Source organism: Burkholderia sp. KL41, assembly GCF_057005415.2.
Genome location: NZ_CM189268.1, coordinates 401,999 through 459,669, shown reverse-complemented (window position 1 = coordinate 459,669; position 57,671 = coordinate 401,999). Strand labels below are relative to the sequence as shown.

At 65.0% G+C, this 57,671-nt stretch carries 47 protein-coding genes and 1 pseudogene (1 of these 48 cut by a window edge); 16 read left to right on the top strand and 32 right to left on the bottom strand.

The features are described from left to right. Together PQB87_RS36095 and PQB87_RS36090 are read right to left on the bottom strand one after the other, a co-directional pair. Window positions 1-1,074 carry the 5' portion of a CaiB/BaiF CoA transferase family protein gene (locus PQB87_RS36095; RefSeq protein WP_489245048.1) on the bottom strand. Its footprint begins 207 nt before the window's first position, so only the first 1,074 of its 1,281 coding nucleotides appear in the window; the start codon lies at window positions 1,072-1,074; its stop codon lies beyond the left edge, outside the window. An 80-nt stretch (window positions 1,075-1,154) separates the two neighbouring features. Beyond that, complete coding sequence (locus PQB87_RS36090; protein ID WP_048027293.1) at window positions 1,155-1,919, bottom strand: IclR family transcriptional regulator; 765 nt, start codon at window positions 1,917-1,919, stop codon at window positions 1,155-1,157. 242 nt (window positions 1,920-2,161) lie between these two features. Between PQB87_RS36090 and PQB87_RS36085 the strand changes: the two genes are divergently transcribed. The 3 genes from PQB87_RS36085 to PQB87_RS36075 all read left to right on the top strand — a co-directional run bounded on the left by PQB87_RS36085 (window position 2,162) and on the right by PQB87_RS36075 (window position 5,845). Beyond that, window positions 2,162-3,064 (top strand): HpcH/HpaI aldolase/citrate lyase family protein, encoded by a 903-nt coding sequence (locus tag PQB87_RS36085; protein ID WP_059688248.1) that lies wholly within the window; start codon window positions 2,162-2,164, stop codon window positions 3,062-3,064. A gap of 184 nt (window positions 3,065-3,248) precedes the next feature. Next, window positions 3,249-4,331: a porin gene (locus PQB87_RS36080; protein WP_059688249.1), complete on the top strand. Its 1,083-nt coding sequence runs from the start codon at window positions 3,249-3,251 to the stop codon at window positions 4,329-4,331. Between the two features lie 44 nt (window positions 4,332-4,375). Next, a complete protein-coding gene (locus PQB87_RS36075; RefSeq protein ID WP_059688250.1) occupies window positions 4,376-5,845 on the top strand; it encodes an MmgE/PrpD family protein in 1,470 nt (489 codons plus the stop codon). A gap of 16 nt (window positions 5,846-5,861) precedes the next feature. On the opposite strand, the gene PQB87_RS36070 is transcribed toward PQB87_RS36075, so the two are convergent. From PQB87_RS36070 to PQB87_RS36025, 10 genes are all read right to left on the bottom strand, one after another. Next, window positions 5,862-6,791 carry a LysR family transcriptional regulator gene (locus tag PQB87_RS36070; protein WP_124544475.1) on the bottom strand — a complete coding sequence of 310 codons (930 nt, stop codon included), beginning with the start codon at window positions 6,789-6,791 and terminating at the stop codon, window positions 5,862-5,864. A gap of 291 nt (window positions 6,792-7,082) precedes the next feature. Continuing rightward, on the bottom strand, window positions 7,083-8,102 hold the full coding sequence (locus PQB87_RS36065) for a cyclase family protein (RefSeq protein WP_059621316.1): 1,020 nt from the start codon (window positions 8,100-8,102) through the stop codon (window positions 7,083-7,085). Continuing rightward, the gene (locus PQB87_RS36060; protein ID WP_489245044.1) at window positions 8,099-9,592 is read right to left on the bottom strand and encodes an MmgE/PrpD family protein; all 1,494 of its coding nucleotides are present in this window, start codon (window positions 9,590-9,592) and stop codon (window positions 8,099-8,101) included. Before PQB87_RS36060 ends, PQB87_RS36065 begins: the two co-directional genes overlap by 4 nt. Then, entirely contained in the window at window positions 9,589-10,461 is an 873-nt protein-coding gene (locus tag PQB87_RS36055) for an HpcH/HpaI aldolase/citrate lyase family protein (RefSeq protein ID WP_489245043.1), read from the bottom strand. Before PQB87_RS36055 ends, PQB87_RS36060 begins: the two co-directional genes overlap by 4 nt. Continuing rightward, a complete protein-coding gene (locus PQB87_RS36050; protein WP_153491500.1) occupies window positions 10,458-11,696 on the bottom strand; it encodes a CaiB/BaiF CoA transferase family protein in 1,239 nt (412 codons plus the stop codon). Before PQB87_RS36050 ends, PQB87_RS36055 begins: the two co-directional genes overlap by 4 nt. A gap of 102 nt (window positions 11,697-11,798) precedes the next feature. Then, complete coding sequence (locus PQB87_RS36045; RefSeq protein WP_027792762.1) at window positions 11,799-12,962, bottom strand: quinone oxidoreductase family protein; 1,164 nt, start codon at window positions 12,960-12,962, stop codon at window positions 11,799-11,801. A 58-nt stretch (window positions 12,963-13,020) separates the two neighbouring features. Next, entirely contained in the window at window positions 13,021-13,608 is a 588-nt protein-coding gene (locus PQB87_RS36040) for a hydrolase (RefSeq protein ID WP_027792763.1), read from the bottom strand. Between the two features lie 9 nt (window positions 13,609-13,617). Further along, the gene (locus PQB87_RS36035) at window positions 13,618-15,111 is read right to left on the bottom strand and encodes an MFS transporter (RefSeq protein WP_341774742.1); all 1,494 of its coding nucleotides are present in this window, start codon (window positions 15,109-15,111) and stop codon (window positions 13,618-13,620) included. Window positions 15,112-15,753: 642 nt separating this feature from the next. Beyond that, window positions 15,754-16,845, bottom strand: a complete 1,092-nt coding sequence (locus tag PQB87_RS36030; RefSeq protein WP_489245040.1) for a triacylglycerol lipase — start codon at window positions 16,843-16,845, stop codon at window positions 15,754-15,756. A 677-nt stretch (window positions 16,846-17,522) separates the two neighbouring features. Next, on the bottom strand, window positions 17,523-18,476 hold the full coding sequence (locus PQB87_RS36025; protein ID WP_431208817.1) for a LysR substrate-binding domain-containing protein: 954 nt from the start codon (window positions 18,474-18,476) through the stop codon (window positions 17,523-17,525). 166 nt (window positions 18,477-18,642) lie between these two features. Here PQB87_RS36025 and PQB87_RS36020 point away from each other — a divergent pair, with 166 nt between their 5' ends. The 6 genes from PQB87_RS36020 to PQB87_RS35995 all read left to right on the top strand — a co-directional run bounded on the left by PQB87_RS36020 (window position 18,643) and on the right by PQB87_RS35995 (window position 23,098). Then, entirely contained in the window at window positions 18,643-19,185 is a 543-nt protein-coding gene (locus PQB87_RS36020; protein WP_059710598.1) for a hypothetical protein, read from the top strand. A gap of 7 nt (window positions 19,186-19,192) precedes the next feature. Continuing rightward, entirely contained in the window at window positions 19,193-19,519 is a 327-nt protein-coding gene (locus tag PQB87_RS36015) for a hypothetical protein (protein ID WP_060220842.1), read from the top strand. A 29-nt stretch (window positions 19,520-19,548) separates the two neighbouring features. After that, window positions 19,549-20,394, top strand: coding sequence for an MBL fold metallo-hydrolase (locus PQB87_RS36010; protein WP_489245037.1), 846 nt, complete (start codon window positions 19,549-19,551; stop codon window positions 20,392-20,394). Between the two features lie 340 nt (window positions 20,395-20,734). Beyond that, complete coding sequence (locus PQB87_RS36005; RefSeq protein ID WP_489245175.1) at window positions 20,735-21,481, top strand: SDR family oxidoreductase; 747 nt, start codon at window positions 20,735-20,737, stop codon at window positions 21,479-21,481. Between the two features lie 134 nt (window positions 21,482-21,615). Then, a complete protein-coding gene (locus PQB87_RS36000) occupies window positions 21,616-22,488 on the top strand; it encodes a DJ-1/PfpI family protein (protein WP_436407272.1) in 873 nt (290 codons plus the stop codon). Between the two features lie 124 nt (window positions 22,489-22,612). After that, window positions 22,613-23,098 carry a YybH family protein gene (locus PQB87_RS35995; RefSeq protein ID WP_059688260.1) on the top strand — a complete coding sequence of 162 codons (486 nt, stop codon included), beginning with the start codon at window positions 22,613-22,615 and terminating at the stop codon, window positions 23,096-23,098. Window positions 23,099-23,190: 92 nt separating this feature from the next. Here the strand turns inward: PQB87_RS35995 and PQB87_RS35990 are convergent, their stop codons facing one another. Then, window positions 23,191-24,138: a GlxA family transcriptional regulator gene (locus PQB87_RS35990; protein WP_060372640.1), complete on the bottom strand. Its 948-nt coding sequence runs from the start codon at window positions 24,136-24,138 to the stop codon at window positions 23,191-23,193. 272 nt (window positions 24,139-24,410) lie between these two features. Here PQB87_RS35990 and PQB87_RS35985 point away from each other — a divergent pair, with 272 nt between their 5' ends. Then, window positions 24,411-25,316 (top strand): helix-turn-helix domain-containing protein, encoded by a 906-nt coding sequence (locus PQB87_RS35985; RefSeq protein ID WP_489245035.1) that lies wholly within the window; start codon window positions 24,411-24,413, stop codon window positions 25,314-25,316. A gap of 14 nt (window positions 25,317-25,330) precedes the next feature. Here the strand turns inward: PQB87_RS35985 and PQB87_RS35980 are convergent, their stop codons facing one another. Further along, the gene (locus tag PQB87_RS35980; RefSeq protein ID WP_059688291.1) at window positions 25,331-25,645 is read right to left on the bottom strand and encodes a hypothetical protein; all 315 of its coding nucleotides are present in this window, start codon (window positions 25,643-25,645) and stop codon (window positions 25,331-25,333) included. 202 nt (window positions 25,646-25,847) lie between these two features. On the opposite strand from PQB87_RS35980, the gene PQB87_RS35975 reads away from it, so the two are divergent. Next, a complete protein-coding gene (locus PQB87_RS35975) occupies window positions 25,848-26,063 on the top strand; it encodes a hypothetical protein (protein ID WP_059688292.1) in 216 nt (71 codons plus the stop codon). Continuing rightward, the gene (locus tag PQB87_RS35970) at window positions 26,060-26,212 is read left to right on the top strand and encodes a hypothetical protein (RefSeq protein WP_489245033.1); all 153 of its coding nucleotides are present in this window, start codon (window positions 26,060-26,062) and stop codon (window positions 26,210-26,212) included. Before PQB87_RS35975 ends, PQB87_RS35970 begins: the two co-directional genes overlap by 4 nt. A 33-nt stretch (window positions 26,213-26,245) precedes the next feature. Here PQB87_RS35970 and PQB87_RS35965 read toward each other — a convergent pair whose 3' ends face one another. Both PQB87_RS35965 and PQB87_RS35960 read right to left on the bottom strand, forming a co-directional pair. Then, window positions 26,246-26,845 (bottom strand): DJ-1/PfpI family protein, encoded by a 600-nt coding sequence (locus PQB87_RS35965; RefSeq protein WP_059485583.1) that lies wholly within the window; start codon window positions 26,843-26,845, stop codon window positions 26,246-26,248. A gap of 164 nt (window positions 26,846-27,009) precedes the next feature. Then, window positions 27,010-28,461 carry a DEAD/DEAH box helicase gene (locus PQB87_RS35960; RefSeq protein ID WP_048027318.1) on the bottom strand — a complete coding sequence of 484 codons (1,452 nt, stop codon included), beginning with the start codon at window positions 28,459-28,461 and terminating at the stop codon, window positions 27,010-27,012. A 252-nt stretch (window positions 28,462-28,713) separates the two neighbouring features. Here PQB87_RS35960 and PQB87_RS35955 point away from each other — a divergent pair, with 252 nt between their 5' ends. Beyond that, a complete protein-coding gene (locus tag PQB87_RS35955; RefSeq protein ID WP_226219624.1) occupies window positions 28,714-28,998 on the top strand; it encodes an H-NS histone family protein in 285 nt (94 codons plus the stop codon). Window positions 28,999-29,049: 51 nt separating this feature from the next. Here the strand turns inward: PQB87_RS35955 and PQB87_RS35950 are convergent, their stop codons facing one another. The 4 genes from PQB87_RS35950 to PQB87_RS35935 all read right to left on the bottom strand — a co-directional run bounded on the left by PQB87_RS35950 (window position 29,050) and on the right by PQB87_RS35935 (window position 35,136). Beyond that, complete coding sequence (locus tag PQB87_RS35950) at window positions 29,050-29,337, bottom strand: PAAR domain-containing protein (RefSeq protein WP_081075941.1); 288 nt, start codon at window positions 29,335-29,337, stop codon at window positions 29,050-29,052. Between the two features lie 11 nt (window positions 29,338-29,348). Continuing rightward, entirely contained in the window at window positions 29,349-30,308 is a 960-nt protein-coding gene (locus tag PQB87_RS35945) for a T6SS immunity protein Tli4 family protein (protein WP_489245031.1), read from the bottom strand. A gap of 74 nt (window positions 30,309-30,382) precedes the next feature. Continuing rightward, complete coding sequence (locus tag PQB87_RS35940) at window positions 30,383-32,320, bottom strand: esterase/lipase family protein (RefSeq protein ID WP_489245030.1); 1,938 nt, start codon at window positions 32,318-32,320, stop codon at window positions 30,383-30,385. 35 nt (window positions 32,321-32,355) lie between these two features. Continuing rightward, window positions 32,356-35,136 carry a type VI secretion system Vgr family protein gene (locus tag PQB87_RS35935; RefSeq protein WP_489245028.1) on the bottom strand — a complete coding sequence of 927 codons (2,781 nt, stop codon included), beginning with the start codon at window positions 35,134-35,136 and terminating at the stop codon, window positions 32,356-32,358. Window positions 35,137-35,772: 636 nt separating this feature from the next. On the opposite strand from PQB87_RS35935, the gene PQB87_RS35930 reads away from it, so the two are divergent. Both PQB87_RS35930 and PQB87_RS35925 read left to right on the top strand, forming a co-directional pair. Beyond that, window positions 35,773-36,027 (top strand): hypothetical protein, encoded by a 255-nt coding sequence (locus PQB87_RS35930; protein WP_233345120.1) that lies wholly within the window; start codon window positions 35,773-35,775, stop codon window positions 36,025-36,027. Between the two features lie 148 nt (window positions 36,028-36,175). Beyond that, window positions 36,176-36,406, top strand: a complete 231-nt coding sequence (locus PQB87_RS35925) for a sigma factor-like helix-turn-helix DNA-binding protein (protein ID WP_366919934.1) — start codon at window positions 36,176-36,178, stop codon at window positions 36,404-36,406. 329 nt (window positions 36,407-36,735) lie between these two features. Here the strand turns inward: PQB87_RS35925 and PQB87_RS35920 are convergent. Then, window positions 36,736-37,044: pseudogene (locus PQB87_RS35920) on the bottom strand (transposase); the annotation flags it as partial. A 118-nt stretch (window positions 37,045-37,162) separates the two neighbouring features. On the opposite strand from PQB87_RS35920, the gene PQB87_RS35915 reads away from it, so the two are divergent. Continuing rightward, window positions 37,163-37,897 (top strand): ABC transporter substrate-binding protein, encoded by a 735-nt coding sequence (locus PQB87_RS35915; RefSeq protein ID WP_059710605.1) that lies wholly within the window; start codon window positions 37,163-37,165, stop codon window positions 37,895-37,897. Window positions 37,898-37,992: 95 nt separating this feature from the next. Here the strand turns inward: PQB87_RS35915 and PQB87_RS35910 are convergent, their stop codons facing one another. The 11 genes from PQB87_RS35910 to uvrA form a co-directional block, all read right to left on the bottom strand. Further along, window positions 37,993-40,710 (bottom strand): TonB-dependent receptor, encoded by a 2,718-nt coding sequence (locus PQB87_RS35910; protein ID WP_111941329.1) that lies wholly within the window; start codon window positions 40,708-40,710, stop codon window positions 37,993-37,995. A 364-nt stretch (window positions 40,711-41,074) separates the two neighbouring features. Continuing rightward, complete coding sequence (locus tag PQB87_RS35905) at window positions 41,075-42,433, bottom strand: MFS transporter (RefSeq protein WP_181523069.1); 1,359 nt, start codon at window positions 42,431-42,433, stop codon at window positions 41,075-41,077. Further along, a complete protein-coding gene (locus tag PQB87_RS35900) occupies window positions 42,426-43,136 on the bottom strand; it encodes a hypothetical protein (RefSeq protein WP_059688272.1) in 711 nt (236 codons plus the stop codon). The genes PQB87_RS35905 and PQB87_RS35900 overlap by 8 nt, the downstream gene beginning before the upstream one ends. Window positions 43,137-43,138: 2 nt before the next feature. Continuing rightward, window positions 43,139-43,912, bottom strand: a complete 774-nt coding sequence (locus PQB87_RS35895) for a 2OG-Fe(II)-dependent halogenase WelO5 family protein (protein WP_489245027.1) — start codon at window positions 43,910-43,912, stop codon at window positions 43,139-43,141. A gap of 76 nt (window positions 43,913-43,988) precedes the next feature. Next, window positions 43,989-46,373, bottom strand: coding sequence for a TonB-dependent receptor plug domain-containing protein (locus PQB87_RS35890; RefSeq protein ID WP_226128536.1), 2,385 nt, complete (start codon window positions 46,371-46,373; stop codon window positions 43,989-43,991). Between the two features lie 760 nt (window positions 46,374-47,133). Further along, window positions 47,134-47,565: an ExbD/TolR family protein gene (locus PQB87_RS35885; protein ID WP_489245025.1), complete on the bottom strand. Its 432-nt coding sequence runs from the start codon at window positions 47,563-47,565 to the stop codon at window positions 47,134-47,136. 12 nt (window positions 47,566-47,577) lie between these two features. Continuing rightward, the gene (locus PQB87_RS35880) at window positions 47,578-48,000 is read right to left on the bottom strand and encodes an ExbD/TolR family protein (protein ID WP_021156566.1); all 423 of its coding nucleotides are present in this window, start codon (window positions 47,998-48,000) and stop codon (window positions 47,578-47,580) included. Window positions 48,001-48,012: 12 nt separating this feature from the next. Beyond that, window positions 48,013-48,951 carry a MotA/TolQ/ExbB proton channel family protein gene (locus PQB87_RS35875; RefSeq protein ID WP_059688169.1) on the bottom strand — a complete coding sequence of 313 codons (939 nt, stop codon included), beginning with the start codon at window positions 48,949-48,951 and terminating at the stop codon, window positions 48,013-48,015. Between the two features lie 69 nt (window positions 48,952-49,020). Further along, window positions 49,021-49,716: an energy transducer TonB gene (locus tag PQB87_RS35870; protein ID WP_226143491.1), complete on the bottom strand. Its 696-nt coding sequence runs from the start codon at window positions 49,714-49,716 to the stop codon at window positions 49,021-49,023. A 108-nt stretch (window positions 49,717-49,824) separates the two neighbouring features. Continuing rightward, entirely contained in the window at window positions 49,825-50,865 is a 1,041-nt protein-coding gene (locus PQB87_RS35865) for an LLM class flavin-dependent oxidoreductase (protein WP_489245024.1), read from the bottom strand. Window positions 50,866-51,740: 875 nt separating this feature from the next. Next, window positions 51,741-57,635 carry an excinuclease ABC subunit UvrA gene (uvrA, locus tag PQB87_RS35860; protein ID WP_489245022.1) on the bottom strand — a complete coding sequence of 1,965 codons (5,895 nt, stop codon included), beginning with the start codon at window positions 57,633-57,635 and terminating at the stop codon, window positions 51,741-51,743. Window positions 57,636-57,671 lie beyond the last annotated feature (36 nt).

Here is a 57,671-nt window from a genome sequence, read left to right as displayed (position 1 = left end):
GATCACATAGTGATCCTGAACGATCTGCGCGATATCCTGGATCGGCCCGACCGTCACGCCCGCTTCTTCGAAGAACGCGAGATTGTCAGCGAGATCGCGCGCGGCGATGAATTCGCCGACGATCGCATCGAGCGCTTCCGCGTGCTGCACGCGCTGCACGTTGGTCGCGTAGCGCGGATCATCGATCAGCTCCGCGCGGCCGATCGCGCGGAACAGCCGCTCGGCCATCGCCTGCGTCGAGCTCGACAGGCACAGCCACTTGCCGTCGCGGGCCCGATACGCGTTGCGCGGCGCCGTGTTCGACGAGCGGCTGCCGGTGCGTTCCTTGATCTTGCCGGTCATCACGTAGTTCGCGGCGGCCGGGCCGAGGATCGACAGCAGCGGCTCGAACAGCGACACGTCGATCACCTGCCCTGCCGCGCCGTGCGCGTCCCGCGCATGCAGCGCGACCAGCACGGCGATCGCGCCGGACAGCCCGGCCGTCATGTCGCCGAGGAACATCGGCGGCAGCACCGGCTCGCGATCGGCGAAGCCGTTGATCGCCGCGAACCCGGCATATCCTTCCGCGAGCGTGCCGAAGCCCGGCTTGTGGCGGTACGGCCCGGTCTGCCCCCAGCCGGAGATCCGCGCGATCACCAGCTCGGGACGGATCGCGAGCAGGTCGTCCGGGCCGAGCCCCATCTTCTCGGCGACGCCGGGCTTGAAGCTTTCGACGAACACGTCCGCGTCGCGCACCAGCCGGCGAACGATGTCGATGCCCTCGGGCGCGCGCAGGTCGACGCACACGCTGCGCTTGTTGCGCCCGTATACCTTCCAGTTCGTGCTGATCCCGCCCGCCCCGACCGCGCGCAGCGTATCGCCGCGCTCGCTCTCGACCTTCACGACGTCCGCGCCGAAATCGGCGAGCTGCACGCTCAGCATGTTGCCGGCCATCAGGCGCGAGAGGTCGACGACGCGCACGCCCGCGAGCGGCCCCTGCGTGCCTGCGTCGAACGGTTTCGGATGAATCGGGCCGGTGGACGCGCGACGGTGCGCGCCGGCCGCGTGAGCGGCCTGCGGGTCGGGAACGAACATGCTTGTCTCCTGGTTGGTGTATGCGTCGTGCGAGGCGGACTGCAAGACGGACTTCGAGGCGCGCTCAGCCGCGCGCGACGCTACTCGAGCAGCGCGCCGAGCTGGTCGGCCGCGCGAAATGCCGCGCCTGCAGCGGGCAGATCGCCGCCGAGCGCATGCGTCAGCTCGGCGGCGGCCGCCTGCACGCGCGGCAGGTAGTCGGCCAGTACCTTCTTGTTGAAGCGGTAACGCGGCACGCCGAGCGAGATCGCGCCGCTGAGCACGCGGCCGACGCCGAATGCCGGGCACGCGATCGCCGCGCTTTCCGGATCGCGCTCGGCGATCGATACCGCGTAGCCCTGCTCGGCCGTCTTCTCGTAGTCGCCGCCGCGCGTGCCGCTGAACGCAAGCAGCACGCGCCCGGCCGCGCCGACGTCGAGCGGGAAGCGGTCGCCCTCGCGCAGGTGCGTGCGCACCGAGCGCTGCGCCTGGATGCGGAACAGGCACACGCGCTGGTCGCCTTCACGCACGTAGAACGCGGCCGTCTCGCCGGTTTCCGCCGACAGTCTCGACAGGATCGGCATCACGTACTCGCGCAGCTGGAACGACTCGCGATACATCATCCCGAGCTGGAACACGGCGGGCCCCAGCACATAGCGCCCGTCCGGCAGGCGCTTGATGAAGCGGAACTGCTCGAGCGACTCGAACATCCGCAACAGCGTGCTCATGTTGAGCCCCGTCTCCTCGCTCACCTGCGCGAGCATCAGCCCGCCGGGCGCGTTGCCGAATGCCAGCAGCGCGGTCAGCGCGCGGTTGACCGCGGCCACGCCGCCCTCTGCCGGACTGCTTGTCTCCACCTTGTTCATGTCCACCTCGTGCGATGCCGGGCTGTTCGTGTCAGGTCGGTGCCACGTTACGGTGGCCGGCACCAAAAAATGAAAGTCGCTTTCATTATACGCAGATCGTCGATGACATCAACATGAATCCGCACAGCTTCGTTCGGTCATCATCCTGCAATGTTCCTTGATACTAGGCGTTAACGATAATCTTGACGAATGCGGCCATCCACCACAAAAATGAAAGTGACTTTCATTTTATGAGACCGCAGATGAATTCATCGTCACAACCCGTCTGGCGCTCGCTGCTGTACGTCCCCGCGCACGTCCCCCGTTTCGTCGCATCGGCCGCCGCGAGCGACGCCGATGCGCTGATCCTCGATCTCGAGGACAGCGTCCCGCCCGCATGCAAGGCGGCCGCCCGCGACGGGCTGGCCGACGCCGTGCCGGCGCTGCGCGCGCCGGGCCGCGACCTGCTGGTGCGTGCCAACGGCCCGCTCGACCAGCTCGTGCCCGACCTGCGCGCGGCCGTCCGGGCCGGTGTGGACGGCGTCGTGCTGCCGAAGGTGCGCGGCGGCTCGCACCTCGAGGCGATCGACGAACTGCTGGCCGCGCTCGAAGAAGAAGCCGGCGCGCTGCCCGGCCGCACGCGGATCGTCGCGATCGTCGAAACGCCGCGCGCGTTCCAGGCCATGGACCGGATCGCGCAGGCGTCGCCGCGCGTCGTCGCGATGATGCTGGGCGGCGGCGACTTCGCGCTGAACTGCGAAAGCGGCGCGAGCGCCGATGTGCTGCGCGTGCCGAAACAGTTGCTGATCATCGCCGCGCGCGCCGCCGGCATCCTGCCGCTCGGCCTCATCGGCGGCCTCGACGAACTGCGCGATCTCGACGCGTTCGAGCGCATCGCGCGCGCGTCCGCGGAGCTCGGCTACGCAGGCGCGACCTGCATCCACCCGCTGCAGGTCGGCGCGCTCAACCGTGCGTTCCGGCCCGACGACGCCGCGGTGCGCGACGCGCACGCGGTGCTGGCCGCCTACGACGACGCACGCGCGAACGGGCGCGGCGCGCTGCGCGTCGACGGCCGGATGGTCGACGCGCCCGGCGTCGCCCGCGCGAAGCGCGTGCTCGCACGTCACGCGGCGGTACAGGCGCGCGCCGACGGCGTGCCCCGGTAATGCGGGCGCCGCCCTTCATCGCCGCGCGTTCATGCGCACGTCGCGCGGTGCGCGCACGCGCCCCGTCACGATGCCGTCCGTTCGCCCCCCGGCCCGGATAGCGTCGCCCCGCAGCACCGCCGCACCGCTCGACCGGCGCGGCGCCGAACTCAAACAAAGAACAAACCCTGGAAGGAGACAAACCATGGGCAAGCGGATGTCCGCACTGTGCGGACTTGGCCTCGTATCGGCCAGCGCCTGCGCGCAGAGCACGATCACGCTGTATGGCGTGGCCGACATCTATACGGAATTCCTCACCCATCAGGCCGCGCCCGGCGACAAGTCGTCGGCATCGCTCGTGCGGATGGCGTCGGGCGGCAAGAGCGGCTCGCGCTGGGGCCTGAAGGGCGTCGAGGAACTCGGCGGCGGCTGGCAGGCCGCGTTCCGGCTCGAAAGCGGCATCAACCTGAACAACGGCACCGGCACCGGCGCGGGCGGCTTCGACCGCTCCGCATGGGTCGGGCTGCAGCACGAGCGCTGGGGCGCGCTGCGGCTCGGCCACCAGTACACGACGCTGTTCGACGTCATGGAGCGCTATTCGCCGACGGGCGCGTACTCGACGCTGTACGAGCCGGCCGGCGCGATCGTCGGCGTCAACTTCCGCGAGAACAACGTCGCCAAGTACCTGGCGAAGATCGGCCCGCTGACGCTCGAAACGCACTATTCGTTCGGCGGCACGCCCGGCGCGTTCCAGTCGAACGCCGCTTATGGCGCCGGCTTCGACTATGCCGGCGGCGCACTCTCGCTCGCCGCCGCGTTCGACAACGTCAACACGCCGCAGCCGGGCGGCTTCGCGCATTTCCGCCGCTACGCCGCCGCCGCGATCGCGTCCGTCGGCCGTGCGCAGCTGCTGGCCGGCGTCACGCACGGCCAGAGCGGCGTCGCCGCACCGTCGGTCGTGACGCGCTACACGTTCTGGTGGGCCGGCGTGCGCTACGCGATCACCCCTTACCTGCAGGCGGTCGGCGCGTTCTATTACGAGGACATCCGCGCGCAGAATGCGCCGAACGCGCAGACACCCACGCCGCACCCGGCCAACCCGCAGCAGGTCACGCTGCAGCTGAACTACTTCCTGTCGAAAGCCGTCACGCTGTACCTGGCGGGCGGCTACGCGCGCCGCGCCGCGCTCGATTTCGACAACTACAACTACAACTTCCTCCACTACACGCTGGCCGGCGACCGCGCCAGCAGCGCGGGCCTGGCACTCGGCCTGCGCAAGCTGTTCTGACCTCGCCTCTCCCCAGTTTCAGGAACCTTCGGAGTCTTCGCACAATGAACCGCCGCCACTTCCTTTCCACGCTGACCGGCGCGGCGCTCGCGCTGCCGTTCGCCCACGCCCGCGCGGGCGTGCTGCCGGCCGCCGGCGCCACCCCCGGCCGCCCCGATCTCGCGCAGCAACTCGCCGACTACGCGGCCGGGCTGCAGTATCGCGACCTCGACGCCGCGACGATCGAGACGATCAAGGCGCACCTGATCGACGCGCTCGGCTGCGCGATCGCCGCGCACGACGAACGTCCGGTGCGGATCGCGCGCGACGCGGCGCTCGCGTCGCCGGGCGGCGTGTCGACGATCGTCGGCACGAACCAGCGCACGAGCCCCGATCTCGCCGCGTTCGCGACCGGCACCGCACTGCGCTACTACGATTTCAACGACGCTTACGCCGGCAAGGAGACCGGCCATCCGAGCGACAACATGTCCGCGTGCCTCGCAGTCGCCGAAGCGCAGCATGCGAACGGCCGCGACCTGATCCTGTCGATCGCGATCGCCTACGAGATCGCGTGCCGGCTGATGGACGCCGCCGCGATCAGCCCGCGCGGCTGGGATCACACGTGCTACAGCCTGCCCGCCGTCGCGCTCGCCGCGGGCAAGCTGATGCGCATGCCCGCGCCGCAGCTGGTGCAGGCGGTGAACCTGTCGATCAACAGTCATCTCGCGCTGAACCAGACGCGCGTCCAGGAATTGTCGAACTGGAAGGCGCTCGCCGATGCGGACGCGGCGCGCAACGCGGTGTTCTCGACGCAGCTCGCGCGCGCCGGGCTGACCGGCCCCGCGCCGATCTTCGAAGGCATGGCGGGATTCTTTCCGCAGGTGTCCGGGCCGTTCGCCGTCGACACGCGCGAATTCGGCGGGCGCGGCGGCGCGTTCCGGATCGGCAAGTGCTTCGTGAAGTTCTATCCCGCGCAAGGGCTCACGCAGACCGCGATTCCGGCGGCACTCGACGTCGCCGCGCAGGTCGGCGACCTGCGCCGCATCCGGCGCATCGAGATCGACACGACCGAAGTCGGTTATGTGACAGCCGGCCGCGACCGCGAAAAATGGGCGCCGTCGACGCACGAGACCGCCGACCACAGCCTGCCGTACATCGTCGCGCGCGCGATGCTCGACGGCGACATCACGACCGAGAGCTACCGCCCCGACGCGCTGCACGATCCGGCGCTGCGCGCGTTGATCGAGCGGATCACGGTGCGCGAGGACCCGGCGCTGACCGCCCGCTATCCCGCGCACGCGCCGAACCGGGTGACGGCCGTGTGCGAGGACGGGTCGACCTGCACGAAGCAGGTGGACGACCTGCCCGGCTCGCCGACGCGGCCGATGCGGCGCGACGACTACGATGCGAAGTTCACGAAGAACTGCCGGCGGCACTGGGGCCCGGCGCAGATCCGCGCGGCGCTCGATTACCTGTGGCGGCTCGACGAGCAGCCCGACATCGCGACGCTGCCGCCGCTGCTCGTCGTCGGCTGACCGACGTGAACGAACCCTAAGCTTCCGCCGCGACGCCGTGCCGTTCGAGCGCTTCCGCAACCTCGACGATGCGGCTGCGCAACCACGCGTGCGCGTTGCTGCCGTCGTAGCGCCGGTGCCAGTACAGCGACCACGCGACGGGCTCCATCGCGAGCGGCAGGTCGCGGATCACGAGCCGCGCATCGTCGAGGCTCAGCGCATGCCGCTCCGACATGATCACCGCGTACGGCAGCGCATCCAGCATGTTCGGCACGACGAGCCAGTGCGGCACGTTGAGCGCGATGCGCCGCGTGCAGTTCATGTTCGCAAGCAGGTTGTCGACCAGGCTGTGGTCGACCGGATTGATCGTCACGTTGAGGAAGTCGAGCGCGAGGAACCGGTCGAGCGTCAGCGGCGTGCCCGCTTCCGGATGGCTGCGGCTCATCACGCAGACCATCCGGTCATGAAACACGATTTGCGACGACAGCGTGCCCGAATGTTCGAGGCCGGCGCTGATCGCCAGGTCGAGCAGCCCCGATTCGAGTGCGTCGGCGGTCTTGGCCGCACTCATGTGCACGACGTCCATGCCGATATTCGGGCTGGTCAAGCGCATGCAGCGCAGCAAAGCCGGCAGCAAAAGCAATTCGGTGAGATCCGACATGCGCAACGTGAAATGGCGCTCGGACGTAAAAGGATTGAATTGATAATCCGATTCAAATAATTCCTCGATTTGTTGCATGATCTGTCGAATCGGCATCGCCAGCGCCTGTGCGCGCGGCGTCAACTCCATGCCGACCGCGGTGCGCGCCAGGATCTCGTCCTTGAACAGGAACCGCAGCCTCGCCAGCGCGTTGCTGACGGCCGGCTGCGTGAGGCCGACCTTCTGGCCGGCCCGGGTGACCTGTTTCTCCGTCAATAGCGCATCGAGTATGACCAGCAGGTTCAGATCGATCGAACGTAGATTCATGTTTGCGACCATCCACTAAACAGGTTAAACACCGCCTCCGATTGCGATTTCGAAATTCCGCAATCGGAGCAATCCCCTGATATTTAGTGCAATGCACAAGAATAGTCCAATCTTGACGTATCTATATTTTTAGGTATCGAGCGGTATTGGTTAATTTTTTAAATTAGTGGGTCCGTTTCGCATCGATTCTTTCGGATACCGTGCCAATCGGCCATTTGATTCGTGATTTTTGAAAAAAGGTCGCATTGAAAAAAATGCGGGCGACCACCGCCCCGGCGGCCGCCCGCAAGCTCAAACGGTCGCGACCGGATTCGCCGGTGCGCCGACCAGGCCGCGGATATGCAGCGGCGGCGCGGTCAGCAGAAACCGGTTCCGGCCGTGTGCATGCAGCCAGTTCGCGAGCGGCGTCAGGTGCCACAGCTCGCCGAGGTGAATACCGAGCTTGAACAGGCACAGTTCGTGAAGCGGCATCAGCGCGCCCGGTTGCGCGAGCGGTTGCGCATGTTGCGGACGTTCCTCGATCGCATGGTTGTCGGCCACGAGCGCGGCCAGCCCCGATTCGTCGATCCATTGCAGCAGCCGCGCATCGCCGCTGTCCAGCACGCACGCGCTCGCGACCGTCGCCGGCGATCCGCCATCGTCGTTCAGCAGCAGATCCGCAAAGCCGGTGTGAATGCAGACGATGTCGCCGCGCTCGACCTGCACGCGGTCCGCCTCCATCACCTGCATCAGTTGCGCGAAGCCGACCTTCGTGCGCGCGTCGCCGAAATGACGCCGCAGGTCGATCAGCACGCCGCGCCCCTGCACGCCCGTTTGCGCCATCACCTCGATGCCGAGCGCGTGCGCGCCGCCCGTCGCGTCGCCCTCTTGCGGCACCCGCAGATGCTCGCCCATCCGGAAGCCGTTGTAGAACACGATTTCAGGCACGCCGTCGTCGTCCGCGTCGAACACGCCGCCCACGTGCGACAGGCCGTCCCATTGCGTCGAGAACTGCGAGTGCATGCAGAACGAATCGTCGCAGACCACATCGGTTGCGTTCGCAACCTGTTCGTCCGCGCGATAACCGAAATACGGCTTGTCGCCAAGCAGCGCCGGCATGATCGCCGGCGGCCGCCGCCGCGCGTTCAGCCCGCCGCCGCGCGGCACGTCGAGCGGCAGGCTCAGCGAGAACGACAGCCCTTCCCGCACTTCGGCCGCGCCCTGCCGCACCTTGTCCGGCGTCAGCCAGTTCAGCCGCCCCTTCTGATCGTCGGGACCGAAGTCGCCCCAGTTCGAGCCGGGCGGTCGCTTTTTCCAGCGGGGTGCATTCAAGATCGGTGTCCTCCTTCCGTGCCCGACGTCAGCGCCGCGAGCGCATCGAACGGCGCATCGTCGGCGAGCGACCGTACCGCGTCGCGCAGCGCGAGCGCGCGCTCCATGCCGAGCGCCGAACTCGCCGCCAGCACGAATTTCGCGGTGAGTTCCTGCTCGGTCAGCGGCCGCGAATTCGTGCCCTTGCTCGACTCGATCCACGCCTCGCGCACTTGTCCGTCGCGCAGCTCGACGCGCAGCACGGCCGGCAGGAAATGCGGAAAACGCGCATCGCACCATGGATCGGCCACGCAACGCACCTTCGCGGCCAGGGCGCGCCGTGCGGGGTCCCGCGCAAGCGCATCGTCGAAATCGTCGAACCAGACGCCGAGCCCGCCGCCGCCGAGCAGCGCCGCCGCGACCGTGTACGGCCCCGAGAACGCCGCCGCATAACCGTTCGGCGGATTCGCCTTCAACTCCGCCGGCTCGCCGATCGTGCGCAGCGTCGACATCGCGACCCGCAGCTCGGCCGACACCACGTCGTCCGCCGTCACGCCTTGCGCCTTCAGTTGCAGCGCCGCGTCGATGCCCGGATGCGTGAAGTGGTTGCACGGATACGGCTTGAAGATGATCCGGCTCGTCTCCCATTCGTCGCCCAGGTCGCGCAGCACCGCGTCGACATCGGCGAGGTCGCCGCACCATGCGTGGAAGAAGCCGAAGCGGCCTTCGAGCGCGGTCGGCGGCGCGGTGACGCCCGCGCCCGCCAGTTCCGCCGCGCTCACGCCCGCATGCGCCGCCCAGCCGCAGTGAATCCGCTTCACCGAGCCGCCGGTGCGGTTCGCTTCGAGCAGGCCCGCGCCCATGCTCGCGGCAATGCCGAGCGCCGCCGCGATCTGCGCGGCGTCGAGCCCGAGCAGCATCGCCGCGGCCGCCGCCGCGCCGACCGTGCCGCAGATCGACGTCGCGTGCTGGCCGCGCTCGAAAAACACCGAATTGCCGAGCCGCTCGTTATAGGCGGCGACGCCCAGCCGGATGCACACCTCGGTGCCGACCGTGATCGCATCGAGCAGCGCCGCGCCCGACGCGCCGCTCGCCTGCGCGGCGGCGAGCGCGGCCGGAATCACCGACGCACTCGGATGCAGCACCGACAGCATGTGCGAATCGTCGAAGTCCATCGCATGCGCGAGCGTGCCGTTGACGAGCGCGGCACTCGCGGCCGGCAGCCGGTCGGGCGCGCCGATCACGCTCGCCGGGCCGGTGCCCGCCCAGCGCCGTGCGACCTGCAGCACCGACTGCACGACCGGTTCGTCGTGCGCGATCAGGCTGTTGCCGACCACGTCGAGCACGCGCGCGGCGGCCTCGACGCGCAGCCGGTATTCCAGCCCTCCGGCGCGCACCTCCGCCGCGAAGCGGCCGAGCGCGCCGACGATGCCGTCGGGTGGCGCGGGCCGGGCCGGTGCAACTGGATCGGCGGCCGCCGCCGGAGCGGAAAGCGTCTCGGGTGTGCTCATGCCAGTGCTCCACTGAGTCGAAGATTGTTCGCGAGCGCGAGCGTCACGCGCGCGTTGGCGATCAGCGGCGGCGCGACCACGCGGCCGTCCGGCAGCACGAAGACCGACGACGCCGAGGCCTTGCCCGCTGCCGCATCGACTGCCTCGAGCACCCGCTCGGCCGCGCGGATCTCGTCGTCCGACGGCGTGAACACCTCGTTGATCACCGCGAGCTGCGACGGATGAATCGCGAAGCGGCCGAGGAACCCCATCGACTTGGCGCGCAACGTCGATTCCCTCAGCCCGTCGAGATCGGGCAGCGTGTGATAGACGGTCTGGATCGGCCCGGCGAGCCCCGCCGCGCGAGACACCACGACGCAGCGCGCGCGGCACACCTCGAGCGTGAAGTTGTCGACGCCGATCTGCAGGTCCGCGCGCAGGTCGCTCTCGCCGAGCCCGATGCGCTCCAGCCGCGGCGACGCGGTCGCGAGCTGGTAAGCCGTCTCGACACCGTAAGCCGACTCGATCAGGATCTGGATGCTCGCCTCGCTGCCGAGCGCGTCGAGCCAGCCCGCCACTTCCTGGATATGCTGCGGCAGGTCGCATTTCGGCAGGCGCAGCGCCTGCAGCGCCGGCTGCGCGATCGCGTCGACGTCGTCGCGACACCACGGGCTGCCGATCGGGTTGATCCGCACGTAGGTCGGCTTCGGCGGGCCTTCCGCGAGAATCGCGGCGGCCGCCTCGCGCGCTTCGGCCTTGTGGCTGGCCGGCACGGCATCCTCGAGGTCGAGCACGATGGCATCGGCCTCGCTTGCATACGCCTTGTCCACCACCTGCGCCTTGTGCGCCGGCACGTAGAGGTAACTGCGGTAGGTTGCGCTGGTTTTCATACAATGCCCCGTTCGGTCAAATCGGCGATCTCGTGCCGCTCCAGTCCCAATGCGCCGAATACTTCGTCGTTGTGCGTGCCGCGCGCCGGTCCGCCCCAGCGGATCGCGCCGGGCGTGTCGGACAGCCGGAACGGCACGTTGTGCGTGCGGAACGCGCCGAGCTCCGCATCGGGCACCGACACGACCGAGCCGAGCGCCGCGTACTGTGGATCGCGGAGCACGTCGGCGACGTCGTAGATCGGCGCGACCGCCGCCTGCGCGCGCTCGAACTCGGCGATCACGTCGTCGCGCGAGCGCTGCCCGATCCAGCCGCCGACCGCCGCATCCAGTTCGTCCGCATGCTTCGCGCGCTCGGCGCCGTTCGCGAACCAGGGTTCGTCGATCAGGTCCGCTCGGCCGACGAGGCGCATCACGCGCTCCGCGATGCTGTGCGCCGACGTCGACAGCGCGACCCACTTGCCGTCCGACGTGCGGTACACCCCGCGCGGCGAATTGTTCGGCGAACGATTGCCGGTGCGCTCGGGCACCCGGCCCGTCTGGTCGTAGCTCGCGACCTGCGCGCCCATCGCGGCGAGCATCGTCTCGATGATCGCGAGATCGACGACCTGGCCGCGCCCGGTGTGCTCGCGCGCCTTCAGCGCCGTCATGATCGCGAACGCGGCGTTCAGCCCCGCGACGGTGTCCGCGAGCGGGAACGACGGCAGCAGCGGCGGCCCGTCGGCCTCGCCGGTGACCGACGCGAGCCCGCTCATCGCCTCGGCCAGCGTCCCGAAGCCGGGGCGGCTCGCATACGGGCCGAACTGCCCGAAGCCCGTCACCCGCACGAGCACGAGCCGCGGGTTGATCGCGGACAGCACGTCGTAACCGAGCCCCCAGCGTTCGAGCGTGCCGGGCCGGAAATTCTCGACGACCACGTCCGCCTGCGCCGCCATCTCGCGGAAGATCCGCTGGCCGTCGGCCGTGCCGAGATTCAGCGTGACGGCCCGCTTGTTGCGCGCGAGCACCTTCCACCACAACGGCACGTCGTCGCGACGCGCGCCGTACTTGCGCGCCGGATCGCCGTCCGGATGCTCGACCTTGATCACGTCGGCGCCGTAGTCCGCCAGCATCGTCGCCGCGAGCGGGCCCGCAAACAACGTCGCGGCGTCGATCACGCGAATGCCGTCGAGCGGCGCCGGTTTGGACGCGCCCGACGCCGCACCGGTGTCGACGCCCCCCATTTCCACAGTGGCCATGCCGTTCTCCAGTCAGATGGATTGCACGGCGCGCCGCACACCGACATCATCTGCATGACTAATCGTCCTGCAGCGATGCGGGCGCGGCGCGCGACCTGCCGCTCAGACGGCGTTGATCCGGTAGATCGGGAAATACGTCTGGATCTTCCCGTTCAGGTAGTCGGACGCGAGCTTCGGCACCTCGTCGAAATCGAAGATCTCGGTCGGCTCCTCGCCGATCCAGCCGCTCGTTTCCTGGAAATCGCGGATCGTGATGCTGTCGTCGTAGCGCCACGCGTGCGTGTGGATGTGCAGGCGGCGGTTGATGCACTCCGTCGCGCGCAGGTTCCACAGGCGCATCCCGGTCTTCCAGCCGACCGTCGTGACGATACCCGTGCGGCCGACCACGCGCATCGTCGCGCGATACAGTGCGCCGCCGAGGTTGTCGAGGAAGATCGCGACGCCGCGGCCGCCGCTCAGCTCCGCGATCGTCTCCGCGAACACCCGCTCCGACTCGCGATAGCTCGCCTGGTACTCCGGATCGGTCTTGTAGCGCTCGTCGTCATACGCGAGGTTCGGGAACTTGCGGCGATCGACCGGCGTGATGCCGAGCTTCGCGAGCTCCTCGAGGCGCCGGTCGTTGCTCGCCGTCATCGCGACGCGAAAACCCTCGCGCTTCGCGAGCTGCAGTTCGGCGAGCGTCGTGCCGCCGCCCCAGCCGAATACCAGGTAGTCGGCCGGATCGACGTCCGGCAGCTGCGAGCGCCAGCACGTCGACGCCACCTTCCAGTTGTCCCACGCGGTGAAGTAGCGGCCGTACGTCGCCCATTGCAGCAGCGAATGCCGGCTGTCCGTCGGCACCGCCACGAGGTTGTCGGCGCGCATCTTGGTCCGCTGCGCCATCACGCCGATCGTGCCCGGCGCGTCGTATGCGTAGACGAGCTCGGCGAACCCGTATTCATCGCGCTTGCCGAACGGCATCACCATGCAGATCTCGCCTTCCTTCAGCGTCTTCACGCCGCTGCCGCGCTCGACGATGCGCACCAGCGCACCGTTGCCGAGCACGATCTTGTCCTCGCGGCGCTGCCGGCAGATGTCGACCGGATTGCGCGACAGCGCGTGGTCGAGGTTCGCCTCCCACGATCCGTACAGCGGCTCGACCAGCACCTCGTCGGCTTCCAGATCGGAGAATTCGAAGGTCTCGCGACGCAGTTCGCCCGCCACGGGCGCCTGCTTCCTGCTCGGTTCCGGTCCTGCGTAGAGAACCCATGCATCGGTCTTGATCATCGTCATGCCTCGGTAAATGACTCTGTTTGAATGGTGCACGCCGAACACGCCGCTTCGTTCAGCGCGAATACGCCTGCTTCAGTGCCGCCTCCACGTCGGCCGTCGCGGCGACCTGCCCGAGCTTCGGGAAGATCTGCGTCAGCGCGAAGGTCTGCGCGTCGGTGGACGACGTGCTGACCGCGTCGCTGACGACGACGACGTTGTAGTTGTTCTCGTATGCCTGGCGCGCCGTCGATTCGACGCCGATGTTGGTTGCGATCCCGGTCAGCACGATGTCCGTGATGCCGCGCCGGCGCAGCTGCACGTCGAGGTCGGTGCCGGTGAACGCGCCCCACTGGTGCTTCGTCACGACGATGTCGGACGGCCCGACGCCGAGCGCCGGCGCGAACGCGCTCCATTCGGGGTCGAGATTCGGCGGCGCCGACGGCGCATCCGTCCTGACCTTCAGCGCGACGCCGCCGTCCGGCTGGTAGCTCGTGTGCACGTAGATCACGGGGAGCTTCAACGCGCGGAACGCGGTCGCGAGCTCGACCGTCTTCGCCACGACCTGCGCGCCGGTGTAGGGCACGACCGGCAGCGACACGATGCCGTTCTGCAGGTCGATGGCGACCAGGGCGACCGTGCGATTGAGCGTCGGAGTGGACATGTCAAAACCTCACTTCTGTTGGGGGATGGAAGAAGCGGCGGTATCCAGGTGCCGGCTCGACGCTGCGTTGAGCAGCAGCAGCACGCTGATGACCGCCAGGACGATGGCCAGCTCGCGCAGGCCGCGATCGCTCGCCGGATGGCCGAGCGCCAGCCCGACGAGCGCAAACGACAGGCTGCCGCCGACATACTGCGCAGTGCGGTACAGCCCCGAGGCCGTGCCGATCCGGTCGTGCGGCGCGCTCTGGTAGAGCGCGGCCTGGTTGCCGAGATTGTTGAAGCCGTTCGGCACGCCGAACACGATCGATAGCACTACGATCGACCAGATGGGCATCGCGCTGGTGAGCAGGCTCATCACGACGCTGCCGACGCACAGCATCGCGGAGCCGATGATCAGCACCGGCCGCGAGCCGTGACGGTGTGCGAGGCGGGTCGCGAGCATCGTCGCCACGGTGCCGATCCCGGCGACCGGCAGCATCACGAGGCCGGCATCGGCGGCGGACAGGTGCCTGGCCTCCTGCAGCCACATCGGCAGCGCATAGAAGATCGCGTAGAACACAGCGTAGGTGCCGACGCAACGCAGGTATGTACTCGTGAGCGCACGGTTGTCGCCGAGCATGCGGATGTCGATCAGCGGCGTCGCGGCCCGCCGCTCGTGCCCGACCAGCACCGGGCACAGCACCAGCGTCGCGACGAGCAGCAGCCAGTCGGGATCGTGCGTGACCGATTGCAGGAACAGCAGCAGGCTCGCGAGCGTCAGGACGAACAGCACGACGCCCGGCAGGTCCAGCTCCTTCAGCGTGCCCCGCAGCGTGCGGCGTTGCTGCGCGCCGCGCGGGACGACGTCGGCCGGAATCCACAGCCACGCCAGCACGAACGCGAGCAGCACGATCGGCACGTTGATCCAGAAGATCGCACGCCAGCCGGCGAACTGCACGAGCGCGCCGCCGAGCGGCGGCCCGAACGCGACGGCCACCTGTGCCGCCACCGAGATCGCGCCGAGTCCGCCCGTCGGCGTCGCGCCGTTCGCGTGCCGCTGCGACCACGTGCGGATCATCGCCATGCCGGCCGGATACGCGGCCGACGTGCCGATGCCGAGCGCGACGCGCGACGCGATCAGCCACCCGAGTGACGGTGCGAACGGCGCGAGCGCGGACGCGATCAACACGATCGCGAGGCCGATGCAGAAGATCCGCTTCGCACCGAACCGGTCGGCGAGCCGCCCCATCGTCGGCTGGCCGACGGCCGTCGCGAGATAAAGGCCCGACACGAGCCACATCGTGTCGATGCGTTCATGCCCGTGCGGGTTGAACGCCTGCTGGATGCTGACGAGCGCGACCGCGATCATCGACGAGTTCAGCGCGTTGAGCAGCGTGCCGAGCACGATCGGGCCCACCAGCCTGGCCGGCAGGCGCGGGCCCGCCGCACGCGCATTGCCGCCTGCCGGCGTGACACCGGAAGACGGGGCTGACACTTTGGCAGGTCGATCGCGGTTCGTTGTCATGGCATCGTCACTGGGTGGTTTCGCGTCGCTCGATCAAATTCGAACGTGCGTTCACCTTACCGTTACGATTGCCGTGAATGAAATGGATTGTTGCGATGCACACATTCGTCGCTTGAATGCGGATCGCGAACCGCGATGATCGAGCGTGTCTCCGGCGAGCCGGGAATGAAATCGTCAAACGCCCTGCATTCCTTGCTGGACGGTCATACTCTCGGGTCGAGACGGATTTTTCAGTTGGAGTACGAAGCGATTTTCCCCGTGCACTTCCAACGACTGACGATCGTTTTATGCGGCAGTGCAACGGGAATTCAGAGCAGTGGCTCTAGACCGGCCCCACACTCGCGAGTGCGGGGTAATCGGCGTCGTTGCGCCCTGCGCTCTCAGGATGAGATCCTGACGCGTTCGAGGCTGACGGGGCTGCATGGCCGATTGCCGTCACGACAGCGCGCCGACGCCTCCGGAACGGTTCCGCGATGATGCGCGTATCGACCGCGCCGAAGCACCGACAGGCCACGCCCTGGTGACCGTTATCGACGACGCGCTGAAGAAACCACTCGATGCACGACGATCCGCTCGATCACGGCAGGCGCGACGCCGGACATGCCGGCGTCGCGCGATGCCGCGCTTGCTTCCTGTCATCGATTACACGCCTTGATTCTTCAAGCGGTTCGCGTGCGTGCGGATTACCGCCACCGGATCCTCCACATTCGCGCCGAGCACGCCGAGGATCTGGTTGATCGCATCGGTGTGATTCCAGTGATACGTGCCGAGCACCTGGCCAAACCGCGCGCTGCATTGCGACACGACGCCGTCGTTCGGACCGGCGCTGCGATTGATCATCACCGTGCCGCTGCCGAGGAGTGCCAGCGTCGACGGATCGAGCGCGTTCGCCGGATCGATGGCCCCGCTCACGCTCGTATCGACGGCCCCTGTCACGCCGGCCACCGTCGCTGTCGGCTGGATCGCCGTGCCGCCCCACGAATAAAGCAGGTGCGTATTGCCGCCGACAGTCTCCGTTGACGCGCCGGTTTGACACGAGCCCGGCGCGCCGAGACCCGCGCTCGGGAATTTCTGGTTGTATGCGGCGGCCTTTGCCGTCGTCAGCACCGACAACGCCTGAATCGCATTCTGGTTCGTATTGAAGTTGCTGCTCGTCAACGTGCCGAGCGCATTCGCGAATGCGCCGAGCACGGTCGACGACAGGCCGGTCGGGTCCGTCTGCAACAGTTGCTGCACGAAGTCCGCGAATTGCGAGCCCCAGTGCGGCGTACTGATCGTCGTCACCGATGCGACCAGTTCCGGCGCAACGGACGCAACATAACGCGATGTCAGGCCGCCCTGGCTATGGCCGATCAGATTCACCTTCTGCGCGCCCGTCGCCGCGAGCACCTGCTTCACGAACGCAAGCAATTGCTCGCCACGCCCGTTCGGGCCATCGTCGCTCTGGAAGCCGGACAGGTTGGCAACGTATACCGCCGCGCCGTGCGCCCGCAGGTCCTCCGGAATGCGATACCAGTACTCGACGACGCCACCGTACTTGTCGGTGCCGGTCAGCCCGTGCACGAGAATGATCGGGTACCGGGTCGCCGCGTAGTCGTCAACGGCGGTCGTCGCGGCGGAAACGGCCTGCGCGCCGGCCAGCGACAGAACGGTTCCAACACTCGCGGCCGGGGCCGCGTTCATTGCGATCGCCACCACGGTCGCCACTGCCTTCGCTCGTATCGATCTGCTCATCTTGCTCTCCATTTTTTACGTACATGTCAGTTGCTCGAGGATGAGGATGCGGAAATCGCTGATGCAGCGACGCTTCCGGCACTGAAGCGTCGCCCGCGCGCGGGATGTCGGCCGTACCGACTCGACGGCTTGGCGCGACGGCTTGGCGCGACGTACTCCGATGCCGGAAAACGAATAAAAACGAACACAAACGAACGTTTTCGCACCAGCACGCGAAGTGAATCACGTTCAACAACGCTGTGCAGGTTGTTAGACAGGGCCCTCCAGTCAGTTGACAACGGGTGCATCAACCACTAGCTCCATCGTTCTTCCTCGACGTCTTGTGATCCCGGCCGTTGCGGCTTTGCACCGACAAGCAACACGCGGATCACACATTTCCGGCCAGGGGAGACCGCAACGCCGGATGTCACAACCGCACCGGCACCTCGACCCGCCCGACGTGCCTTATCGCGTTGCCGTCATGGAGCAATGGTCATCAAAGATGCAAAGGAGACCAAACGATCATGTGGAGAAACCCGCATTGCGCGGGTGGAACCGGTTTTCAGTGCCGGCAACACTGTTGGTCTTGGGGCTTTGCAGGCCCGTCGGTTGGGCGCATACGCCCGACTGACGGGAGCATTCGGCAGGCGGCGTCTCGCCGAGCGCGGCGTACCCGAGCGCGGCCTGCGTGCGGCGAATCAACGTGGAGAGGAAGCGCCGCGCTGGCGTCTGCTTCGCGGTGTGCGTCGCGCGCTGCCGTGCGGTGCCAGGCCCGGGGCATCATTCAGCATCCAATTCGCGAAAGCCTGTAACGGCCCCTGGGCCAGTTCGATCGGTTCGGGCAGGACGAGGCAGAAGTTTTTCGTGACGGACCTGCCCGCCGGCCAGGGTGCGACCAGCCGCCCCTGCTCCAGCTCCGCGTCGACGTAAAGACGCGGCACCAGCGCGACACCCAGGCCCGCGAGCGCCGCTTCGATCAGCATCGAATGGAGATCGTAGCGCGCGCCAACCGCCGAATTGCCCAGCACGATGCCGGACTCCTGCGCATAGGCCTGCCACGCGTCCGGGTTCTGCCGCCGGTGAAGGCGTGGCAATGCATCGAGCGACGGGTTCGCCCCGGCGCCCGCCAGCAACGCCGGACTGCATACGGGCACCAGCACTTCCTCCAGCAGCGGATGCAGATGCATTCCCGCCCATGCCGGATGCTCGAAATGGATGGCGGCATCGAAACCGCTCCCGGCCAGCAGGAACGGTTCCATGCGCTCGGCGATATGCACCGTGACGTTCGGATGCCGGTCCTGAAAGTGTTTCAGCCGGGGGATCAGCCAGCGTGTGGCGAAGGTCGGAATGGCGGCGATATCGATGCTCGCGCCTTCGACGGGCTGCCCCATCAGGTACAGACTGTCCCGTTCCAGCCGATCCAGAATCTCGCGAACCTGCACCGCGTACCGCGCACCGTTCGGTGCCAGTCGTACCCGGTTGCCGATCCGCTCGAACAGCGTGACACCCAGGAACGCCTCCAGCCGGCCGATCTGACGGCTGACGGCGCCCTCGGTTCGCGCGAGTTCATCAGCGGCTCGGGCAAAGCTGCCGTGTCGGGCCGCGGCTTCGAACGCCTGCAGCGCGGAATTGCTCGGGATCTTGCGGGGCATGTGTGGCTCGCCGGTCAGGGTGGGTTCGACGTCAGCTTGAGCAAATATCACTGAAGGCTGACTTTATTTCGTTTTATGGGGTGCAAATGCGAGCTTAGCATTACGTTACCGCACTGACCATCAAGCGCCCGCCGAGGGACGTGCACCTTGCTCAAAGGACGATCCGATGATCTACACCGTGGAATGCAGCTTCGCCGACGTCGACAGCGAAGCCGAATGGAACGACTTCTACAGCCTTGAAAAGCTGCCTGCCCTGATCTCGGTGACGGGGTTTCACACGTCGCAGCGGTTCAAGGCGATCGGCAGCGGTTGCCCTGTCTATCTGGCGATTCACACGATCGACGGTCTCGATGTGCTGACCGGCGACGAATATCGCCGGAAAGGCGGCGGCAATTTTGCGAAATGGCAGCAGCACATCACCGACTGGCATCGCAATCTCTATAGCGATATCGGATTGGCCCCGGCGGTGGCGGAAGGCGAACGCCTCGCGCTGTGCGCCGGCGGCCCTGATCCGCTGATCCGGTTGGGCCTCGACCCGCTGGCCATGCAAGCCGTCGCGCTGGAGCAGTTTCCGGCACGACGCTGGCTCGCCGTCGTGCCGCGCAACAGCGTGCCGCTTGTCGAGGAGCGCGCGGAAGGCATTCACCTTTACGCGCCGATGACGGAGCAACTGACGAGCGCACGCGCCATTTCGACTGCCCAGGAGTAAGCCCACGATGCCGAACGTCACTTTCTCGATCGATGCACAGCGGATGCCCGCTGACGAAAATCTTGCCGAGCTGTCGCGCGACTGCGTCGAGCTCTGTACGCATGTGCTCGGCGCGGAGCTCAAGAACGTCCACGTCATTTTTCAGGCGGTTCTGCACGGGCACGGACATCCTGTCTACGCGGACATTCGGTATCGCGCCGGGGCGCCCCGCACGTCGGCGGTCATGGACCGGTTCATGGAAGCGCTGGATCGTGCGATCGTCCAGCGCACCGGCCTCACCGCGCGCATTCGGTGTTTTGGTTATACCGCGTCGAACATTCACGCCCGCAACTAGTCCACCATTCGCCGATCCGGAGAAGCACGATGGCCATGCTTACCTTTCCCGGCCAGCAAGTCGGGGATTTCACGATTACTGCCATCAGCGATGGCTACCTCACCGCGAGTCTCGACTTTCTGTCGAATATCGATCCGGCCGACGCGTCGAACATGCAGCGTGATGCCGGGCAGAAGGCACCAGAAGCCGTGCACATCAATTGCTACGTCGTACGCGGCGCGGGCCGCACCGTGCTCATCGACGCCGGGGCGGGCGGGTTCAGGCAATGGGGCGGCCAACTCGGGACGAACCTCGCGCTTGCCGGTATCGAGCCCGCCGCGATCGACACCATCCTGCTGACCCACGCGCATCCCGACCATGTCGGGGGGCTCGTGAACGGTGCAGGAGAGATCGCGTTCCCGAATGCGGAACTGGTCGTGCATCGACGCGAGGTCGGGTTCTGGCAGGACGACGGGAATCTGAGTCGCGCCAGCGAACGGGCACGCGGAAATTTCGCGGTGGCGCGTCGGGTGTTCGATGCTTATGGCGACCGGCTTCGTCTTTTCGACGACGGGCAAGTGCTCCCCGGCATCGACGCACTGCCGATACCGGGGCACACCGACGGGCACACCGGATATGTGCTTGAATCCCGCGATCAGGGGCTTCTTGTGTGGGGAGACGTGGTTCATTTCCCGCATATCCAGATTCAGCGACCGGAGGTGTCGATTGCCTTCGATCACGATGCGTCGTTGGCCGCTGCTACGCGGTCACGGCTTCTGGACCAGGTCAGTTCGGAGGGGCTGTTGATCGCCGGCATGCATCTGGGGGAACGCGGGTTCGCACGCATCGAGCGAATGAATGGGGGATACCGTTTGCGCTATGAGCGCGAGGAATGAAGCAGACGGCCTCCAGATACTGGCCACTCGCCGCGATCGCGCGGACATCCGCATCGCGACCGCTGCGCGTCCGACCTTCACGCAAGCCTGCTTCACACGCCACTCGCCGCCAGCGAGACCACACATGAAACGTGCGAACGGGCATTGCCCCCGCCAAACGCCGAGCCGCGTTATTCACCCGTTTTAACCGAGTGGCGCTTTTTGAGGGTTATACGACCTTTGCGCCATACGCCTCGCGTTCCATACTGCACGTGGAAGATCGAGCCGGAAAAGGCACACAGACGCAATTGCGTTTGAAGCCTTCGGCCTGATCAGTCACGACGTAAAAATGGAGCAGAAGATGAGGCTTAAAGACAAGTCGGTGTTAATCACCGGTGGTACCAGCGGCATCGGCCTCGCAACCGCGAAGCTGTTCATTGCGGAAGGCGCCCGCGTAGCGGTGACGGGCCGCGACGAGACGATGTTCGAGCGCGTGAAGGCCGAGCTTGGCGAGCATGCGCTCGTTCTCAAGGGCGACGTCCGTTCGCTCGACGACATGCGGGCGATTGCCGCCGAGGTCAAGGAGACGTTCGGCGGCCTGGATGTCGTATTCGCGAACGCGGGCTGGGCGTTCCCGTCCGCGGTCAACGACATCGACGACGCGCTCTATGGCGAGATCATGGACATCAACGTCAAGGGCGTGGTGTTCACGCTTCAGGCGGTGCTGCCGGACCTGCGGCCAGGCGCCTCGTTCATTCTCAATACATCGTTCGTCGCACAGACCGGCAAGCATGGCATCTCGTTGACCGCGGCAGCGAAAGCCGCCGTACGATCGCTCGCCCGCAGCTGGTCCTACGAGTTTCTCGACCGCAAGATCCGCTTCAACGCGATCGCGCCCGGTGTGATCGACACTCCGCTGCTCACCAAATGGGGCATGCCCGACGAATGGGTTCGCGAGCGCAAGGCCGAATTCGCCGAAACCATTCCGGTGGGTCGCATGGGCCAAGCCATGGACATCGCGTACGCGGCGCTCTATCTCGCCAGCGACGAATCGTCGTATGTCGTCGGCACCGAACTGGTCGTCGATGGCGGCGCTTCGCAGCTTTAAGCCTGCGGCGCGCGATGCCTGAGCCAGGCACGTCATCCGGGCTCATCCCCATCCCGATCTCACGTCCGCCACGCCGTTCGTCGCGGCGGCCATTCAATCCGGCCCAATCTGGTTGCGCTCGCAGAGGGGCCGAAGTGCAAGGAGAAACGATCTTGACCGACCGTAGCGAAGACAATGCTTCCGGAACACCGCTCACGAGAGCGGGCCGTTCGCGCCGCGATGCCCTCAAGCTGGGGGGCGCCGCCACCCTCGGCGCCATCCTGGGCGGCAGCGCGTTGCTCACGCACACCACCCCTGCTCTTGCGCAGGCCGGCAGCAAAGGCGAACTTGCGCCGAATGAACCGCTCAACATCCTGATCGTCAATTACGACGGCGGGACGCTGCTCGACTTCGCCGGCCCCAGCGAGATCTTCCATCGGCTGCCGAATACGAACGTCCGCTACGCGAGCCTCGATGGCGGCAACGTGACGCTCGAATTCGGCGTCGTGTACGGCAAGACCGAGCGGCTGGCCGACATCGACAAGACGGACGTGCTCCTGGTCCCCGGCGGGTCCGATTTGACGGCGCCGATGCGACCCGCGTATCAGGCGCAGATCCGGCGCCTGGCGGAAAGCGCCAGGCACGTTACGTCGGTCTGCAACGGATCGCTCGTGCTGGCCGCAACGGGCGTGCTCAAGGGCAAGCGAAGCGCGTGCCATTGGGCCTTCGTCAACAAGCTGGCCGAATATGGCGCGATTCCCGTTCCCGACCGCTTCGTGGAAGACGACAACGGCCGGTTCATGAGCGGCGGCGGCGTGACGGCGGGCATCGACTTCGCGCTTCGCGTGGCGGAGAAGCTGCGCGGCCGACAGGCGGCCGAATTCACGCAACTCGTGATCGAATACGATCCCGCGCCGCCGTTCCACTCCGGCCATCCGAGGGACGCGCGGCCGGAAGTCGTCGCGATGGTCGACAAGGAACTGCCCGGCGCCTCCAGGGGGCTCGCACGCATTCCTGGCGTTCGATGAAACATGGGCCGGCAATGCGCGCGGGCCGTCTGCAGGCCTCGATGATCACCGGCTCCGGCATTGCCTGCCCGCCCTTTAAATTTTCGCAGTCCTCTCAATTCGAGCTATAACCGGAAATCACCCGATGCAACAGAATCGTACTTTCGCTACCGCACTTGCAGCAGCCTGCGTCACCTTTTTCGCGTTTGCAACGCCGGCATCTGCCGGTAGTTCGCAACATCCGCCCGAAGCCGCCATCAAAGCCGAGAATGCACGATGGGCGGATGCCTTCGCGCGAGGAGACTACGAAGCAATCGGTCACCTCTATACCCGCGACGGCACCCTCTTGCCGCCCGGCGGCGACAAGGTAACGGGAGGCCGCGCGATCACCGAATACCTCACCAAAGGGTATGGCGGATCGAAGCCTGTCACCGTATCGTTCAGCAACTACGAGTTCTACGGCAACGACCGGGTCGTGACCGAGGTTTCGGATACGGAGATCCATGACCACGACGGAAAGCTCAAATACCGCGGCAAGCAGACGCTCGTCTTTCTGAAGCAAGGCGGCGCGTGGAAGCTGCATCGCGACATGTGGAACGATTACGGTCCGCTGCCGACGAATGACCAATGAGCATCCGGCGAAACGGATCATGACCTGCCCGAAGCACGACTGATCCGTTAGACGGACATTCATGGGCAGTGCGCTGATCGGCCGGCAGCCGATCAGCGCACGCCGTTCGATCGGCTCTCGCGTCGAATCGCTTGCGGCGGGTGCCCATGCAGTTTGATGAAGGCCCTGCGCATCCGCTCCGGATCGGTGAATCCCACCGCCAGCGCAATCTGTTCGATCGGTTCGCTACCACTCTGCAGGCGCAGCCGCGCCGCTTCGACTCGCAGGCGCTCGACCGCCTTGGCAGGTGTTTCACCGGTTTCCCGGCGAAATGCGCGTCCGAACTGCCGCACACTCAATCGTGCGGCATCGGCGAGCCGTTCGACGGGCAACGCTTCGGCCAGGTGCTCCCGGGCAAAATTCAGCGCGATGCGGATCCGGTCCGATTCCGGCTCCATCTGCGACATCGCCGAGAATTGGGACTGGCCGCCCGGTCGGCGATACGGAACGACCAGATACCTGGAGACGGCACGCGCAATCTCCGCACCCATATCCCGTTCAATCATGCCGAGCGCCAGGTCGATTCCGGAGGCGATGCCCGCCGACGTCCAGATGCGGCCCTCCTCGATATAGATACTGTCGCCTTCGACCCGCGTGCGCGGGAAGCGCGACTGCAACTGGGCCGCGTACAGCCAGTGCGTCGTGGCTCTCACGCCGTCCAGCAAGCCGGTTTCCGCCAGCAGAAACGCCCCCGTACACACGCTTGCCACCCGTGAGGCGCGGGCGCCGAGTTTCCTGGCGGCGGCGATGTTCTCCGGAGCCCGCATCGGCTCGATCTCCCCGCCCACGAAAATGACGGTGTCGAACGTGCGCCGTCCGATCGGCCGCGTTTCGATCGAAACGCCCGTATTGCCGGGAACCGGGCCGCCGGACTGCGAGATGACCTGGAGATCATAGGGCGTGTGGCCCGCCGCAGTGGCCACCTGATTGAAGGCCGACAGCGGCCCACCCAGATCGAGCACATCGTAGCCACGGCAAACGAAGAATCCGATTCGATGCATGACGAAGTCGTTAACTGAAAACCCGGAAAGTCGCATTTTATCCGGAACCCTCAAATAACGACATGCCGCCTGAAACGAGGGAAAAACGTCCTTTACGCGCCGATCGTTTGTCCGTATGTCCAATCGCCGATATCGACCCGGCCGGGGCAAGAGCGCGGCCCACATCACGCCGTATTCACGCTCTGCCACTACATCGGCGACACACGACACACACCAGCCAAATTTTGCTTTGATATACTTCGCCGCCCCATTCTTCACGTTCCCGCGGACTTATGACTGCCGCACAGTCGGACAACGCATCATCGGATTTCATGCCGGCCGACCTCAGGCAAAGCGTCGTCACGCAGACGTTGCCGCACTCACAGGTCAGCATCAGTCGGCTGAAGACATCTCGCAGGGATATTGGCCGAACCGCGCCATACGAACTGGAAGACGCCGATCTCGTCGTGTTGCAATTGCGCGCGTTCGGCGAACAGGAATTGTGGCTCGACGGACGTGTCGCTCGTTTCGTCCCTTATCAAGCAGGAACCGTCACGATCCATGACCTCGATCGCAGATGGGTTTCCGACCTGAAGGGAACGTTCGACTGCATCCATTTTCACCTCCCCCGCCGAACGCTGGAGGAGACAGTCGATGAACTCGGGGGCAGGCAGCGGCCACAGCTTTACCTGCCACCGCATTTGAGCAAGGCGGACCCGATCATTCATCGCCTGGGCCAGGCCCTGCTCCCCGCTTTGGCGCAGCCTGGGCATGCCTCCCAGCTCTTCGTCGACCACGTCGCGCTCGCCTTTCAGGCACATGTCGCGCGCCAGTACGGCGGCGTCAGCGAGCGGCGGGAGAAGTCGACGGGCAAGCTCACGGCGTGGCAGGAACGAATGGCGAAAGGGTTTCTTCTCGAGCACCTGACCGGGAACGTCACGATTGCCGATGTCGCCAAAGCGTGCGGCCTGTCTCGCGGCTACTTTGTCAAAGCCTTTCATCAGACGACCGGGTTGCCGCCCCATCGCTGGCTGATCAATCAGCGCATCGAGCGCGCAATCACGTACATGCGCACGTCATCCATGCCGCTGCACATGATCTCGGATATCTGCGGCTTCGCGGATCAGAGCCACTTCACCAGAACATTTACGCGCGTCACCGGCGTGTCACCGCGTCGTTGGCGCGCGGACAACATCTGAGGCCCCCGCGATACTCATCGCATCCCCGCCCGGGCATCCTGCCCGGCACGCACGCTGCCCGTTCGGGCAAAATCGGACACCTTCAGCGAAACCGTATCGGCTTTCGCATTCGAGCGCGTCTTCCGGGCGACTGCCAGGATCGGGGCCAGATGCTCGTAAAAGCATTCGAGCTGTCGCGCATCCGATGCCAGTCGTTCGAGGTCGCATGCCTTCTCGAGAATCAACCGGGAAACATGAAAGCGCTGAAGCCCGCGGCCGACCCGAGCCTGAAACACGACGCCATCGCTGCTATGCGGTACCCCCGCCCACACAAGCGAACTGCGGTCCATGAAGCCTCCGAACATTCTTAATCGTCACATCAATATGCCAGCCATCTCCGACGCTGCATATTTGTATTTCAAAATTGTGGCGCGCGGCACATCGGCATGTTCGCGTCATCCGGATATTGCGCTGCAGCAAAAGTGCTCGTAGACTGGGTTCGCGCATCCGATGTAGCTGCCCTGCAGTCGCCCCATGACGGGAGAGCACGCCATGACGACTTTTTCATCAGCACTGAATCAGGCACCCCCTGCCCTCCACGTGTTCCAGCAGGACGGTGGCTGGCACTGGGGTATCACCGTTCCTCGTCCCGCGGGGTCCGGCTTCAAACTGATCGCATTCAGCCACCACATCTTTTCCACTGAAGACACGGCCCAGCACGACGGCGCTCGAGCGTTGGCGTCCATCGTCGCAAATGACGTGCATTGAACCTCGCGGATCGGGACCCCATCACGTTTCCCGATTCGGTGGTATCCGAAACCCGCGAGCAAGGGAAAACGGAAATCACGGCTGCCGCCGGCAAGGCGATTGCGAAAACCGAGGGCGCCGGAGAAACCGCCATCGCGAACACCGCATGACCCGCGATGAACGCAGGGCGATTTTTTATCGCATCACGGCAGATAAGGCGTGATGTTCGTCAGCGCACGGGAAACGTACTCATCCTTCTCCCCGACCGGCGCGACGTAATGCAGTGCGCTGCGCGCGGCTTCCTCGCCCTCGAGGCGCGCGATGATCCACGCGGCCAGGTATTGCGAAGCAAAACAGCCGCCAGCCGTTGCGACGTTATCTCGAGCGAAGAACGGCTGATTGAGGACTTCGACGCCCGCCTCGACTACCCAGGGTTTGGTCGTGAGGTCCGTACAGGCCGGGATGTTGTCGAGGAAGCCGAGCCTGGCCAGAACCAGCGTGCCCGAACATTGGGCACCGATCAGTTGCCGGGCGGGATCGAGTTTCAACTGCTCCATCAGCGTCGCGTCGTTGACGACTTCCCGGGTTCGAATGCCGCTCCCGACGATGACGGCATCCGCCGTGCAGGCGTCGGCCAATGTCGACTGCGCCTGCACGGTCACCCCGTTCATCGATGTGACGAAATGCTCCGGGCATGAAAGCGTGACCCGCCAGTCGGGCTTCTTGATGCGATTGAGCACGCCCAGTGCGATGAGGGAATCGAGTTCGTTGAAGCCCTGAAAGGTCAGAATCGCGATGTGCATGGGGTGCCCGTGTCTGAAGTCCGTCGGTGCATATTGCCAGATCGCCGACGCGAACGGCCTGGCGTTACGCCGGATTCACCCCGTCGATGCGACCTCCTTGAAGCTGCCGGCGGGCCCCGAACCGCCCGTCAGGTTCAATGACCGGCGTGACTCGTCCCGACACGTCAAGGCTGCCGCTTGCCACGGCCGCCGGCGGGTTTGCCGGCCGGCTTGCGCGATCCCGCAGCCGGCTTGCCCGCGGGTTTGCCGCGCGGTTTCTGCACGCTGAACGGGCTGCCGATGGTGTAATCCGGTTCGTTGCCGGCCGGCTTTGCGTGCGCCGCCGCAGGCTTGTGCCTGCTTTCCCCACCTTGCGCTGGCGGGCGCGGCTTTTTACCGGCCACCGGCCTGGCGACGGGCGCCGCCTGCTGCACTTTGGGCTTCTTCGGCTTTTTGGGTTTCTTGATGATCTGACCCGTCGCGCTGGTTTCCGGCACGCGGTGTTCGGCCTCGAAACCCGGCTCTTCTTCACGGCGCAGCGTTTGCCGGATCAGCGCTTCGATCGCGGCCAGTTGCGGCGCTTCGTCGGCACACACCAGGGACACCGCGACACCGCTGGCGCCCGCTCGCCCGGTACGGCCGATCCGGTGCACATAGTCTTGCGCGACGATCGGCAGATCGACGTTGATCACCAGCGGCAGATCGTCGATATCGAGCCCGCGCGCCGCCACGTCGGTGGCGACCAGCATCTGGACTTCGCCCGTCTTGAAGCGCTCCAGCGCGCGCAAGCGCGCGGGTTGCGGCTTGTCGCCGTGGATGGTGTCGACCGCATAACCCGCTTCGTCCAGCATGGCCGCCAGGTAATCCACGCCGTTGCGCGTCTTGACGAACACCAGCGCATGCTCCCACTTGTTCTCGGCCACGAGGTGCATGAAGAGGTCGGGCTTGTTGCGCTTGTCCACCGGCACCACCCACTGCTTGATCTTGCTGGCCGTGGCGTTGGGCGGGCTGACGCTGATGTTGACCGGGCCGCGCAGAATGCTCGCCGCCATCGCGCGGATCTCGTCGCTGAACGTGGCCGAGAACAGCAGCGTCTGGCGCTGGGCGGGCAACGCGGCAAAAACGGCGTTCAGTTCGCGCGCGAAGCCGAGATCCAGCATGCGGTCGGCTTCGTCCAGCACCAGCGTTTGCACCTGATCGAACTGCACCGCGTTCTGGCGATTGAGATCCAGCAACCGGCCCGGCGTGGCCACGAGCACATCCACGCCCTTGCGCAACTTCATCATCTGCGGATTGATGCTCACGCCGCCGTATGCGGCCAGGAATCGCAGGTCGAGGCCCTTGCCGTAAGCGATGAAGCTTTGCAGCACCTGTTCGGCCAGTTCTCGCGTGGGCACCAGCACCAGGACGCGCGCGCGGTTGCTGGACACCGCCGGGCCGTGCTGCACCAGCCGCTGCAACAGCGGCAGCGCGAAACCCGCCGTCTTGCCGGTGCCGGTCTGGGCGCCGGCCATCACGTCCTTGCCGCCGAGCACGGCAGGAATCGCCTTGGCCTGCACCGGCGTAGGAGCCTGGTAATTGAGGTCCTGCAGGTTACGCAGCAAGGGATCGATCAGGCCGAGCGAGGCAAAAGACATGGACGTATTCCGGGCTAAAACCGCAATTCTAGCGGTTGCCGGGCGGATCAACGCCCGCCGCGCCCGGCCGGACGCCCGCGACGCGGAACGACACGGCAAACCGGAAGCCGCCACGGGGGCAAAGCAAAAAGCGATTCCAGCCTTGACCTGCGGCGGGATTCTGTAGCCAATCAGGCAGTGAGTCTCGCGTCGATATTATCGGAATCCAGTCAGGCTCGACGGACCGTGGCCGGAGGTTGGTAGCGATGAGCGCTGTGGAGCCGGCGTTCGGAAAAGAAAAGCGTGCTTTCGAACCTCCAGGAACAGGTAAAGCAACTGGGAATTACGCAGCAAGAAATCCTCAGCGCGTTGGGCTACATCGGCAGCCAGAAGAAAAAGCACAGGGCGCCGGCAAAGTATTACGACCCGAAGTCGGGCAAATCGTGGTCCGGCTACGGCCCCAAGCCAAAGTGGATCGAAGGCAAGGATCTCGACGCGCTGCTGGTCGATCGTGGACAACCACAGCCCTGGTGGCCGGAACGCGAGTCGCAATCCTGAGAGATTGCCCGAGCTGGCCTGCGTACCCCGTCGAGATCCCGTTTCCCTGTTCTAGACGTCGATGTACGACGTCGATTGCGACGCCACGAGTTTCGGCGGCGTCGGGCATGCGCACACGCATAGATCGTCGCTTAACGCTGCCTGCCGGCCATCCGGTCCGGTCGTGGAAATCCGCGGGCCATCGGTTGAAATCTTTCCGACCGTCTTGCAGACGGGACACCAGACCGGATCATGCTCGTAGGCTTGCTCTCGGCCGCCGATCATATCCGAATGGTCCCCGCCCTGGACAATGCCGCCCACCGTCGTCGTGTCGCCTTTCACGATGTCGAAGCGTCGCATGGCGGCCCCGTTTAGACCGCGCCCGGCCGCAGATGCAGACTGTTCAACAACGTCTCCCAGGTTTGCAGCGCGCCCGCCTCGTCGACCGGCGAGGTCGCCTCTTCAGGCGACAAGTTCGGGCTGCTCGCGCCGAGCAGCAATTGAATGGCCGTATGCGGCTTCGCCAAGGTGCTCGGATCACCCGGCGCAAGCAGGTAGAACCGATAAGATGTAACTTCGCCTTCCTTCAACGCGAACAGCACTTCCTCGGCGTCCATACCGGCCACTGTGCGCTTTCCTTGTCGCAAGATCCGGTAGCTCCCGTTCGATATCTGGTCCATCTTCGCGCGTAGGTCCGGAAGCGTCTTGGTCAATGGCTTCCCTTGATCTTGATTCATCGACTTTCGCATCTCGATGACAAGCAATGCCGGCCGTCCGGGCAGCAATGCAAACGACTGACTTACCTCTTCGGGATAAGTCGAAGACCCGGCCACAATCCCACCATCGAAGCAAAATCCCGATTCTGATGGGACAGACCAATTGTCGCGTGCTTTTATCCGACGATACAGATCACTGTATACGGGTTCAAATTTATCCAAGCCACTGGATCCAAACGACCCCTTAGTATGAAATAGCGTTTTATTTTCGTAAACATACCCTTCGGAATCATATGGCAGCCTCACGCCTTCCGTGTAGGCATTTACATACACAAACGCCTTCGAATTTTCGCGCGGCGCAATCTCCCTCTCCAACCATACGTGACCCAGCGGCTTGTTATTATTGCCCGGATCAATTCGCTTGCTCGTCTTTAATTTTTTTTCAAGAGCAGCTACTGTTTTTTGATATACCTCAATCGAAACGTCGTGTCGTGTCTCGAGACTATCACCGCGAAACTCATATCGTTGGTTTGTAATCTCACTTCCTGCAGGGCGATCGAATACAAACCGGCCGATACACCACGCACGCGGCTTCAACAGCAAGGGATTCGTCATTGTCGGCTCGTTAGCAAATGTCATCGGGCAGGTGCAAATGCCCACAATCAAGATCATCAATCGATATATTCGGCTCAAGATTTCGGCTCCGGTGCGTCCTGTGATATCTGGACGATACTATAGAGCAAGGCCCATCGTGCCCAGGGGTGGTTATAACTTTCCTGATGCACGTAGCCACCTTGATCAAACATCATCTGTACGCCCGTTGCTGGCCCGCCGTCTGCACTCCTCGCGGGCGCTTCCGCTGACCACACTGGCACGGTACCGTCCCCCGGTACGATGCCGTTCTTTTCCGGATCCAGAACGTCACTTCCACTCGGCAGAACCGGTTGTTTTTGCACTTCGAACTCGATGGTGACGTTGCGCGAATCTAGATGAATTCGCACAGTCCCGCGATGAGAGTCGCTCAGAAGCCGCCCAGCACGGAGTTCGTCCTCTGTTACATCAGGTGGTACGTTTCCTTTCCATATAACGGTACCCCATGCCAGCAAGTCGCCTATTTTCTTTCCCTTCTCGATTTTTTGGCTGTCGTGACCGCTGCCGGGACCGACCTGATTTTTTTGCTTAAGCACGCCATCGCCATAGGACAGATACGTCTTACGATGATATTTTGAACGGATCGCATTTTGCTTCTCGACGACCTTCTCCATTAATTTGGTAAAATTTTCCGAAACCGTTTCTCCTCGCCCTAAATCGTCCAAGCGATCTTTGACAATTCCGGCCGGATCTAGCAATGAAGATGACTCCGCCGGAACTAAGCCAAACCATTTTGAATTGGCATAGACATCTTGGTACACCGCCCCCTTACGGGGCAACTGCATGACGGGTGTCCCGTTGAGATGCGAGAAGATCCACCAAGGTTTCTCGTTGTGGTAGTCCGGCATCGGCAGCAGTTCCAGGGGACCAGGCGCATTCGCCGCCACTGCAACAAATTCGTCCGCGTTGCTGCCGAGCAGCGCGCCGTTGATGAACCCGTTCAGCAATCCCTCATTGCCGCCACCCGTGCGAAATCGTTTTGCCGCGATCGGTGCGCCGGTCGCCGGCAGCACGTTGTGGAATACGCCGTGCATCAAACCCTCTGCACCGTGCATCGCAACTGCCATACGGGCAACCAGGCCGCCCATCGAGTGGGTGAGAATGATCGCCTTGCCGCTGTCGTTCTCGGCGATGATCTCGTTGATCCCCATCAGCCGCGCTTTCTTGCCGCTCTTCTTGTCCGTGAACGTCAATCCTTCGATCACGTCCTTCGCCGACTGTTCATTCGACTGCAGCCAGTTGTAGCCGATCGCATAGACCCGGTAGCGGTACTTCAAGAATCGTTTGAAGACTTCCGAGTCTTCGGTGATCGCCTGCCCCCGGCCTTGCTCACCCACGCCCGTCGCACCATAGTCGGCGGGCTCGGTGCCCAACAAGGGCTTGAGCGTCCAGTCCTTGCCGTCAGGATCGGTCTCGATCCACGCGCCTTTGTTCTTCCCCATGCATCGGGGCTCGTTGAGCTGCTCCTCGAGCCAAGCCAGCATCGGCTGGTAGCTCGACCGGTAGACCGAGCCCCAGCCACGTCGGAGTGCCTCGGCTTCGTCGACATACTGGTCTTCGCTATCGTCCTTCTGGACCTTGCCCGCACGAACAGGTCCGAGCGGTGTCACGATTGCCTTGGTCGGGTCGTATCGCGTCTCTCGCGTGGATGCGCCCTTGAACCACATGCCGAGCAGCGCCGGCAGTGCCCCAAAGTCACCCAACATGCCGTCCGTGTTCGGTGGGAAAAAGATCGGGTCCCCGGTCTCCTTGTTGACCAATGGGGAGCCCATCACGCCCGGCAGGAAGATCACCGGCATGATCGGACGGACGTCGCACAGCAACTCCTTTTGCCGCGTATCGCTCGCCGGCGTCAACGTGAAGTGCCCGACCGACGCGCCGTCCTTGTCCGTGCGGCTGGTCACCCGCACGACATCCTGTTCTGCACTATCGCTGAACGGCGAACCGCCGGCGGAATCGTTCGTGTTGTCAGTCATCGTCGTTGTTCTATTTCGCGTGTCGGTTGTCGAATTCACTCAGCAGGACCGCTCGGCCGGCGCCGTAATGCGCGTACCGCCAGCTTCTCGATATCCTCGCTCTTCTGCTCGGTGATCTGCCCCAGCTCGTCCGTCGTCCCGGACAACTTTGTCCCGTCGCCACGAATCAGCTCGTACGGATGGTTTTTCAGCACCTCGCCGGTGATGCGATCACGCAGTACGTACGGGTCGTTGAACTTGGCCGTTGGCATGCTGTTCATTCGCTGGGCCACCGAGCTCGGCCCCAGCCGACTGAAGGACGCCGACTTGATCGTGCGGCCGGCTTGCGTGCCGTCCTCGATCCCGGACGCCGACCACTGCGTGTACGATCCGCCGGCCTTGATCCAGATCTCGTCGGCATCGAGCACGATGCGCTTGGCTTTCACGTTCACTTCTTTCCCGGCGTTCACGCGCACGTCGTCGGTGTGGGCCGAGATCTCGACCTTCCCTTTCGCAGCAAACAGCTTCATGCCGGCCTTGTGAACGAACAGGCTGATCTTTTCCGCGGCCGCAACGATCAGTGACTTCCCGCTTCCCAGATGCGTGTTCTCGCCACTGATCACGTTGACTTCCTTCTCGGCCACCACGTGGGCCGAATGATCGGCGATAGCGGCAAAGTCCGCGGGTGTCGCGATGACGATCACCGGTTTCGCGAATCCGTTGGCGTTGCCGGTACCGCCGCCGGCAGTGACCCCGCCCGAATTTTGGCCCGACACCGCCTGCTCCGCGTCCTTGGCCAGCGCTTTTAGCGCGTCCTGACCGGCTTGCAACGATTCGGCTTGTGCTGTCGTGCTGGCGCTCGACAGCGATTCCGCCAGCATCCCGGCTTTCTGCAATTGCGTACGGGCTTCTCCGACACTCATCTGTTCGTCGTCGTAGGCTTTCCGATGCGTGCTGATCGACAGCCCCTTGCTCGCTCGGACCGCGCCGTATTCGTCGGCGTGCAGCACGAACCCCTGCCCCAGATAGCGGCCACGCGTATTGCCGTCCTGCTGGATCAGGTAACCCTGGGTCAGCGCTGCATAGCTCTGCCCCGTGTAGCTGATCAGTCGCGTGCCGCCTTGGTTCGTGGCGTCGTCGTGGATGAATGCGTTATACGCTCCGGTTTTGCCGAAGCCCTGCGACTGAAACCCCGACAGCAGCACATTGGTGTGCCAGGGCGCAGGTGTCGTGCCACCGCTGACGCGGCCCAAGATGAAGGGCTTGTCACAGTCGTTTCCCCAGTAGCCTATGAGCACCCATTCGCCCGCGCGGGGAACATGCACCCCGCCGTAGCCGTTCCCGGTATCCGCCTGCATCGACGAAAGCAGGGGCGAGGCATTGAACGCACCTGGCAGATTCTTCCTGTCCCATGCGAAATGGACACGGACCTGATTGCGTTCGTTTGACCACGCTTCGAATCCTTCCTGCGTGACCACCAGCGCATGCTCGATCGGCATCGCGGGCTTCGGATGCTCGAAAGGGCTGCGATACTCCAGACGCGCGTCCTGCGCTTCGACTTCAATCACGTAAAAGCCGGTTGTTCCGTCCTCGCCATGACCCGGAGTCGAGAAGCGTGCGCCGTGGGCTACCTGCTGTTCATCCAGTGTCGCGCGCAGACTCAGCGGAAATTCCGCCAACGGCTGGCCGATCGGCACATTGTTCTCGATGAACCAGCGCGCTTCGACCACCAGGAAGGTCCGCGCATCGCTGTCGTGTTCCGGATGGCGTGGATGGTCGTTCAAGACGAAGCGCGATCCCGCATCGAGCCAACGCAACCCTCCAACCCCGAAGTATCGGCGCGCTCGCGCGTCCCAGCCCTGTACACGCCTGCGTGCACGCGCTTCGCCACTGCTCTCATCGGGATAGCCGTAAGCGGTCGGCTCATAGACCGTCATCGGCGCAGCCGGTATCGATTGTTGCTCCGCCTGATGGCGACCGTCGTCGGCCGCGTAGCCGACCGACTGGAGCGCACTGGCCACTTCAAAGCGAGCGGTCGGGCGCTTGTAGTCGAACGAACTCGATTCGTATCGCAAGCTCTGCATCGTCTGCATGGCCGCCCAATGCGCAAACCCGCTCACTACTTCACCGTCCCCGGCATCGCGAACAAAATCGGCTGCCTTCGGATCCGGCAGCGCGGCAACCCGGTCGACGATCACCAGTGTGGTCTTGGGCGTCTCGCCGTTACCGACCGGATCGTGGACCCAGTAGCAATACCAGCCCTCGTCTTCGAGCAGCCGATGGAAAAAGTGCAGATCCGTCTCACTCTGGCGGCACCACGAACGCACTGCCGGTTCGCGATTCAGGTCGAAGCGGAAGTTGCCATGCAGCTGCGGATAGCGATTCAGGATCTCGGAAACGATTTCCTGCGCACTTTGTTCGGTCCAGCCTTCGTCGTTGTGGGTGCCGCCCAGGAATACCAGCGCCGAGGAAAACTCGAGCTGGTACGTCGACAGCCCACCGTCCCCGCCGAGGTAGCCGACTTTGTGTACAAAGCCGTGGATCGGCCGATAGACCGCGTCGGCGAAAGGGGCACCGGGCTGTTGCAACCAAAGCGTCACTGGCTGATGCATCAGCGAGAGCAGCGCCGTATCGTCGCGCAGGGACGCGACATCGATCGTCCAATGGTAGTCGCGGCCAATCCGCGCCGAACCACGCGCGCGCAGCGGGATCAGCGCGTTTTGGCCGAGCGGCGTGTCCAGTCGCAACAGCCGGTTGTTCTGCAATAAGCCCCGATGGATCGCGTTATAAAGCTCGCGATATTTAAACTCCCCCGGCGCGGATGGTCTAAGTACCATTGTTCTCTCAGGATCGTTTTAGAGTTTTTCTTCGAAAGTGCGACAACGCTTGCTCGCGCGTGTCTAGTCGCGGCGCATCATCATCGCTCCGTTCTCACGACCGGATAGTGAATTTTTCGTGTCTCGATGTGGCACGTCGTAATGATCGCCCGTACTACGATTGGTCGCACCGCACTCACATGCAACACTCACATACAGCTGCATAAACAAACGTCTGGGAACTCTAGCGCCATACCCCTAACGCTTCACCGTCATAATTGCAAACGATCGCGCTATTGTAATTTTACGATTCTTCACATTGCAATTCATTATCGATACCCTTTGCTTTGCAAGTTGATAATATTAATCTCGCCGACAAATATAATTTCACAAATCAGTTAACAAAGTCACAGTTCCGATTTGATCTTGTTTCTTCCTGTTTGCCCCGCTTAGTACCGTGACGTCAGCCATTGCCAAGGGTCATCGCTGATGTTCGGCGAGTCGTTGTCTACCCCCGGCCTGCGACTCGATTCAGCCGTCGGCGCCTTGCGTCGATGGCTCTTTCTCTCAAGCTTGCAAACACCATGGCGCACTTCGACCATAACAGGGATGCAACGCTGTGCACCCGGAACACCGTTCGTCAAATCAGGGGAATCGATGCACGATCACCTCGACCTCGTTTCACACGCGCTTCTCGATGTCATTGGACGCGAATTTCAGGACGGACGATTTACGATCGAACAATGTGCCGCTCACCTGCATCATCCAGCAGAGTTGAATCGCATGCACGCGCGGATCCAGATGGCCATTCGATTAGGTTTGATCGTCCGGGACGGCACAGGCAAGGGCCACGGCTTCCGGCACGCGCCACACGCATGGGAGCCGGTGCGTCGCCGGCTTGAAGAATGTTGAGAATCGTTATCGTGACTTTCGTTTGCCCGACGAAGGGATAAGATGCGTGTGACGCACTTCTTTGCGTTTGGCTCCCTGAACCGCATAGCTCACTTGCGGCAGCAATAGCAAATGGTTCTCGATCGCCCGTCCTGCCCGGCCCCAGCCGATGCGTCCCGACGCCCACCGCCGTCGTCAATTGGCCAAGCTGCCACAAACGCTGGATGGCCTTCCAGCCGTTTGCCGCGAGGCATACTTGCCGTGTCGCGTGCGCCGGTTCAGCATCGAACAGGCGGCACGCTCGTTCGGGCTCGAGCCGGCCGTCGTGCGCACCTATCTCGTACGGGCGCAACGCGCCTGCCGCGCAGCCTTGGGCCTTTCGCACAAGTCGTTAGGTTGAACTGCTTTCTTTACGCCGCCGCTCGTACAACCATCCTGCAACTCGAAATCCTGCCGTATCAAAAGACGCCGTCCCATCGAACGGCCACGATACGAGCGATAGATAATCGAGAGCACGAAACAACGCATTGCTGGCCAGAAACGGCCGGTCATTGTTCAATCTTTGATCGCAAAGTCCGATTATGCGTTCCCTGTTTATCTGCACACAAAATCGACTGCGAAGCCCAACAGCCGGCATGCCCGTTACGCTCGATTTACTTAATGAAACTGAGCGACCAACATGGTCCGCTTATCCGCGCCACTTTGCCAGGGCAGTTGGATTGAATATTCTCAACTTAGAGGCCAGTTCAAAAAAGGCTGCTCGATACGCCTGAAGATATTCCAACAGACAAGCGAGCAACCTAGTTTCAGGAATGCTTCGTGAATGTCAGCCTGTCGCTCGAAGCGAGTGCGTAGGCGACGAAAACTGTGGAACCAGGAGTGAGTGCGTTCGACCATCCAACGATACTTGCCGAGTCCGTTGCCGTGTCCGGTCCGGCGCTTCGCGATCACTGGCTGGATACCGCGATTGCGCAGGGCTCGCCGATGCCGCTCGGAGTCGTGGCCGCGATCGGCGTAGACCACGCGAGGCCGTTGAATCGCTCGATGCTGCCCCGTCACGAAAGCCGGGTGATAAGCTCGATGCCGGCGCACTGTCGTGCTTCGACTCGCATCGACACGCCCGGAACCCTGACCCTACGACCGCAACGAGCCACCCATGCCTCTCGCCCCGTCCGTCCTCTCCGCGTTCACGCCTACCGGCAAGCTGCGCGCGTCGATCAATCTCGGCAACCCGATCCTCGCGAACCGCGACCCCGAAACCGGCGAACCGTTCGGCGTGTCGATCGACCTCGCGCGCGCATTCGCCGAACGCCTGTCGGCCGAGCTGGAACTCGTGGTGTTCGACACTGCGGCCAAATCGGTGCAGGCGCTGACCGACGAGCGTGCCGATTTCGGTTTCTTCGCGGTCGACCCGCTGCGCGGCGAAACGGTCGCGTTCACGGCGCCGTACGTGCTGATCGAGGGGTTCTATCTCGTGCGCGACGCGTCGCCGATCCGCACGAACGCGGACGTCGACCAGCCTCACAACCGCGTGACCGTCGGCAAGGGCAGCGCGTACGACCTGTTCCTCACACGCGAGCTGAAGGCCGCGCAGATCGTGCGTGCACCGACGTCGCAAGCCGTCGTGCAGACCTTCGTCGACCAGCAGCTGGAAGTCGCGGCGGGCGTGAAGCAGCAGCTCGAGGCCGATGCGGCGAAAACGCCCGGCCTGCGCCTGCTCGACGAACGGTTCATGGTGATCCGGCAGGCAATGGGCGTGCCGAAGAGTCGCGGCGAAGCCGCCGCGGCGGCACTGAACGCGTTCGTCGAGGAAATGAAGGCGTCGGGCTTCGTCGCGGATGCGCTGCGACGGCATGGCATCACCGGCGCATCCGTCGCGCCGCCGGGTTGATCGAAAGCGGCCCGGCAGCATGACCGGCGGCGGCAAGCCGTCGCGCGGCGCGTGACCGTCGGCGCGCTGCCGTTCAAAGGCAAACGCAACGATCCTCAGAACCGGTACGTCGCCCCCACCTGCGCAAATCGCCCGACATACGTATAGAGCGATGAATCGTAGCCGGTCGGCCCCGCCATCCATACCGGATCGAACGGCGGCTTGCGATTGAAGAGGTTGTCGATCCCCGCGTACAGCGTCCAGTGCTTGAATCCCGTATAGCCGATCATCAGGTTGAACTGGCTGTACGACGCAACGCCATCCGCCATGCCGGGGTACGTGCCCGGCGCGAGAATGGCCTGCGCGTAAGGGCCGACATAGAGCCAGCTCAGGGTCGCGTTCCACTGGTGATGGTTCCAGCTCAGGTCGGTGTTCCCTTTCCAGCGCGGCGAACTGCCGCCGAACGGCTGGTGAAGTGCGCCGTTGTTGCCCGCGTAATCCCTTTCCACGCCGCCAACCGGCATCTTGAAGTGCCACATGTACGCCCAATCGCCGGACAACGTGAAGGTACCGATTTTCGTCGCGACCGTCTGGCGGAACGTGGCCTCGAAGCCGTCGGTGTCCAGCGACGACAGATTGCGATACGGCAGCGTGACATAGGCGATGCTTCCGTTGGCATTGCGAACCACCTGTGAAGGATCGTTCTGATTGACCACGACCTGCACGTCGTCCGTGCCGATCACGTTGTCGATGTGAATCTTGTACCAGTCGAAACCGATATCGGTGGTACGCGTCGGCGAGAACTGGAAGCCGACGTTATAGTTTTTTGTGCGCTCGGGCTGCAGGCCGCGATTGCCCGCGCGAATTTCCTCGACGATGTTGTACGAACCCGGATTGTTCGGATCTCGCGCGTCCACCACGCCCTGCGAGCCGAACGTCCGCGACGACGTGTTCTCGATCAGCGTCGGCGCACGGAAGCCGCGATTGTACGAACCGTACAACGTGAATTCCCGCACCGGCTGAAAACGCAGCGCGAACCGCGGCGAAAACGCGCCGCCGAAGTCGCTGTAGTGATCGTAGCGGCCCGACTGGCTGAACGTCAGCGTCTTCAGCAGCGGAATGTCGAGCTGATAGTAGACGGCCGCGACGTTGCGCTCGCCGTCGACGGACTGGATCGACGGCGACGTCAGCTGGCCGCTCGCCCAGCCCGCTCCCGTGCCGATGTACTGGCTCTGATGCATGAATTGCGCGCCGAGCCCGAGGCCCACGTTGCCCGTCGGCAGCCTGAACAGGTTCGGGCTCGACAGCGTCGCATCCAGCACGTCGAGCTTCGTGATCGCCTGGTTCGACGTGCTCTGGTAAAGGCCGTTCAGTCCGTTCGGCGTCGCGGACGGGTTGGAGAAATCGAACGTGCCGTTCCGGATGATGTTCGTCAGCGCGCTGGCGCTCATCTGGTTCGAATAGTTCTGCGAGACCGTGTCCTGCGAATGCGCATACGACGCGCTCCAGTCCCAGTCGCCCGCGGACGGCACCGCGAACGTTCCCTTCACGCCCGTCGCGGCGCGCCAGTAATTCGAACTGACATGCACCGACTGCGACGCCGGAAACGCATAGCGCAACTGCGTCGGCACGCCGAACGGATTGTAGGGATTACCGGCCGGCACGACGTTCGATACCAGCGCAACGCTGCCCGTCGCCGGATCGTAGGTCTGCGTACTGGTCGTCAGGCGGCCGACGCCCCGGTTCGCGACCGTCGTGTTGTTGCTCTCCCACAGATCGGCGAACGCCTGCATCGCGTCGTCGATCCTGAACTCGCCGTGCAGTTTCGCGCTCAGGCGCTCGGTCCACGGCGAGAGCGACGACGCGCCTGCCGTGTTGCGCTGGCAGATCGTGCCGCCTGCGCCGAACGATTGGGAATTCGCGTTGCCGGGTGCGACCTTGCCGCCATACGCACAGGGGTCGAGCGGCACGTTGCCGTTCGCTCTCGCCCAGTACGACGTCGACTGGTTGGACAGGCCGCCGGGATAGTTCGAGAAATTCTGGTTCTCCGTCATGTTCCGGTCGGAAGCGAGCACACCGTTGTTCTTGTAGTAGCTGAGCGCCGCCGTCACGTTGAAGCGATCCGCGTTGATGTCGCCGAAGCCGCCCAGCAAGCCGAACCGGGTCGTGCCCGCGCCGCCGCCGCCGTTCGTCGCGCCGCCGTAGCTGCCGGTCAGCTCCAGGCCCCGATAGTTCTTCTTCGTGATGATGTTCACGACACCGGCGACGGCATCGGAGCCGTACTGCGACACCGCGCCCGTCTTGACGATCTCGATCCGGTCGATGATGTTGAGCGGCAGCGTGTTCAGGTCGAAGAACTGATCGGTGCCGTTGGCCGCGTACGCATACGGGGCGGCGCGCTGGCCATCGATGAGTACCAGCGTGTATTTTTCGCTCAGCCCGCGCAACGCGATCCCCGATCCGCCGACCGCGAAGTTGGCCGTCGCGGTCGAGCCGTCCCCCCAGCTGCTCGATGAATTGGCCGTCACGCTGCGCAGATAGTCCGCGACCGTCGTATGGCCGCTGTTCACGATGTCCTTCGCCGTGATCGTCTGGACCTGGTTGAAGCCGACCTTGTCCGCGCTGCGGATCAACGACCCCGTCACTTCGAAACGCTTGACCGTCAGCGCGTCGTGCGCGCCCGATGCCGGCAACGCCGGCGCCGCGGGCACGGCCACTGCCGACGCCGGCGCGCCGGGTGCCGGCTGCGACTGCGCCCATGCGGACGCTCCCGGTACCGCCGTGGACGCGCAGAACCACGCTGCGGCAATCCCCCTCACCACGCTTTGCTTCATCTTTTTTCCCGCCCACAATCGCCGGCCTGGCCGCGCGTATTCTTTAAACGGTATCTGTTTAGATATCCGAATTCATTTTCGAAATGCAGATCGTTCCGGCTTGACGAGGTGTCTGCCACGTTTCGTGGCACCGTGCCCGATTTCACGTCATCCCGGGTCGCATGGACGCCGCACGGGAATCGCCCGCGGCGTCAGGTCGACGCTGCCTGGAAAAGCACGCATGCGCGAGCGCGCCCCGCGCGATCGAGGCCGCGCGCCTGTCGGGCAAGACGACGGATGCCCGGCAACCGCCCGGACATCCGCCTGCTATTGATGGGAACCCGTTCGCGCGACGCTCCGCGAGCGATGCGTATGCGGCAGCCGGTCAGTCGATGGCCACCGCCACCGACTCGCGCGACAGCACGTGGTACAGCGCACCGGCGGCGAGGATGATGGCCGCGAGCGCCAGCATCAGCGTCTGGTAGCCATGCCGGAAATCGTCGACCTGCCGCATCAGGAAGATGGCGAACGCAATGCCGCTCGCGCCGCCCACGTTGTGCACGGTCCACGACGTGCCCATCGCCACGGCCGCCTTTTCGCGCGGCAGCGCACCCAGCGCCACCAGCGTCGAGGGCCCGAGTATCGCGCCCCAGCCGATGCCGAACAGCAGCAGCGGCACGATGAACCAGGCTGCGTCGGGTTGCCCCGCGACGATCGACAGCAGAATCGACGCGACGACGAACAGCGACAGGCCGGTCACGATCACCCGCGACGGGCCGAGCCGTTCGCTGCGGCCGCCGATCCAGGACGACGCGATGGAGAACGTGATGGTCGCCGGCAGCAGATACAGCCCGATGGTGATGTCGCTCTTGTGGAGCTGGGTCGAAAAGAAGATCGGCAGGGTGAGCAGCACGATGCAGTAGAAGAACGCGAGAAAGAACGTCGCGAGCAGCGCGGACAGGAACCTCGGTTCGCGGAAGAAATGAAACTCGACGATCGGGTCGCGCGTGCGCAACTCATGCCAGACGAACAGTGCCAGCGCGACGAGCGACACCGGCAGCAACCAGAGATTGAGCCCGCCGCCGTCGACGGACAAATAGCTGACGAGCGTGGTCAGGCCGACGACCAGCAGCAGGCACCCCGTCACGTCAATGCGCTTGCGCGCCTGCGCCTTGAACTCCGGTATCGCCCAGGCGCAGAGCGCCAGGCTGATCGCGATGAACGGAATGTTGATCAGGAACGCGTCGTGCCAGTCGAGCGCGCCGGCGAACAGGCCGCCGATGATCGGGCCGAGCGCCAGCCCGACGCCGTTGGCGCCGAACAGGATCCCCAGCGCCTTGCCCTGTTCGTTCTCGTCGAACGTATAGCTGACGATCGCGCCCGATACCGTATACAGGATCGCGCAGCCGATGCCCTGCAGGAAGCGGAACCCGACCAGCAGCCAGAACTGATGCGCGATACCCGCCAGCAACGAAGCCGCGCCGAAGACCACGAGGCCGACGATCAGCAGCTTCTTGCGGCCCAGGTTGTCGGCCAGCGTCGCAACCGGCACCATGAACGCGGACAGCGCGACCATGAAGATGGACGTGATCCACTGCGTCGTCTGGATCGGGATCGAAAAGTCGCGGCCGATCGCCGGAAGAATCGTGTTGACGACCGTGAGATCGATACATCCCAGGAAGCTCGCGATACAGATGCCGGTCAGCCCGACGTATTTCCGAACCTTGCTCGATGAATTAGTCATGCGCCAGTGCCTCGGTTTCCTCGTCTGCGTGCGACTGCGATTTTTTCTTGAACTTGACCGCCAGCCAGTTGGCGCGGGCATCGCTCCCGTTCTGCACGAAAATCTCGCGGGTCTTGCTCATCGCGGCGGTCATCTGCTTCGGGTAGATGATGAAATCGATGCCGTCCCGCGCCCACATCGGCATGATGATCGGGCATTCCTCGAGAATGTAGAAGAGCGAGCGATAAAACGCGTCCTCGTGTTCGCGGGTGCCCTGCACGAGCCCGTTCCGCTCCGCGAACACGCCGATGGTGTCGTTGATCGCGTAACGGTATTCGGGATTCGAGTAGTACTCGTTCGTGATCAGATGGTAGTACTGCGAATAGTCGTCGCGGCGCAGCAGGTCGTCCCATCGCAGGATCTCGCGCCGCATCGACAGCTTCGCGAGGGTTCCCTCGTGGTCCCGCAGCCACGCGTCGCCGCGGTCGCGGCTTTTCTGGTAGTTGCTGTGCGCGGAGCCGGTCGCATAGTTGTGGCGCTGCAGCGTATCGGCCACGCCGATCACGCATTGCCCGAACCCCGCCACGTTGATCTTGTCGACGGTCGCCGCCAGCTTTTCGCCTTCGTGATATTCCTTGCCGACGCTGATCAGCAGCAGTGCCGTCTTGCCGACGTACTCGTGTGCCTGAAATTTTCCTTGTGCCTGCAATGAAACCTTGTACATGGTCAGCTCCAGTAAACTAAGGGTTCGGTAACGGATTTGATGCCGACGAAGGCACTCAACGTGACCCGGTCGGTGCCCCGGACAGGGCGAACCGCGTGGATGAAACGCGGATTCAGGAAGATCAGGTCGCCCACCTCCGGCTTGATCACCAGGTCCGGCGCGCCCACCTGCTCGCGGCCGATCCCGTAATGGCGATCGCCCTTGAGCGCTTCGTATTCGCGCGCATCGGGTGCGACGCGCCAGAGTTCCAGCTCGCCCCCGTGCGGCGGCACCTGCAGATAGATGTTGGCCGACAGCTGATACTGCAGCGCCCATCCGGTGCATGCCGGCAGCGTCCATTCCAGGTTGTCGATGTGCGGCTCGAGATCCACGCCGGGCGTCAGGTAGCGGCACACGCCGACGAAGCACTTGCTCCCGTCCACACTCAGCAGCCGTGCCCCTTCGGGCCACGCGTCGTCGAGCAACGTGCGGAACCGGTCGACCGGCGACGCCAGCTCGCCGAACAACGTCCGAACGCGCTCGATGTTGGCGCGCGCATGCCGGTGATACGCCTGCCGCACATCTTCGGATCGCACCTCCGCGTACGCGATGCCGAGCCGCGTAAATTCGGCTGCGTGACCCAGCGCGCCCCGGTCGGGATGGGCGAACAGCTGCTCCTCCGCTCGCCGGACGACCGCCGGCGGCGTGAACGCACGAATGCGTATCGCGAGCGCATTGCCTCTGCACAAATCGAGAATGTGATCGGCGCACAGCGACGTTTCGTCGACGTCGATCACTGCATGGTCAACCTCTGCCGGTCGGTTCATGGCGTGATGGAATGAAGGAGTGAAGGAAGTAAGGGAGCCACGCGCATCAGAGCAGGTAGCGGGCGCGCAGGTAATAGAAGCCGCCGTTGATGCCGATCGGCGACGACACGATGTCGTACTGCGTGCCCAGGAACTGGTTCTCGGACGGCAGCTTGCTCGGGTACACGTTGAACAGGTTGTTCGCGCCCACCGCGATTTCGAACTTGCGTGTCATCGCATAGCGCAGCTCGACGTCGGTGACGTATCGCGCCGCATTCGTGAAATGCGCGAAGCGCGTCGTCGAAAATGCATTCGGGCCGCTCCAGTAGCTCTCTTCGCCGGAGGTCGTGCCGTAACGCGTTTCGTGCAGGCTGAGCGCCCATTTGTCACGGTGCCAGGTGCCGCCGACGATGATCTTGTTCTTCGGCGTCGACGACGTGATGTAGCCGACCTGCTGCGCGTTCAACAGCGTGTTGCCGTTGGTGTCGCGGCCCACGCTCGTCACGCTCGTCGTGTTGAAGTTGATGCCGAGATCCCAGTCGACGCTCCCCCACCTCGCGAAGTTGCTGTGATACGTGGCCAGGATGTCGAGGCCGCGCGTGCGCGTATTCACGCCGTTCGTGAAATAGTTCGCCGTCACCGACGGCAAGCCCGCCGGCAACGTGATGCCGGCCTGCGTCAGCGCATCGATCGCGGTCTGCCCGCTATAGGTGCCGCCCTGCACGATCCGGTCGCGGATGTTGATCTGGTACGCGTCGATCGTCACGTTCAGGTTCGGCAGCGGGTTGAGCACGAGCCCGATATCGAAGTTGGTCGACTTCTCGGGCTTGAGCGGCGTCGCGCCGAGGTTGCGTGCGGCCTGCGAGTTCGGGGCCAGTTGCCCGTAGGCGGAAAGCGGCGAGATGTTCAGGTTCGTGAAGTACTGCTGCGCGAGCGACGGCGCGCGAAAACCGGTGCCGACGCTTCCGCGGACCGCGATGCGCGGCGTGATGTCGTAGCGCGTCGAGACCTTGCCGTTGGTCGTGCTGCCGACGTCGTTGTAATGCTCGAAGCGCCCCGCGAGATCCACCTGCCAGTTCGGCGCGAGCCGGGTGGCGAGATCGATGTAGGTGCCGAGCACCTCGCGCGATTTCGACAGCGCACTGAGCGGCGACAGGCCCGGCAACGCCTGGCTGCCCGCACCATAGGTCGACGCGGGATCGCCCGCGCCGACCGTGTAGCTTTCGTGGCGATGCTCGGCGCCGACCGACACGTTGAGCGGCGCGGGCAGCAGCGGCAGGTGGAATGCACGCGACAGGTCCAGGTTGTTGGTCCACTGCGTGTTCGTGAAGGTCGACAGGCGGAAGCCGGTCGGCGTCGATCCGGTCGCGGCGAACAGGCTCGTGTTCGCCGAATTGACCATGCCGATGCCGATGTTGTCGCGGCCGTAGGTCGAACTGATGTCCCATGCCCAGCCGAGCAGCCGGTCGCCTTTCACGCCCGCAGTCAGCGAAAAGTCGTTTTCGTTGATCGTTTCCTGCGGCGTGAAGCCGTTCGGATAGAGCGCGGGCAGGACCGACGGCAACCGGTAATTCTGGTAGCTGCCGCCGCTCCGGTGCGCATACGTGCCGAAGCCGTACAGCTTCGCGCCGCCTTCGAGCAGGTAACCCGCGTTGAAGGCGACCGATTCCCGCGTGCTGGAAGGCGACCCGAGAATCAGGTTGTCGTTCCGGCCGGTTCGCGGATCGGCGTCGGTTCGCACCGTATGATTCTGCCGGTTGTATTCGGCGCTCAGGTCGACATAACCGGCATCGCCGAGCCTCAGCCCGATGGTGGCCGCATTGTTCTGCGCAAGGCCGTCGCCCTGATAGGTCTGGCCGGTCGTGTTCGACACCTCGCCACCCTGGTAATTCGACTTGAGGATGACGTTGATCACGCCGGCAATCGCATCCGAGCCGTATTGCGCGGATGCGCCGTCACGGAGAATCTCGACATGATCAATCGCCGTGACCGGGATCAGGTCGACGTCGACACCGGTCGATCCTTGCTGCGGCCCGCGGTTCAGCGACACATTCGCGGTCGAATGGCGGCGCTTGCCGTTCACGAGCACCAGCACGTAATCGGGGCTCAGCCCGTGCAGCGTCAGCGCGCTGGTCAGGTTGCCCGCATCGCCGCGCATCGCCTGGCGCGCGATCGACGGCGAGAGCTGGACGAGTGCGTCGCGCAGGTTGCCCTGCCCGGTGCGCCGCAATGCGTCGCCGCTGATCACTTCCACCGGGGCGGCGGCATCGCGCACCTTCCGCGCGCTTTCACGCGTGCCGGTCGTGACGACGACGTCCTGAACGGTGACGACGACGTCCCGGGTATCGCCGGCAGGCGCCGGTTCCGGCTTCGTGCCCTGTGCCCACGCGGCGCTGCCGGCGGTAATCCAGCAGGCGGCCAGCGCCAGCGAGCGGCAACGGGGGATCCTCACGCGCGCAATGTCGTTTCTCTGATAAACCACTTCAAGGCCCTCATTTCAGCGAGCCGCGAAGTGTCGTTTCATTCTCGCGTCACGCTTCTCGTTTGTTTTGATATCAGTGCGTGACGAATCATCCTCCTGGTGTAATAGTTTGTTAAATAACAAATACGCATTTTCATTTATCAATTCATTAGACAATTATCGACCTTGCGCACGATTACGCAATCACGCAGGAAATGTTGCGATTGCGTGGCGAATGGAAATGGCACCCGTTAAATCTGTGGATATTGACGATGCCCGATTTGAATAATGAAAAGGAATATGCGCACGTTTGTGAAATATCGATTTCGCTCGACAAGCTGCGCATTGCATGTTCGAACCGATGGGCCGGAAAGTATCGTGACGATGTCGACATCATTGCGATGGCGGAACGATCGCAGCCCGGCGGCCCTGCTCCGCTTCGAGCAGTCTTCGCTGATGGGGTGGCCGGCTTAGGAGGAACGCGTCGGTTCTCGATGCGAATGGATGGCCAGTCGCCCGGCGTACCCGTTTACACCGTGGCAGGTGATCTGCTCGTGCGGGAGCGCCGGGCCTGGACAACACGTTTGCGTTGCCCGGCCGGCGAATGCGATTCACGCGGGGTTGCGCGAAGTTGCGCGAAGTTGCATGACAATGCGGCGATTGCGCGGGCAGCGGCACCCGAGAGGATCGCGCGATCGCGTGCGACCCGGCGGGATACGACTCGATCCGCGCCATCGTTCTTTCGAGCCGCTCACTCCATGTACTGCTCGTTGCCGATCAGGCCGATCTTCGTCGCGCCTTCGCGCTGGGCCGAGGCCAGCACTTCGGCCACCGCCTTGTAAGGTGCGGACTTGTCCGGGCGCAGCCGGATCTCGTCCTGGTCGGCCTCGGCCGCCACCGCGCGGAACTTCGCGTCCAGCACGGCCCCGCCGCTCACTGCCGCGCCGTTCCAGTTGACTGCCCCGTCCGCACCGATGTCGATCTGCACCACCTGGGGCGGATGCGGCGGTGGCGGTGGGTTCCCCACCGGCAGGTTCATCTTCACCGAGTGCATCTGGATCGGGATCGTGATGATCAACATGATCAGCAGCACCAGCATCACGTCGATCAACGGCGTGGTGTTGATGTCCACCATCACGTCCGGATCGTCCTTGCTCCCTCCGGAGCCTGCGTTCATACCCATCGTTCGAACTCCCTAGCCCCCGCGCGCGGGCGGCTGCGTGATGAAGGCGACCTTGACGACCCCGGCCCGCTCGCATGCCGCGACGACCCGGCCGATGTACTGATACGGCGTCGCCTGATCGCCACGCACGTGCACGTCCGGCTGCGGCGCCTGCGTCGAAATCTCCTTCAGGCGCGACACCAGCGTCGGAAGGTTCACGTGCTCGGTTCCCCAGAAAAGGTCGCCCTGCCGGTTCACCGCGATCTCGATGCTTTTCGGCTGGGTCTGCAGCGGCTGTACCCGCTCCGCCGGCAACTGCACCTGGATCGTGTGCGTCACCACCGGGATCGTGATCAGGAAGATGATCAGCAACACCAGCATCACGTCCACGAGCGGCGTCGTGTTGATCGCCGAGATCACCTCGTCGTTGTCGTCACCGCCGACACTGATTGCCATGACGCGCCCCGCCTACGACTGAACCGCCAGCGCCTGCGGCGACTGTGCCGCCGGTGTCGCGATGCGGCCCGCCGCGCGCCTGCCGCCCGCGAGCAACACCGTGTGCAGTTGCGCGCCGAAATCGCGCACGCGTTCCATCACGGACTTGTTGCGGCGCACGAGGAAGTTGTAGCCGAGCACGGCCGGCACGGCCACCGCGAGGCCGATCGCGGTCATGATCAGCGCCTCGCCCACCGGGCCGGCGACCTTGTCGATCGACGCCTGGCCCGCGATGCCGATGGCCGTCAGCGCGTGATAGATGCCCCACACGGTGCCGAACAGGCCGACGAACGGCGCGGTGGAGCCCACCGTGCCGAGAAACGCCAGGCCGTCCTGCAGGCGGTTCGACACGCTGGTGATCGAGCGCTCGATGTTCAGGTCGATCCAGGTGTTGCGGTCGACCGAATCGAGCAGCGCGGTGTCGTGGTGCTCCCCCGCCTCGATCGCGTTCTCGGCGATGAAGCGAAACGGCGAAGCATCGTCGAGCTGGGCGGCACCCTCGGCCAGCGTCGGCGCATTCCAGACCTGCTCGTCGGCCGACTTCGCACGGCCGTTCGCGCGCGCCTGCTCGATGAACTTGGTGACCATGACGTACCAGCTGCCGAGCGACATGACCACGAGCAGCCCCAGTACGAAACGCGCGACGAAGTCGCCGTTCGCCCACAGCGCGCCCAGGCCGTAAGGATTCTCGACGGTGGCCGACGTCGCGGGTTCGGGCGGCGGCACCGCACGATCGGCCGCACTTGAGGCAGCCGGTGCCGCCGAGGTCGGTGCCACGCCGGGAGCGGCCTGGCTCGGCGCGGATGCTGCCGCTTGCTGTGCAAGCACCGCTTGCGGTGCGATCAGCGTGCCGCCGATGCCGGCCGATATCATCAGACTTGCCGCGACTGCGGCGCGAAAACGCTTGTTCATAAGGACTCCGTATGCGTCATGTGTCGATTCGAAAAACCGGCCCGGTCGAACAGCTTGCCGTGGCCCGCGTCAATTCAGGTTGAAGGAAAACGGTACCCGCACACGCACGGATTGCCCCTGGGCGATACAGTTGAAGCGCTTGACCGCATTGAGCGCCGCACGATTGAGCACCGGGTCGGCCGGCTGGGCAACCCGCAGGTTCGTGACGCGGCCGTCCGGATCGACGGTGAATTCGACGGTCACTTCACCCGTGATGTTGTTGTCCTGCGCCTCCGGCGGGTAGACGATCGACGACCGAACTTCGTCCGAATTCGGGCAGACCACGCCGATCTCACGATTCACCGGCTTGGCAACCGGCACCGGCGCCGGCGCGGGCGGCGCCTCGTGCACCGGTGCGCTCTGGACCGGCACGTCCTGGTGCGTGATGGTCGGCTGCGGCGGAGCCTGCACGTGTACCTCGGGCGGCGGCACGAACGGCGGCGGCGGCGCCGTCACCCGCGGCTTCGACACGACCTTTTCGACCGGCTTCGGTGGCGGCGGTGGAGGCGGCGGCTTCACCGGTGCGATGATGCGTGCCTCGATCGGTTGCTGGACGATCTGGACGACTCGCGTCGCGAGACCATTCACGAGCGCCCAGATCAGGACGAGATGCAGCGCAATGGCAATCGCGATACCGCCGAAGCGACGCACCGGATGCGTCTGCTTGTTGCCGAAGCGGCGCGGGCGGCCGATTGCCGCGAGCCGGGATGGAGAAGCGGTTGTCATGTTCGGTCCAGTTGCAACGAGATCGAAGGGGCGGCGTGCCCGGCGGCATCCGGTCCGTCGCCGACTTCGATCACGTGCGCCGTTCGATGGAATGTCATGTCGATCGCATCAGGCTGCGGCGGGCTCGCGCCGGTCAACCGGCTGCCACCCGAGTGCCGGGGCGATACGCGTGATGAAGTCCTCGAGAATCTGCCGGTAGTTCTCGAACGGCAGGTCGTAAGGCAATTCGAGGCGCAGCTCCCGCACCTGTCCGACCACCGGGTCGGTCAGCAACCGCTCCACGATCTCGTCCGAGCTGCCGACGAGATCCGGCGCGAACAGCGTGCGCCGCTCGCCCTGCGGCGCCAGCGTGCGGGCATGACGCGCGTCGGCAAATGCGCGATAGCGTTCGCGCTCCTTCGCGCTCGCGCCGTCGGTCGGGACGATCACGCGCCCCAGCGCGATCCGCGGTGCATGAGCTTCATGCCAATGGTCGCGATACAGATCCAGTTGCCGCAACTGGGCGTCGATATGGCTATCGGTGCCCTCGCCCGTGGTTATATTGCCGATCAGCAGGTTGAACCCGTTCCTGGCGGCCCATTCGATCGACCGCCTGGAACCGCCCCCGTACCAGAGTCGCCCCGTCAGGCCGGGCGCAAACGGGCTCACGCGAGGCCGAACCCTGCCTGCGGCCGATTCGACGAACGTGTCGTCGTCGCCGAGCCAGTCGCCGGCGAGATTGCGGCGCAGGCGTGCCACACGCGCATGCGAGAAGTCGACGAGATCCGGATCGGTGTCGAACAGCCGCTCGCCCAGCAGCGCGCCGTGATTCGGCGCGCCCGCGCTGAGCCCGACATTGAGCCGCCCGCGCGAGAGCACGTCGACGGTGGCGAGATCCTCGGCCAGCCGCAACGGATTCTCGTATCCCATCTGGATGACCGCGGCGCCCAATCCGATCCGGGTCGTGCGCTGGCTCGCCGCCGCGAGAAACGTGGCGGCCGACGACACGGCGCGCTCGAGATGGCGTTGCCGCACCCACGCGCTGTCGTAACCGAGCGCCTCGCCCGCGCTGAACAGTTCGAGCGTCTGCTCGAATCCCGCCGCCGCGTCTTCACCGACGTAATTGCCCGGTGTCAGGAAAGCAATGTGATCAATGCGGACGTTGCTCACTTTCGTATCCTTCGTCATTGGGTCTGTCTGGTGGTACACGCGCCGCGTGCGGTCGGCCCGGGATCTGCCCGATCCGCCTGTCGACAGGCATGACGCACGACCGGCACGGCACCATCGACCGGAACGCGCGCGTTCACCTCTTTGGCGATCGGTTTTTTATCGGGGATCGAAAAAAGGAAACGAGACATCGAACTCAACCTCGCAAATGGCCGGGCTGACCGGATTCAAACTTTCATGAAAAAGCGTCGAACAGGCAGGCAATCTCGGATGTCGATTATGGAGAACGTGCGACTGACCCGTTGCAGTCATTTCTTCTATGGATATGACGCGCGTATCAAAACAGATAGCGCGTGCACACATAATGAAAATCGAGATTGATTCAGGCGTGGCCGTACAAACCCGGGCAGTCGCACAAGGGGAACGTGCGATTCATGGGCCCGCGATAATGCGGCCCGGAAACCTGGACGATGAAGAAGAGAACCCGACCGTCACACCCGACGGGGTTCGATGCAAAAGTGCTGCACTTGCAACGCCCAAGGCAAGCGGACGCTGGCCGCTCAGGCGCAACGGTTCGACGCGCAGCCGAACCCGATCGCGGAATGGATGCGACAGCGCAGAAACGCGTGGGGGATATGTTTTTAGTGACGGGCACGCAATCGAGCGAGCGATCGACAGACCTGACGGCGCCGCATGCAGGAATGGCGCCGGTCGACACCAGAAAACGAAGCTCCGATAGCGCGAGGCTTCGCGTACCGGAAACGGGGTAACGGCGCCACACCGGAGCCATTACCCCACGGCTTGAAAGAACAGAACCGAGCCCGTTAGCCAGGAGGCAATCCCCCTGGCAGCGGTGCCGTCAACACGAAGTGTCGCGCTCACCCGACCCGCGCTTCTCCCTCGCGCTCGGCTTCCCCTTCGCCCGTGCCCGTTCGCGCGAGCACCGGTTTGAGCGCCTGCCCCGTATGGCTCGCACGCACCTGCACGAGCGCTTCCGGCGGCGCCGCCGCGACGATCGTGCCGCCGCCCACGCCGCCTTCCGGCCCGAGATCGATGATCCAGTCGGCTTCCGCGATCACGTCGAGGTCGTGCTCGATCACGACGACGCTGTGCCCCGCATCGACGAGCCGGTGCAGCACGCGAATCAGCTTCGCGACGTCCGCCATGTGCAGGCCGACCGTCGGCTCGTCGAGCACGTACAGCGTGTGCGGCGCCTTCTGGCCGCGCCGCGTGATGTCGTCGCGCACCTTCGTCAGCTCGGTGACGAGCTTGATGCGCTGCGCCTCGCCGCCCGACAACGTCGGCGACGGCTGGCCGAGCGTCAGGTAGCCGAGGCCGACATCCTTCATCAGCTGCAACGGATGCGCGATGTTCGAGATCGGCGCAAAAAACTCCACCGCCTCGTCGATCTCCATCGTCAGCACGTCGCCGATGTTCCGGCCGCGCCACGTGACGGCGAGCGTCTCCGGGTTGAAGCGCTGCCCGTGGCACACGTCGCACGGCACCTTCACGTCGGGCAGGAAGCTCATCCCGATCGTGCGCACGCCTTGCCCTTCGCATGCGGGGCAACGCCCGTCGCCGGTGTTGAACGAGAAGCGCGACGCCGTGTAGCCGCGCGCACGCGCTTCCAGCGTATCGGCGAACAGCTTGCGGATCGTGTCCCACACGCCGATATAGGTGGCCGGACACGAGCGCGGCGTCTTGCCGATCGGCGTCTGGTCGACTTCGAGCACGCGGTCGATCTGCTCCCAGCCGCTCAGCGATTCGCAGCCCTGCCACGCATGCGTGACGTTCAGCGACGGCCGCGGCGCACTGCGCGCGAGCACGCTCGAACGACGGTTGGTAGCCGGCGTGTCCTGCTGCGCGGCCTTGCGCGCGCGGCGCGTGGCCGGCGACGACAGCACCGAGCGGCCGACCGCGTCGAGCAGGTTCGTCATCAGCACGTCGCGCGCGAGCGTCGACTTGCCCGAGCCGCTCACGCCGGTGACCGCGACGAGCCGCGCGAGCGGAATGCCGACCGTGACGTCGCGCAGGTTGTGCAGCCGCGCACCGTGCACGGTCAGCCAGGCTTCCGGCACGGCCGCGCCGCCCTTCTTGCCCGGCAGGCTCACGCTGCGGCGCGGCTGCAGCGGATGCGTCATCGGCTGCGCGAGCAGCCGGCCCGTCACGGAATCCGGCTGCGCGGCCAGATCGGCGACCGCGCCCTCGGCGACCAGCGTGCCGCCGCGCTTGCCCGCGCCCGGGCCGACGTCGATGATGTGATCGGCGCGGCGAATCGTGTCCTCGTCATGTTCGACGACGACGAGCGTATTGCCCTTGTCGCCGAGCTTGCGCAGCGCATCCAGCAGGATCTGGTTGTCGCGCGGATGCAGGCCGATCGTCGGTTCGTCGAGCACGTAGCAGACGCCCTGCAGGTTGCTGCCGAGCTGCGCGGCGAGCCGGATGCGCTGCGCTTCACCGCCCGACAGGCTCGGCGCCGCGCGATCGAGGCTCAGGTAGCCGAGCCCGACTTCCTCGAGAAACGCGAGGCGGCTGCCGATCTCGCTGACGATGTCGCGCGCGATCTGCGCGTCGCGCCCCGTCAGCTCCAGCCCGTCGATCCAGCGGCGCGTGTCCGACACCGTCCATTGCGCGACCTCGACGATCGGATGCGCGTCGAACGTCACCGCCCGCGCGGTCGGGTTCAGCCGCGTGCCGTTGCAATCCGGGCACGGCTCGTTGTCGACGCCTTCCGGTTCCTGTTCGTCCGACGGCAGCGTCTGCTCGCGGCCGCGATCGTCCCCGGCGAGCACCGTGTCGTCATACGCGGCGCGCTGTTCGCGCGTGAGCGTGACGCCGGTGCCGACGCAGGTCGTGCACCAGCCGTGCTTGCTGTTGTACGAGAACATCCGCGGGTCCAGCTCCGGGTAGCTCGTGCCGCACACCGGGCACGCGCGCTTGACCGACAGCACCTTGACCGTGCCGACCCGCGCGGTCGAATGATCGTTCTGCATCGCGTCGTGCAACCCGTCGAGCGGCGCGAGCAGATGCATCACGCCCTTGCCGAGCTCGAGCGTCTCGTCGAGCACGCGTCGCAGTTCGGCTTCGTTGTCGGGGGACACGACGATATCGGCGACCGGCAGCTCGATCGTATGCTCGCGGAAGCGGTCGAGCTTCGGCCACGGATCGACCGGCACGAACTCGCCGTCGACGCGCAGATGCGTGCTGCCGCGCGCCTTCGCCCACTTCGCGAGATCCGTATACACGCCCTTGCGGTTCACGACGAGCGGCGCGAGCAGCCCGACGTGTTCGCCGCGATGATCGCGCAGCAACTGCGCGGCGATCGATTCGACGGATTGCGACGTGACCGGCGTGCCGTCGTGGATGCAATGCTGCAGGCCGAGCTTCACGTACAGCAGCCGCAGGAAGTGCCACACCTCGGACGTGGTCGCGACCGTGCTCTTGCGCCCGCCGCGCGACAGCCGCTGCTCGATCGCGACGGTCGGCGGGATGCCGTACACCGCGTCGACTTCGGGGCGGCCGGCCGGCTGCACGATCGAGCGCGCATACGCGTTCAGCGATTCGAGGTAACGGCGCTGGCCTTCGTGGAACAGGATGTCGAACGCGAGCGTCGACTTGCCGGAACCCGACACGCCGGTGATCACGTTGAACTTGCCGTGCGGAATGTCGACGTCGAGCGCCTTCAGGTTGTGCTCGCGCGCGTTGACGATCCGCACGACGTCCTCGCCTTCGATCGCGCGCCGCTCGCGCGCCGCGTTCAGCACGGCCTGCAGCGGCTTGCCTTCGTCGGCGAGCGCCATGTCGGCATCCATCGCGCGTTCGTACTGCAGCAGCGCCACGCCGGTATGCGATTCGGCGCAGGCTTTCACGTCGTCGGGCGTGCCCGCGCACAGCACGAGGCCGCCGCCGTCGCCGCCTTCCGGGCCGAGATCGATCAGCCAGTCGGCCGCGCGGATCACGTCGAGGTTGTGCTCGATCACGATCAGCGAATGGCCGGCCGCGAGCAGCTTGCCGAACGCCTGCATCAGCTTCGCGATGTCGTCGAAGTGCAGCCCGGTGGTCGGCTCGTCGAACATGAACAGCTTCGCCCGCGCGATGCGCGCCTCTTCCGTGACGACCCGGCGGCCGTTCACGGCCGCCGCCGATTCGGCGAGGAAGCCGGCCAGCTTCAGGCGCTGCGCTTCGCCGCCCGACAGCGTCGGCACCGGCTGGCCGAGCTTCACGTATTCGAGGCCGACGTCGACGATCGGCTGCAGCACGCGCAGCACCTCGGCGTCGGTCGCGAAGAACGCGGCCGCTTCGCTGACGGTGAGATCGAGCACGTCGGCGATGCTCAGCGCGCGGCCGTCGCGCTCGATGCGCACTTCGAGAATCTCCGCGCGGTAGCGGCTGCCGTCGCAGTCCGGGCAGCGCAGGTAGACGTCGCTCAGGAACTGCATCTCGATGTGCTCGAAGCCCGAGCCGCCGCAGGTCGGGCAACGGCCGTCGCCCGAGTTGAAGCTGAACGTGCCGGCGCCGTAGCCGCGTTGCAGCGCGAGCGGCGCCTTCGCGAACAGCTTGCGGATCTCGTCGAACGCGCCGACGTAGCTCGCCGGGTTCGAACGGGTGGTCTTGCCGATCGGCGACTGGTCGACGAACACGACGTCGCCCACCTGGTCGGCGCCCGTGAGGCTGCGGTACGCGCCCGGCGACTCGGTCGCCTTGCCGTGGTGCCGCGCCATCGCCGGATAGAGCACGTCCTGCAGCAGCGTGGACTTGCCGGACCCCGACACGCCCGTCACGCAGACGAGCCGCTGCAGCGGGATCTCGACCGTCACGTCGCGCAGGTTGTGTTCGCTCGCGCCTTCGAGCACGATGCGCGGCGTATTCGCGTCGACCACCCGGCGCGCCCAGTTCGACGCATGCGCGACATGCTTGCGGCCGCCGAGATACTCGCCCGTCAGCGTGTGCGCGGAGCGGATGTCGCCCGGCGTGCCGTCGTAGACGATCGTGCCGCCGCGCTCGCCGGGGCCGGGCCCCATGTCGATCAGGCGATCGGCCGCGAGCATCACCGACGGATCGTGTTCGACCACCACCAGCGTATTGCCCGCGTCGCGCAGCCGCTGCATCGCCTCGACGATCCGCGTGAGATCGCGCGGATGCAGCCCGATGCTCGGTTCGTCGAGCACGAACAGGGTTTTCGTGAGCGACGTGCCGAGCGCCGTCGTCAGGTTGATCCGCTGCACCTCGCCGCCCGACAGCGTGCGGCTCTGCCGGTCGAGCGTCAGGTAGCCGAGCCCGACGTCGCACAGGTATTTCAGGCGCGTGCGCACCTCGGCGAGCAGCAGCTTCAATGCATCGTCGAGCAGCGCGCTCGGCAGGCTGATGTCGTCGAAGAAGCGGCGGATGCGCTCGATCGGCAACAGCATCAGGTCGTGCACGGTCAGGCCCGGCAGCGCCTCGAGCTGCGCGCGGCTCCAGTCGACGCCGCGCGGCATGAAGCGGCCGGCCGGCGCGAGCACGCCGTCGGCGTTCTCTTTCGAGCCGAGCCGCCACTGCAGCGATTCCGTCTTCAGGCGCGCGCCGCCGCACACGTCGCACGGCGTGTAGCTGCGGTATTTCGACAGCAGCACGCGGATATGCATCTTGTACGCTTTCGACTCGAGATAGCCGAAGAAGCGCTTCACGCCGTACCACTGGCTCTGCCACTTGCCGTTCCAGTCCGGCGAACCGTTGACGACCCAGTCGCGCTCGGCGTCCGACAGCTCGGCCCACGGCGTGTCGCGCGGGATGCCGGCTTTCGCCGCGTAGCGCATCAGGTCGTCCTGGCACTCCTTCCACGCGGGCGTCTGCATCGGCTTGATCGCGCCGCCGCGCAGCGTCTTGCGCGCGTCGGGGATCACGAGGCCGAGATCGACGCCGATCACGCGGCCGAAGCCGCGGCAGGTTTCGCACGCGCCATACGCCGAATTGAACGAGAACAGCGCCGCCTGCGGCTCCGCGTAGCGCAGGTCGCTGTCGGGATCGTGAAGCCCGGTGGAGAAGCGCCACACCTGCGGCTCGGCGATCGCGTTTTCCGCTTCCGGCGCCAGCACGTACACGTTCGCGCGCCCGCCGCCGCGCTTCAGCGACGCCTCGATCGCCTCGACCACGCGCACCTTGTCGGCCTGCTGCACGCGGAAGCGGTCGGCCACCACGTCGAGCACCTTGCGCGGCCCGGTGGGCGACGCGACCTCGCGTTGCGCCTGCACGCGCGTGTAACCGCTCGCGGACAGCCACTGCGCGACTTCTTCATCGGAAGCCGTTTCGGGCAGCTCGACCGGGAACGTGACGACGACGCGCGGATCGTCCGCCTGCGTGCGCGCGACGAGCTCCGCGTAGATCGTCTCCGGCGTGTCGTGCCGCACCTGCCGCGCGGTCTTGCGGTCGAACAGCTCGGCCGCGCGCGCGTACAGCAGCTTCAGGTGATCGTTCAGCTCGGTCATCGTGCCGACGGTCGAGCGCGAACTGCGCACCGGGTTGGTCTGGTCGATCGCGATCGCGGGCGGCACGCCGTCGACCCGCTCGACCTGCGGGCGGTCCATCCGGTCGAGGAACTGCCGCGCGTACGCGCTGAACGTCTCGACGTAGCGCCGCTGGCCTTCCGCGTACAGCGTGTCGAACACGAGACTCGACTTGCCGGAGCCCGACGGGCCGGTGACGACCGTCATCTCGCCGGTGCGCAGGTCGAGATCGAGGTTCTTGAGGTTGTGCTGACGTGCTCCGCGAATGCGGATCAGATTGCTGGATGACAATTTGCCTGCCCGTCTGAATGAGTTAACCAGAGTGCC

Bases quoted from the DNA above. Each gene is read 5' to 3' on its own strand.
- PQB87_RS36090 (WP_048027293.1), bottom strand. From the start codon at position 1,919: ATGAACAAGGTGGAGACAAGCAGTCCGGCAGAGGGCGGCGTGGCCGCG.
- PQB87_RS36085 (WP_059688248.1), top strand. From the start codon at position 2,162: ATGAATTCATCGTCACAACCCGTCTGGCGCTCGCTGCTGTACGTCCCC.
- PQB87_RS36080 (WP_059688249.1), top strand. From the start codon at position 3,249: ATGGGCAAGCGGATGTCCGCACTGTGCGGACTTGGCCTCGTATCGGCC.
- PQB87_RS36075 (WP_059688250.1), top strand. From the start codon at position 4,376: ATGAACCGCCGCCACTTCCTTTCCACGCTGACCGGCGCGGCGCTCGCG.
- PQB87_RS36070 (WP_124544475.1), bottom strand. From the start codon at position 6,791: ATGAATCTACGTTCGATCGATCTGAACCTGCTGGTCATACTCGATGCG.
- PQB87_RS36060 (WP_489245044.1), bottom strand. From the start codon at position 9,592: ATGAGCACACCCGAGACGCTTTCCGCTCCGGCGGCGGCCGCCGATCCA.
- PQB87_RS36055 (WP_489245043.1), bottom strand. From the start codon at position 10,461: ATGAAAACCAGCGCAACCTACCGCAGTTACCTCTACGTGCCGGCGCAC.
- PQB87_RS36050 (WP_153491500.1), bottom strand. From the start codon at position 11,696: ATGGCCACTGTGGAAATGGGGGGCGTCGACACCGGTGCGGCGTCGGGC.
- PQB87_RS36045 (WP_027792762.1), bottom strand. From the start codon at position 12,962: ATGATCAAGACCGATGCATGGGTTCTCTACGCAGGACCGGAACCGAGC.
- PQB87_RS36040 (WP_027792763.1), bottom strand. From the start codon at position 13,608: ATGTCCACTCCGACGCTCAATCGCACGGTCGCCCTGGTCGCCATCGAC.
- PQB87_RS36035 (WP_341774742.1), bottom strand. From the start codon at position 15,111: ATGACAACGAACCGCGATCGACCTGCCAAAGTGTCAGCCCCGTCTTCC.
- PQB87_RS36030 (WP_489245040.1), bottom strand. From the start codon at position 16,845: ATGAGCAGATCGATACGAGCGAAGGCAGTGGCGACCGTGGTGGCGATC.
- PQB87_RS36025 (WP_431208817.1), bottom strand. From the start codon at position 18,476: ATGCCCCGCAAGATCCCGAGCAATTCCGCGCTGCAGGCGTTCGAAGCC.
- PQB87_RS36020 (WP_059710598.1), top strand. From the start codon at position 18,643: ATGATCTACACCGTGGAATGCAGCTTCGCCGACGTCGACAGCGAAGCC.
- PQB87_RS36015 (WP_060220842.1), top strand. From the start codon at position 19,193: ATGCCGAACGTCACTTTCTCGATCGATGCACAGCGGATGCCCGCTGAC.
- PQB87_RS36010 (WP_489245037.1), top strand. From the start codon at position 19,549: ATGGCCATGCTTACCTTTCCCGGCCAGCAAGTCGGGGATTTCACGATT.
- PQB87_RS36005 (WP_489245175.1), top strand. From the start codon at position 20,735: ATGAGGCTTAAAGACAAGTCGGTGTTAATCACCGGTGGTACCAGCGGC.
- PQB87_RS35995 (WP_059688260.1), top strand. From the start codon at position 22,613: ATGCAACAGAATCGTACTTTCGCTACCGCACTTGCAGCAGCCTGCGTC.
- PQB87_RS35990 (WP_060372640.1), bottom strand. From the start codon at position 24,138: ATGCATCGAATCGGATTCTTCGTTTGCCGTGGCTACGATGTGCTCGAT.
- PQB87_RS35985 (WP_489245035.1), top strand. From the start codon at position 24,411: ATGACTGCCGCACAGTCGGACAACGCATCATCGGATTTCATGCCGGCC.
- PQB87_RS35980 (WP_059688291.1), bottom strand. From the start codon at position 25,645: ATGGACCGCAGTTCGCTTGTGTGGGCGGGGGTACCGCATAGCAGCGAT.
- PQB87_RS35975 (WP_059688292.1), top strand. From the start codon at position 25,848: ATGACGACTTTTTCATCAGCACTGAATCAGGCACCCCCTGCCCTCCAC.
- PQB87_RS35965 (WP_059485583.1), bottom strand. From the start codon at position 26,845: ATGCACATCGCGATTCTGACCTTTCAGGGCTTCAACGAACTCGATTCC.
- PQB87_RS35960 (WP_048027318.1), bottom strand. From the start codon at position 28,461: ATGTCTTTTGCCTCGCTCGGCCTGATCGATCCCTTGCTGCGTAACCTG.
- PQB87_RS35950 (WP_081075941.1), bottom strand. From the start codon at position 29,337: ATGCGACGCTTCGACATCGTGAAAGGCGACACGACGACGGTGGGCGGC.
- PQB87_RS35945 (WP_489245031.1), bottom strand. From the start codon at position 30,308: ATGACGAATCCCTTGCTGTTGAAGCCGCGTGCGTGGTGTATCGGCCGG.
- PQB87_RS35940 (WP_489245030.1), bottom strand. From the start codon at position 32,320: ATGACTGACAACACGAACGATTCCGCCGGCGGTTCGCCGTTCAGCGAT.
- PQB87_RS35935 (WP_489245028.1), bottom strand. From the start codon at position 35,136: ATGGTACTTAGACCATCCGCGCCGGGGGAGTTTAAATATCGCGAGCTT.
- PQB87_RS35930 (WP_233345120.1), top strand. From the start codon at position 35,773: ATGCACGATCACCTCGACCTCGTTTCACACGCGCTTCTCGATGTCATT.
- PQB87_RS35925 (WP_366919934.1), top strand. From the start codon at position 36,176: ATGCGTCCCGACGCCCACCGCCGTCGTCAATTGGCCAAGCTGCCACAA.
- PQB87_RS35915 (WP_059710605.1), top strand. From the start codon at position 37,163: ATGCCTCTCGCCCCGTCCGTCCTCTCCGCGTTCACGCCTACCGGCAAG.
- PQB87_RS35910 (WP_111941329.1), bottom strand. From the start codon at position 40,710: ATGAAGCAAAGCGTGGTGAGGGGGATTGCCGCAGCGTGGTTCTGCGCG.
- PQB87_RS35905 (WP_181523069.1), bottom strand. From the start codon at position 42,433: ATGACTAATTCATCGAGCAAGGTTCGGAAATACGTCGGGCTGACCGGC.
- PQB87_RS35900 (WP_059688272.1), bottom strand. From the start codon at position 43,136: ATGTACAAGGTTTCATTGCAGGCACAAGGAAAATTTCAGGCACACGAG.
- PQB87_RS35885 (WP_489245025.1), bottom strand. From the start codon at position 47,565: ATGGGTATGAACGCAGGCTCCGGAGGGAGCAAGGACGATCCGGACGTG.
- PQB87_RS35880 (WP_021156566.1), bottom strand. From the start codon at position 48,000: ATGGCAATCAGTGTCGGCGGTGACGACAACGACGAGGTGATCTCGGCG.
- PQB87_RS35875 (WP_059688169.1), bottom strand. From the start codon at position 48,951: ATGAACAAGCGTTTTCGCGCCGCAGTCGCGGCAAGTCTGATGATATCG.
- PQB87_RS35870 (WP_226143491.1), bottom strand. From the start codon at position 49,716: ATGACAACCGCTTCTCCATCCCGGCTCGCGGCAATCGGCCGCCCGCGC.